Below are 57,671 nucleotides of genomic sequence, written 5' to 3'. Positions count from 1 at the left end.
CGGGTTCAAGGCTGTTTTTTCTTTGATTTTGCTGCAAAAGTCAGGATAAAAGTATCACAGTCAGATTTTATTAGCAATATTTTTTAGTTCTTCACTATTTCTTAAAATATTTTCAAACTTCTATTGTTTAACGTGGAAGCTAAATAATAAAATGGATGTAAAGAATTCAACTCAGAATTTTATAAGGAGCCAATTATGATCGAAAAAGCACATCAAATACTAAAAGAATACTATGGCTATGATAATTTTAGAGGCGGCCAGGAGAATATTATAACTAGTATCCTAGAAAAAAAGGACACTGTTGCCATCATGCCTACGGGAGCAGGAAAATCGCTATGCTACCAAGTCCCTGCCCTATTATTTGAAGGAGTAACTATAGTGATTTCTCCATTGATCTCATTGATGAAAGACCAAGTAGATTCTCTTGAAGATATAGGAATTCCTGCTACCTTCATAAACAGTTCATTAAGTGTTTCGGAAACGAATAGAAGAATTGATGGTGTAAACCAAGGTAAGTATAAACTATTATATATTGCCCCAGAAAGATTAGAAAATGAAGGCTTTGCTGAACTGATTATAGGGCTTGAAATATCTCTTGTTGCAGTAGACGAAGCTCACTGTGTATCGCAATGGGGTCATGATTTTAGGCCAAGCTATCGTTATATTTCTTCTTTTATCAAGCAATTACCACAAAGACCTACGATTGCTGCGTTCACAGCTACTGCGACTGAAGAAGTAAAAAATGATATTATTCATCTATTGAGGTTGTATAAGCCAAATCTGTTTGTTACAGGTTTTAACCGTGAAAATCTATTTTTTTCCGTTGTTAAAGGGGAAAACAAAAAAGATTATATACTGGATTATGCTCGGAGTCACAAAAATCAAGTAGGGATTATTTATGCAGCTACACGTAAAGAAGTAGAAACAATCTATAAAGAACTAAAGCAAATAGGTTTAAATCCTGCAAAATATCATGCGGGATTAGGCACAGAAGAACGAAAGCGGAATCAGGATGCTTTTCTTTTTGATGATGCCAACATAATGGTCGCAACTAATGCTTTTGGTATGGGAATTGATAAATCAAATGTCCGGTATGTTATTCATTATAATCTACCGAAAAATATGGAAGCTTACTATCAAGAAGCAGGACGTGCAGGTCGAGATGGTGAACCTAGTGAATGTATCTTATTATTTGGTCCACAGGATGTAATGATCCAAAAATTTATGATTGAGCAAACAGTAATGGCTCCAGAGAGAAAAAGGAACGAATATAATAAGCTGCAGGAAATGGTAGATTATTGTTATACACCGAATTGTCTCCGTAAATATATTTTAGAATATTTTGGTGAAGAAAATATACCTGATTCTTGTGGCTATTGTAGTACTTGTACTAATGATAGTGAGCTTGTGGATATTACTGAAGATGCATTAAAAATTTTCTCTTGTATTTTTCGCTTAAAAGAACGCTTTGGTAGTACCTTAGTGGCTCAAGTACTGAAAGGATCAAAGAATAAAAAAATAATTGAGTTGGGCTTTGATCGTTTATCCACCTATGGGATTATGAGTCAATATACAGAAAAAGAGATTAGAGATATTATAAATGTCTTAGTAGCAGATGGGTATCTAAATTTAACAAGTGGGCAATATCCTATATTAAAAATAACTGTAAAATCAGTTAATGTTCTAAAAAATGGCGAAAAGGTTTATCAAAAAGTACATAAGAAAAAGGATAATCTAATTGAGGATAATACATTATTTGATTTGTTGAGAAAGCTGAGAAAAGAGATTTCTTCTAAGGAAAACCTACCGCCTTATGTCATTTTTCCAGATAGTACGTTACTTGATATGGCTAGGTTATATCCAGTAGATGCTGAAGCATTATTAAATATTAAAGGTGTTGGCCAAAATAAACTGCAAAAATATGGTGATCTATTTTTAGCTGAGATTAGAAAGTATGTGGATGAAAATAAGATCAATATTAGTGTATAGATATCAATCATTAAGAGAACCCACTAGGTCTCAAAAAATATTTAAGGCTATGGTGGGTTCTTTTTTTCTTTCTTTTAAGATACAGATATGCTAATATTGTTTATCTTTATTTATCATTTATACCATTCAAAAATACAGAAGTTATTATTTAATCAAGATTTTTTTTGGCTGCCTTTTGATCAATCTCTTTGATAAATTGATCCTTACCCTTAATATATTCCTCAATATCATAGGGATACTTTTTGGCTAATTCTTCTTTCAAATTAGAATAGAATTCTGCTTCATCTGGATGCTTGATAAGATAATCTCTAAACCGAATGTGCCGATCAATCTCTTTATTTCCTGTTTGAAAGATGTGAACGTGATGTGTTCGATTAAATTCATCCCCCTTTATGAAAAATCTACGATTCACAATTCCGTTTTCGCCTTTAGAAATATATCCTAATTGGTATAGCTTGTCATTGAAATGATCTACTTCATCTATTTCTTTAACTTCGATTAACATGTCTATAATCGGTTTCGCTTTTATACCAGGAATAGCTGTACTACCGATATGGTGAATATTGATGATTAAGTCGCCAAATACTTCTCTTAGGAACTGCGCTTCCTTTTCAAATTGTTTCTTCCAATTTGAAAGATGATCAACAACTTCAACTTTTCTCTTAGCTTCCATTGTAAAATACCTCATTCCATTCTTCTTTCAATGAATCCCTAAACAATCACTCCATCAGAGCAGGGTTCGATTTCCGAAAAAGATTCAACCCCTTTCTTATATCCCATCCACTAATATCAAGCAGGTGATGTATATAGATAAATCGAACGTCATAATCACTGTCTTTTGAAGGGAAACCCCACGCTACGTTATTTTCTGTTTTTCCCAGATAAATGATCAATCGTCAGCTTTAAGACCTTTGTCCTATCTTGATTTTTCTCCAAATATATCATACCCTTTTCCATATTTCCACTCGCATACTTTTTTAGAAATGCAATTAAACTTTTCCTTTTCTCTTCGACTTCAACTTCTTCAATTTTCCCGAAAACAATGACACTTTGATATCTCATACTAAATTGTTCAGGCAATGGCTTGGTTTGTCCAACAACGCAAAAAGATACCTTGTTATTACGGCCAAGAATCTCAAGCTTCTGCCCCTCTGTTGCACAATGAAAATAGATAGCCCCATTTATGTACACATAACTAAGAGGAACACCATAGGCATAATCATTATTAGCAGCCATAGATAATACACCATAATCCCCCGATTTCAACAATTGTAGCGTAGCTTCTTGATCCATTTTTCTCTCTTCTCTTCTGATCTCTTTGAACATGTCAGTTCCCCCATTTTTAGCATTTATGAATATCTCTTCATTGTCTTGAATATTTTCCAGTGTTAGTTCGCCATCTATTATCTCGCTCATGACAAAAACATTAAGATTTTGAATTAGTTACGTTTTTGCATTATATTTAAAGTTCTTCTAATTTGTTAAATTCCCTTCAATATCTAAGTGGTTTTCCAATTTTTTAAACTTAAACATTAAAAAAGCGTTAATAAGATTACAAGAATCTTAATAAACGCTCTATAGCTGTTCAATTTTATATCCCAACAATTACTCCACAAGCCATTCGTTTTCCTGCATCTCCAGCTGGTTGTGTTCTATAGTCATCAGGATTAAGATGTAAAATAACTGACTTACCTATGACGTCATTCACTCTAAACTTATTGGTAAAAAAGTTCATTCTTGCATAACCGCCATTAGAGAAAATGACTGGAAAGTCTCCTGCATGATTGCCATGTGGCTGATTTGTAGGATTCCAATGGCCACCTGCTGCGTCAAATGGGGATTGTGGATCTCCTACTGTGCAGTTACCGTTCACATGAATGTGAAAACCATGAGGTCCAATTGGATCCTGGTCTCCTTTTGCAGGTTGATAGGGTGGAAGTCCACGAAGTTCCACAAAAACCTCCGTTCCATTTGCTACACTTATAAAAGCGACAAAACCAGAGATTGTAGGTGCTAAGGGTCCACCCTTGATTTTAGCATACGCACGCTTATAAACTCGTTGGTTGATATCGATAGGATAATAGGGATTGTAATAGAAGTAAGGATCAAAAACCGTCATAGTAAATACTAACCCTCCTTGTTATTTAAGATCCCTTTATCCTACGTCATGAATTGGGTACCTGTGTAAGTACAATTTGACTTAATGCTTATCTTCTGTTATTATATATAGTTGTATTTAACTCAGAAATCATTTTTTTAAAGGTGAAAAGAAAAACTGGCGTTTTACTTAATTTTTCATAGAGACTTATTCACACTGGATCGGCTAAAGAGCCGTAAGGATGTTTGAGAGGCAGGGCTAACGTCGTTTAAGTTTAGAATAAATATGTGGAATATTGCCGCGGCAAGGATATTATTTATATGAGTTATTAAATACTTCATTCACAAACGAACTAGGTGATTCATCTAGTTCGTTTTCTATTTCCTTTTTTTAACTAATGATCTAATCTTAATTTTAATGTAAAAAATAAACATACCTATTCTTTAGGTATGCTTATTCTTAATCCTAGAAATCATTTGTTCACCAAAAAACATTACTTTACTTTTACCGCGGTACCTGTTGCAATACACATCATCATTCCGTCTCGTAAAGTTTCAAAATCTAAATCTACTCCAATCACTGCATTAGCGCCTAAACTTCTAGCTTTTTCTTTCATCTCTTGAATGGCAATTGATCTACCTTCTGCTAATTTACTTTCATAAGCACTACTCCGGCCACCAATAATATCTGTAATACCAGCAAGAAAATCACGAACTACATTTGCTCCCATAATGGCTTCCCCAGTTACAATATCAATATATTCTTCGATGGTTTTCCCTTCTAATGAATGGGTGGTTGTAATAATCATAACATCATCTCCTTATTTAAAATTTTCCCCTTACTTAGAATATTCCTTTTCTTTTTCTGCATACATTGTATTTGAAAAAAGAACCAGAGACAATATCTCTAGTTCTTTAGATAAAGCTTTCATTTACTCATTTATTATATTACTTATATTACGTAAAAATAATTTGGCCACCTGCAGATAAATTGTAGAAATCTCCTACGGTAAGGATATCCTCTAATTGGTCACAAAAATCTTCTTTCTTAAGTTTAAACATTTCAACCGTAGCGAGACATGCATACAATTTACCACCAGCATCGCTGATCATTTCAATAAATTCGGGAACAGGAGGAATATCTAATTCTTCCATCTGTTTTTTCATCATATTCGTTGCAATTGTTGACATCCCTGGAAGAGCACCAATTAAAGTCGGAATGCCTAAGGCTGGGTTTCCTACCGTTGCAACCTTGATGTTATTCATTTTCTTTTTGGTAATGGCATCTAATCCGAAGAATGTGAAAAACACATTTACTTCTATACCTGCCATTCTAGCGCCATTTGCCATAATAAGTCCAGGATAAACACCTTCTAATGAACCTTTCGAGATGACAATAGATAATTTTTTAATTTTTTCATTCTCAGCCATCCTGATCCCCCATTTATACACAGCTTGCTGGTTTGCTTAATCCAGCAACTTTAGCTGCTTTTACTAGTGGACCATCTGGATATAATTCGTACAATTCTTTTGTAGAAATACCCCCAACTTTATTTACCCTTCTAATGGTTGGAAGCTTCCCATTTTCTTGGAAGTCCTTTTGTAAAAACTCAATGACCTTCCAATGTCTTTCAGTTAATTCTTCGATACCCACTTCTTTTGCCAATTCTACAGCAATCTCTTTGTTCCACTGTGCTGGATTTGTTAAGTATCCCTCCTCGTTAACATCCACAGTAAATCCAGCAATTAATTTTTCAGCCATATTTTTTACCTCCCCTTAAAAATTATTTTTTTTATTTTTAAAAAAAGCTTGAAAACATTTGTATAGACCTCACCTGTTATAGTTTCTTTCCACTCGTTTTCATATGTGGTGGTACAGTTGGGATTGGAATACCCTTTAACAACATATTCCAGTAAATAAATTTGAACGCCATTTTGCCAAGATGGTTAATTCTCGTTTCTTTTAGTAATGAAAATGGTCCAATGCCCGGCAATGGGAATGTGCCTTCTACTGGTTCAACATCATAGTTAAAATCAATTAAAAATGCTTTGTTATAACCAGATTCAATATAGCAATTGGCATGGCCATCAAACTTTGCTTCTAAAGGTTTATTATTGATAAAGTTAATGATATTTTCTGTTAAGATTTCTGCTTCAAAATGCGCTACAGAACCTGCTTTTGAAGCTGGAATATCCGTGGCATCACCAATTACAAAAATATTATCATGTGCTTTAGACTGTAATGTGTGTTTATCTGTAGGTACAAAATTTAATTCGTCACCTAAATCAGATCGTTCGATTAACTCATCACCCATATTGGTTGGGATCGTCACTAAGAGATCATAATTTACTTCTTTTCCGTCTAATGACACCAGTTTATTATTCTCTGACTCTATGTGGCTTACATTAAAATTAGGAACAAGTTTAATGTTTTTTTCTTCAAATAGTTTTCCTAAGACTACTGATGCTCTTGGTTTTGTAAATGCACTTCCAAGAGGTGTAACATAGGTAATTTCTACATCCTTACGAATCCCTTTTTCAGTAAAGAACCAGTCAGATAGGAAGAGAAATTCTAGTGGTGCAACAGGACATTTGATTGGCATTTCGGCTAGGTGAACGACTAATTTTCCACCATTCCATTCTTTGAATTTGTCCCTTAAAGCGATTGAACCATCGAAGGTATAAAAGTCGAAAATATTCTTTCTCCAGCCCTCATCAAGCCCTTCTATTTCAGAAGGAACAATCCTACAACCCGTTGCAATGATTAAAATATCATAATGTAACGTAGTATTATTTTCTAAGATAACTTGGTTTTTTTCCGCCTCAATTACTTGAATAGGAGATTGAATAAATTCAATTTCATTTGGAATAAATTGTTTTTTCTGCTTTACTACATCTTTCTCAGAATAAATTTCAAATGGAATAAAAAGGAAACCTGGTTGATAATAATGCTTTTCTTCTTGGTCAACAATTGTGATGGACCATTCATTTTTGTTTAATTTCTTATTAAGATGGTTTGCCATCATGGTACCAGCTGTTCCAGCACCTAAGATTAATAGCTTCTTCATTTGTTCCTCCCCTTACTATCTAAAATGAAAATCAAAACTTATCATTTATTGTTCTTGTGATACACCCTCCTTAAATCAGAATTAAGTAACAAATATGTATGAAAGTTTGGAAAAGGTTATTTATGAAGTAGATTAAGTATGTTGATTCTATTATTTGATAAATTAATATTATCATATAATTCTTTTTGTTTAAGATTCATTTTAAAACGTTTTGTGACAATAATTTGAATATTTTTTAATCTTTATGCAATAAGAAAGGGACTTTTTTTTGTTAAATATCATACGGAAATATAAACAGTTTTAGGCTTTGAAATATTCGTATGTGATGGTTTTACATACTCTTTTTTTTTGGTAAACTCATTATTAGTGGATTTTAAAAACATTAGTGGAAAGGTGCGCAAAATGAGTATTTTAACAGTCAAAAATTTAAGCCACGGATTTGGAGATCGAGCAATTTTTAATGATGTTTCCTTCCGACTTTTAAAAGGTGAACATATAGGTTTAATTGGTGCAAATGGTGAAGGTAAATCTACTTTTATGAATATCATTACAAGGAGACTAGAACCGGATGCAGGGCAAATCGAATGGGCTAAGAATGTTAGAGTTGGTTATCTTGACCAACACACTATACTTGAAAAAGGTATAACCATTCGCGATGTTCTAAAAAGTGCCTTTCAATATCTCTTTGACCTTGAAACTGATATGAACAGAATGTATGAAAAAATGGGAGAAGTAACACCAGAAAAACTAGAACAGCTTTTAGAAAATGTTGGTGTGATTCAAGATATGTTAACAAATAATGACTTTTACATTATAGATTCCAAAATTGAGGAAATTGGCCGAGGACTTGGATTGACCGATATCGGACTCGATAAGGATGTACAGGAACTTAGTGGTGGACAAAGAACAAAAGTATTACTTGCAAAATTATTACTTGAAAAGCCTGAAATTCTTTTGTTGGACGAACCTACAAACTATCTTGATGAACAACATATTGAATGGTTAAAACGCTATTTGCAAGAATATGAAAATGCTTTTATCTTAATCTCACATGATATTCCGTTTCTTAATAGCGTAGTTAACTTAATTTATCATATGGAAAATCAAGAATTAAATCGTTATCCTGGTGATTATGATAATTTTCTTCAAGTTTATGAAGTGAAGAAACAGCAGCAGGAATCTGCATACAAAAAACAGCAACAAGAAATTGCAGAGCTTAAAGATTTTGTTGCTAGAAACAAAGCGCGTGTTTCTACGAGAAATATGGCAATGTCAAGGCAGAAAAAGCTAGATAAGATGGATGTAATTGAGCTCGCAAAAGAGAAACCAAAGCCGGAATTTCATTTCAAGGAAGCAAGAACCTCTGGTAAATTGGTTTTTGAAACGAGGAATTTGATCATAGGATACGACGAACCACTTTCGAAGCCTTTAAATTTGCGAATGGAACGTGGACAGAAAATTGCATTGGTTGGTGCAAATGGAATTGGTAAAACCACACTGCTTAGAAGCATTCTTGGGGAAAATAAACCAATCTCAGGATCTGTTGAACTTGGTGAATATTTATCTATTGGATATTTTGAACAAGAGATAAATGAAACAAATAATAAAACGTGTATTGAAGAATTTTGGGATGAGTTTCCCTCCTATACACAGTATGAAGTACGTGCAGCTTTGGCAAAATGTGGCTTAACGACAAAGCATATTGAAAGTAAAATCGTTGTATTAAGTGGTGGAGAAAAAGCAAAAGTACGTTTATCTAAACTAATCAATAAAGAAACAAATTTATTAGTTTTAGACGAGCCTACGAACCACTTAGATATCGATGCAAAAGAAGAGCTGAAACGCGCTTTAAAGGAATATAAAGGTAGTATCCTTTTAATCAGTCATGAGCCTGAGTTTTATAAAGATATTGTAACAGATATTTGGAACGGGGAATCCTGGACAACCAAATTGGTATAGCAAAACACCCCTAGATTGTGAATAAGTAAAATGAAGCCATTCCTATTTTTGGAAATGGCTTCATTGTTCTAATCAATTAAATCTTTTCTTTAACAGGTTCGTTCCAACATTCAACATTTTTCAAACCGGAAATATTTTTTTGATAAAATACAGGTTCTTTTCCTTCTTTCCTCTGCTTGAGATAATCATTTAAGGCATCAAATGCATATTTACCTAAAAGTGTAATAGCGATTAAGTTAATCAAAGCCATTAAACCCATAAAAAGATCTGCCATATCCCAAACGATTTGAATTTTAGCAACAGAACCAAAAAGAACCATACCAATGACTAGTAAGCGATAAACTAATAACCAAGATTTATTCGTTCGGATAAATTCTATGTTAGTCTCACCATAATAATAATTTCCGATAACACTACTGAATGCAAAGAGGAAAACCGCTATGGCTAAAAATGCTGTTGCCCAACCTCCAACATGGGTGCTTAGAGCGGCCTGGGTAATCGCAATTCCTTCTAAATCGGACTTGGTCCATGCTGAAGTAGTTAAAATAATAAAGGCTGTCGCACTATTAATAATGAGTGTATCAGTAAAAACACTAAGAGCTTGAATAAGACCTTGTTTTACTGGATGGCTTACTTCTGCAGTTGCAGCTGCATTTGGTGCACTACCCATACCAGCCTCGTTAGAAAATAAACCCCTTTTAATTCCATACATCAAAGCTGCTCCAATTCCGCCGCTTACTACTTCCTTTAAGCCAAAGGCATTACTGAATATAAGTGCAAAAACAGATGGAATTAAATTGATGTTTTTAATCACAACAAATATAGCGATTAGCAAATAAAATATGGCCATAATTGGGACAATTAAGCCAGAAACTTTTGCAACTCTATGAACCCCACCAAAAATTATAACCCCAGTAAAAATTGCAAGAATAATCCCTACTAACAATCTGTTTAATCCGTATGCACCTTCAAGCGATAAGGCAATTGTATTAGCTTGTACTGAGTTAAAAACTAGACCAAACGTAATAGTAATTAATATAGCAAAGATAATTCCCATCCATCTTTTATTTAACCCATTTTCCATATAGTATGCAGGGCCACCCCTATAACCCTCATTATCTTTTATTTTATAAATTTGGGATAAGGTACTTTCAACAAATGCTGATGCAGAACCAATTAAAGCTATTAGCCACATCCAGAAAACAGCACCAGGACCACCTAGAGATATGGCAAGTGCCACACCGGCTAAGTTACCAGTTCCTACTCTAGATGCAGTACTCATCGCAAAAGCTTGGAAGGAAGAAACGGATTTCTTTTCTTTATCAACCGTGTGGCCAACACCTTCACCTAGTAAGCGAAACATTTCTCCAATCATTCTAAATTGAACAAACTTCGTTTTTATGGTAAAGTAAAGACCTAATCCAATAAGGACAATGATAAGAACTTTAGACCAAAGAAGATCATTACCAAAAGAAATAATGTTTTCAAAAATATTCACATATACCCCTCCATCTTAAGTTATTTGGCATTTGTAATATAGTCAATATTATAGCATGTCTTTAAAAATTTTCATTATAAATATTCTAAAATATTTATAAAAATTCCTTTATTTTACATAACCATATTCTACCCTAAAATAAGAAAACCTCGCAAAAAAGCGAGGATAAATGTTTATTTAACTATTTTCTTTTTTTCCTATTATCTTTGGTGATTTGTTTCCAATATTAGTATGTATTTTATCTTTTTGAGTATAAAAAGGTACCCAATGATCAGTACAAAAAAAACAGCGATTACCTTCGCTATTTTTTTAATTGGAAAAGAAAGCTTTCTTTTCATTATATTATGATGGGACCCCATAAAAGTAATCGGAATACGCTTCGAAGGAGCTCGTCACTTTTGTGGGCTATCTTATATTTGTGGAACGTTCTTACCATAAAAAATTTCAATCATTTCTTTCTTTATTCTTTTCTTAATTTTTTTCCTTTCTCCTGGTGACAACTCTTTCTTAGCAGTCCCAAATAAATAATGATCCAGATCAAATTCTTTTAGAATCATTTTTGTATGAAAAATTTTCTCCTGATAAACATTTACATCAATCATTTGATACATATCACGAGTTTTGCTTGTCATGAAATTTTGTATGGAATTAATTTTGTGATCGATATAATATTTTTTTCCGTTTACATCACGAGTAAAACCTCTTACACGATAATCAATGGTCGCAATATCTGGCTCAAAACTTGTAATCAAATAATTAAGGGCTTTAAGTGGTGAAATTTCTCCACATGTGGAGACATCAATATCTGCACGAAATGTACTAATTCCCTTGTCTGGGTGATTTTCAGGATAGGTATGAACCGTAATATGACTTTTGTCGAGGTGGCCTACGACCGCTTCAGACGATGGACCGGGCGATTCATTTTCGGTTAGCTTTATGGGCTCATCATTAAAAACCTCATTTTCAGCAACTAACATCGTAACACTCGCTCCCTGAGGCTCATAATCCTGATTAGCAATATTTAAAATATTAGCACCTATAATTTTCGATACGTCGGTTAATATTTTTGCAAGTCGATCCGCATTATACTCTTCATCTATATATTGAATATATTCTTGATTTTTTTCCTGATTCAAAGCATAAGCAATATCATAAAAGTTGAAACTAAGCGTTTTTGTTAGATTGTTGAAACCATAAAGCTTTAACTTTTTGTTAATTGGTTTAATATCCATCTTTTCACCCTCAATATACAAAAATTGCTAAATCCAGTCCTAAAAATATTGTGTGATAAGAAACAAATAATATACCTTCTTTTGCGGAGATGAAATGGAATGATAAAACAAAAATACTAAAAGTAATACGTCAGGTAAATGGAAAGTAGAAGGTAAAATTTTTGTCGATTATTTTGTTCAGATTTAGCAATATTCTGTCATATCTTGCGCTTGCCCGGGAAAACTTTAGGAAACTGCGATGGTGTATTGCCCTTTACGGGAAAAATCCCGTCTCTTTTTTGAACGATTCATACAATAGTATTAAATAATGAAGCAAAATGCTGATTTGAAATTTATTTAGAAATTTTCACGATGGTTCTTCCACGAACTTTTCCTTTAACAATTTTATCTAAAGTATCTGGTAATTGAACAAGGGTTATTTCGTTTACCAATTGTTCAAACAGTCCTTCAGGTTTCCATTCGTTGGACATCTTTTTCCACACTTCAACACGTACATCCATTGGACAGTAAACAGAATCAATACCAAGTAAGTTAACACCACGTAATATAAATGGGAAAACAGTTGTAGGAATTTCAACCCCTCCAGTAAGTCCAAAAGCTGCAACCGATCCACCGTATTTTGTTGTGCTTATAACATAAGCAAGTGTTTTCCCACCAACGGCATCAATTGCTCCTGCCCAGTTTTGTTTTCCTAAAGCTTTGATTTTTTCAGGGATTAACTCATTTCGATCTATGATTTTTTTTGCTCCAATTTTTTGTAAATACTCGTGTTCTGTAGTTTTTCCGGTACTTGCTACCACTTCATATTTGAGTTTGGATAACATTGCAACTGCTATACTTCCTGCTCCACCGGTAGCGCCTGTGACAAGTATTGGACCATTTTCAGGTTGGACACCATTTTCTTGCAAACGTTTAATCGCAAGAGCAGCAGTAAAACCAGCTGTTCCATATATCATCGCTTCTCTCATACTTAGGCCTTTAGGTAAAGGGACAATCCAATCCGCAGGAACTCTTGCATATTCACTAAATCCACCAAAATGTGAAACACCTAGTTCATAGCTTGTAACGATCACCTCATCCCCCTCTTTAAAGCGGAAATCTTTTGATGAGATGACTACACCTACTAAATCTATTCCTGGAATGAAGGGATATGTTTGGACGATTTTTCCTTCTGGGATACTTGCTAACCCGTCCTTATAATTAACGCTTGAATAGTGTACTTTAATTAAAACATCACCTTCAGGAAGGTCTGTTAAAGCTAATTGCTTAACTTGTACTGAAAAAGATTCTTCTGTTTTGTCTACAACTAGAGCTTTAAATTGATTTTCCATCATAAAACCTCCGTTTTTTTGTTTTTAAAAGTGATCTATTCAGGTAAATGTTCTGGATAGATGATCATATCTTCATCTATTTATTAATTGCTCTTTATTTAGCTGTGAGGAAAGTTTATTGATTAAATAGGTAGTACGTTTAATTTGTTATATTATATGGTGATTGATTAGGGCTCATGATTTCACTTATTTTCATCTTACAAAATCATCACTTTCTAAAAGATTTGCTTTTTATTATAACAAGAAAGAATAAAATAAGGAAAGATGGTGATATTTAGCAATCTTTTCTTTATGTTTTTACCCGTTTTTAAAATTAGTTTATTTCCACAATTACAGATGTTTTTAATTGGCTATTAAGCGCAAAAGCATCCTGTTCTTCGCTCGAAATCCCTAAATCCTCCTCGTAATATATTGAAATGATTATAAAAACACAGGCATTTCTATAGAAATAATCATACTGTGTTATAATGGTTCTAATGGAGGTGAGTAACATGGATCGGACAAAGCAAAAGGTAGTTTGTGACCTTTCATGGTGTCAATTAAACTTTTGGTTTGATGAAGATGGAGTAGGACAAGTCCTTCTCATCGATAAAAAAGATCCAAGTATGAATATAGAAACGACTGTAGTTTGGTTTGTAAGTGAATTTTTGAGATCGGCAGCGTTTATCTTAACGAATATTCCAGAAATTGATGAGTTTCGTAAATGGGTTCTTCGTGGGACGAAAGCCCTTGAAGAATATTATGATACGCTTCCTGAAGTGAAATAGAGAATTAGGCCATACGATGATCATATTTTTCAAGCCATAACATGAAGAATGAAGAAATCCCTGCTACAATCCCTACCAAGACCCAACCATTTTCAATCGTGAAAGTTTTTAGTAATGTGCCCATGCCTAAAGGCCCAAGCGTGTGTCCTAAACCCATAATCATTGGTAAAACGGCATTCATTCTTCCACGGTGGGAAGCTGGTGTATGGTTTACGATAAAAGGGGTAACACTGATCGATAAAATGATCTCCCCTAAGGTAAAAATAAAAGCTGAGACAAAGAAAAATACTAATGTATTTAACATGCTTAGCATTCCAAAGCCAAAAGCATAGAGAATCCCACCATATACAATTCGTCTAATCACTTTCATATGTTCAGATATTTTGGTTTTGCATAGGCATTAAAAATGACCATTGAGAATAGGCAAAATTATAACCAAATGCGAAGATGGAGAAATAGATGAGGATTGGTCTTTTGGCTAAAACAGCAAAAATAGACCCTTCTTCTCTTTTTTCTAACGATCTTTTTTCATCTGTAATTTCCTCTTTCGTTTTGCCAATGGTTTCTTTAATAAAAAATAGAATGAGACTTAAAGAAATCAAAGCAGTAAAGGCATCACCAATGAATACCCATGGAAGATGGTTTTTGTATAGAATTCCACCAAGAACTGGCCCTACTGCAAATCCTATATTCCATCCCATGTAAGAAAGAGCAAAGGCCCCACTCCGATTTTCTGGGGTTGTTAAATCAGCAATTAAGGAATCGTGAGCTGGTCCAGCCGTAAACATGGCTAACCCTGCAAACATCAGAATATAGACCATTGTCATAGAAGGTTCTGTTAACCCCGCAACGATATAAAGGATGATAGCAAGACTATCAAAAAATAGGATTACTTTTTTCCTTCCAATCGTATCAGCCAATTTTCCACCTAGTAAAGATGCAGGCATAAAAAGCAAACCAGACAGACTGATATAAAGCCCCGCTGTTTCTTTTGAAAGTCCAATTTTGTCAGTCAATATGATTGTTAATAATGGCATGACAAAGCTTCCAAGGGCGTTGATTATCCTTGCAACAAAAATAATATAAATTTCTTTTGGCAAACCTCTGTATGGACTTAATAAAGATTTAATACTAGCCACTTCATTTCCCTCCTTTGTCAATAAGAAACAACAAAAGCAATGATCTTGTATCATTAAAAAAAGTCATGGTCCTATATGCAAAAAGACATATAGAATTTCCATGACTTTATCGAACATCGTTTAATCCTATAATAAAAAAGGCATAAAAAAGTCACAGAATCGTTACGACCTGTGACACCCTTAATTTATCCTTAATTATTCATACGCATCTCTTAAAACAGATTCAACAGGTCGTTATATGGGATTTTAGATACTTTATCAGTTTGAAAAAAGATTACAGTTCTCATGGATAACGACCTCCTTGTAAGTAATATATAAAGCAAAACTTCAATTGCTAGTAAAATATACCATTGATTAAAGCTGTCTGTCAATCCTTGTTTTTTAATTATTCAACTCCATTTCCTTATATTCGTTCCAACGATCTCTAGCCATCTTCAATATTTTAGGGGTTACATTTTTATCCTCAAAGATCATGCTAAACCATCTTCTCATTTTTTCATAATCTCCTAAACGACCCTGTAGTTCACCAATGAGATAAATGAACGTATATTTATCCATAGGAATTTTATCAAGATCCTCTGTTTCATAAATTTCATAGTAGGTATCTAGTGCATTTTTTAAGAAGCGAAGCTCTTCTTCTTTATTTTGTAAGTAGCGGTTTATCCAAGCTATTCTCATACATAGATTTGCTATGATAAAATTTTGTTCCTCCAAAATCGTTGCAGTGTATAAAGCAAGTTTATAACAATATATTGCATCCTGAATACTTCTCTTCTTACATAATTGTGGAACTTGGATTTTATCAATATAGTCTTGTTTTATCCGATTATTTTTTAATTCCCGTATAGGGGAAAAACTATCTGTAAATGCAAAACCACAATGAGGACAAACATTCACTTCATAAAATAAAGGATTTACTCCTTCATAATAAGGACAATAATCTGCATCTCTTTTGATTACTTTAGTTTTGCTTTGCCGCATTTTTAATGTTTTAAAATCTTCTTTACAATACAGGCATTTTACTTTTTTCTCATAAAAAACTTCATCCACAAAATCATACCCTTTCCTTTAAAACAAAACCTTTTTGAAAATTTTGCTTTCTAGCTACTTCGATAACTAGCGTGAATTTCCTGCCATTTCACAAAATCAATTTTTATTTATGCAAACGCTTGCGCTTTTCTGGTTTTAAGGATAATATGGAGTTAGATGATTAAGGAGAGGTGCTAACATGAAACAATTTCAAGCAGATGAATGGAAAGTTATTGAAGATGGTTTACATCTCAAAGAGAATCGGCTTACAGAGAGCATGATGAGTTTAGGTAATGGCCATATGGGAATGCGTGGCAACTTTGAGGAGGATTTTTCAGGTGATTCACTTCAAGGAACTTATGTTGCAGGAGTCTATTACCCAGATAAAACCCGTGTTGGTTGGTGGAAAAATGGTTATCCAGAATATTTTGCAAAGGTATTAAATGCAACCAACTTTATCGGAATTCAAGTTGAAATCAATGGTCAAAATCTTGATCTAGCAAAAGCAAACGTTAAGGATTTTAAACGAGAGCTTAATATGAAACATGGTTATCTTCATCGTTCTTTTACTGTTACGGATGAACAAAATCGGCAAACGCAAATCGAAGTAATCCGTTTTTTAAGTATTGATGACAAAGAAATAGCTGTTATTTCTTACAGAGTTACTCCACTTAATTATGTTGGAGAAATTAAATTTACTCCATATCTTGATGGTGATGTGCGGAATGAAGATGCCAACTATGATGAGAAATTTTGGCTTGAAGTAAGTAAAGCGGTTACACCTTTTTCAGGAGTCTTGACCTTAAAAACTAAAAAACTTGATTTTCTGGTCACAACGGCGATGAAAGTTGCTATTGATGGTGATGTGATTGGGCAAGTTGAAGTTTATGAAAAAGAGAAATACGTTAGTAATACGATTACTGTTAAAGCAAATGCGAATAAACCAGTGACTTTATTTAAATATGTTGCTGTTACTACCAATCGTGATTATCAAAATGAAGAACTTGAAAAGATTGCAAATCTACGTGTAGAAGTTGCCTATAATCAAGGGTTTAACTCTTTATTCCAAGCACAACAACAGGCTTGGGAATCCCGTTGGAAAGAGAGTGATATTGTTATTGAAGGGGATATTGCCGCTCAACAAGGAATTCGTTTTAATATTTTTCAATTGTATCAAACCTATGATGGCGAAGACCCAAGATTGAATATCGGACCAAAAGGTTTTACTGGTGAAAAGTATGGTGGAAGTACCTATTGGGATACTGAGGCATACTGTCTTCCTTTTTATTTAAGCACTTCTGATCCAAGCATTGCTAGAAATCTACTAATTTATCGTTACAATCATTTAGAAAAAGCAAAAGAAAATGCAGCAAAACTTGGATTAAAAGGTGCACTCTATCCGATGGTAACGATGAATGGTGAAGAATGTCATAATGAATGGGAAATCACCTTTGAAGAAATCCATCGAAATGGTGCTATTGCTCATGCGATTTACAACTATGTAAATTATACAGGTGATCAATCTTATCTTTCGGAATATGGATTTGAAGTATTAGCAGAAATAAGCCGTTTCTGGGCGGATCGGGTCAATTATCAGCCGCAAAAAGATGTGTATATGATCCTAGGTGTGACAGGTCCAAACGAATATGAAAACAACGTAAATAATAACTGGTATACCAATCGCATTGCTTCTTGGACTTTAGAATACACGTTAGAAGTTATGGACTACTTAAAAGCTAACTATCCATCCCGTCTAAAGGATCTAATCGAGAAACTTGCCTTACAGGATCAAGAAATTGAAAAATGGAAAGAAATCATTGCGAAGATGTATTATCCTATCGAAGAAAACTTAGGAATTTTCTTGCAACAGGATGGTTATTTAGATAAAGTACAACTATTTGTCAAAGATTTACCGAAAGAGGAGTTACCATTAAACCAACACTGGTCTTGGGATCGTATTTTACGTTCATGCTTTATTAAACAAGCAGATGTTTTACAAGGTCTTTACTTCTTAAATGATCAATATACTTTAGAACAGAAAAAAAATAACTTTGATTTTTATGAACCGCGGACAGTTCATGAATCTTCTCTTTCTCCTTGTGTTCATTCTATTCTTGCAGCTGAAATCGGTTATGAAGATAAAGCTTATGAATTGTATTTACGGACAGCTCGTCTAGATCTAGATAATTATAATAATGATACAGATGACGGGTTACACATTACGAGTATGGCTGGATCCTGGCTTTCCATTGTCCATGGTTTTGCAGGAATGAGAGTCCGGAGTGGAATGATTACCTTTAAACCCTTTATTCCAAAAGCTTGGGAAGCCTACTCATTTAAAATCTTATTCCGTGGCCATTTATTAAAGGTTTCTGTCAATAAAGACGAAGTCATAATTACACAGGAACAAGGTCAATCTTTTGAAGTAAAAGTATATGATCAAATGGTTACCATTCTTGAAAATAATTCTGTAAAGATTACTACTCAAGCCTAATTGATTTTAGAAAAAGAAGCAACCGTCATTGGTTGCTTCTTAGATTTTAATTTTCATTAGAAAATGCCGGTAAGAAAATGTGAACCATAGTTCCAAGTCCTTGCTTACTTTTGAACTCCATTCTTCCTTGATGATTTTTAATAATACGATGACTAACCATGAGACCTAACCCAGTTCCTTTTTCTTTCGTCGTATAGAAGGGCTCACCTAGTTTAGATAACAATTGCTCTGGAATGCCTTGCCCTTCATCGATAAAACTAACTAGGATTTCATTCGTGTTCTCTACCCTGTTTAGTTTTATCATAATTTTTCCACCATCTGGCATTGCTTCTATGGCATTTTTCAATAAATTGATAAAAACTTGTTTTAACTGATTTTCTTCACATCGGATCATCGGTAGATCTGATTCAAAATCGGTGACGATTTCAACATTCGCCATAATGGCTTCAGACCCAAGTAAGGTAATTACATGCTGTAATAATTCTTCCACAGATTTCTTTTGTAATTGAATTTCTTGAGGTTTTGCTAGCATCAATAGCTCACTGATAATCGTTTCAATTCGTTTTAATTCAGAGAGCATAATCTGATAGTATTCTTCTTTTTCTGTTGCACCTGACTGTAAAATCTGTGTAAATCCTTTAAGAGAAGTTAAAGGATTACGAATCTCATGTGCGATTCCTGCTGCTAATTGACTAATGGCTGATAGTTTTTCGGATTTTCTAATCATCTCTTCCGCTCTTTTTCGTTCAAAAATATCTCGAGCAACAATTTGAATGCTGGATTTACCTTCATATTGAATGGGAATAGCAAGAACTTCTACATAAATAACTCGTCCATCTAAGGAAATAAATCTTCTTTCTAAGTAATCAACGCAAGGTTTTTCTGTCATGACCTGTTTCATTTTCTTTGCGACTATTTGATGTTCATCTGGGTGAATAAAATCGTAGATAGATCTTCCGATTATTTCTTTCTCTTTTCCTATTGCACCAAGTAATTGTCGGCCCGTGGTATTTACATAGGACCATACCCCATCAGTAGAAACAGCAATCATATCAGGGGAATGTTCTATTAAAAGCCGATATCGTTCTTTACTATTCCTAAGTTCCCTTTCTATTCTCTTTCTCTCTATCATCTCTCTTCGTAATTTTTTATACATAATGGTGATTTGGCTTTTACTTATTTCAGCTTGGGAAAACAATTGGTGCATATTTTGAATGAGCCCGATTAATACGATGAAATAGCTCAAATTTTTTAAAATATGAGAAACAGCTAAATCAATGATTTCGTCTGAAAATAGTAAAATAAGTTCAGCTTTAAAACTAAAAATAAAGGATAAAATGAGCCAATGATCAAAGTTCTTGTTCTTCCATTCTCCTTTTTGAATATAGCCAAGGATGAGAAAAAAATACAAAAATGTTGGAGAATTATTTAAGATGTCAAATGGAAGAGTGGTCTTCTCGATATTCCCTAATATGAAATGATCTTTTAGAAAAAACGAATGAGGAGAAAAAATAGAAAAAATTAAACTTGTGATAATCATAATAAAAGCGATCAAATATATATAATAATTTTTAAGTTTTCCTCTGTCCCAAAGCTTGTTCTCTTTTTGCCAGGAAAAATAACTGAGTAGTAAAAGGATAGGCAAAAAAATGCGTGAGGTCAAGTAACACCATGTTGTAATGGAAGGTAATTTATCAATATGTTTGATGAAAGATGTAGAAGTTAGGATTCCATGAATACCTTGTAATAATGCTGTACCAATATATCCTGTGCTTAACAAAAGAAATGTATTATTTTTTTTGCTATAAAATCTTGTCAATGCGATAACTCCAACGAAAAAGGATAGAATTGATCCAAATGTCTCTATATGAGTGTGAAGATTTATGCTTCTTTCCATATGCAGTTTACTAATAATAAAGTAGAATATGGTTAGAAAGATATAGGTAAACAAATAAATATTTAGCCTATTTACAGTGTTCATTCTTTTATTTCCTCATCCTTTATAGCTAGTAAGTAAGACCTATGACAAAAAGACTATTTTAAGTATATCTTCGACAAGATCCTTCAAAATACTTTTAATTTTTAATTAAAGGAAATATTTAAAATAGAATAGACCACAGCTTCTAGCTAAGTTGCATGATTTCCTGATGTGTCTGTGGTGGAATATTTGGCCCTGATCTAACAACAGTTTCTACATACTTTACAACTTTCCCCTCGGTCTCTGCAAAGGACTCTTCCCACTTTCTTAAAGCTTCAATATATTGTAATTCTAAACCCGGTGCAATTTGTCGAATAACCACAGTATGTTCTGTTTCTTGTCTTTTCCAAAATTCAGCTTCATCTAATATTCTTAATGGCATCATATCTCCATAATAGAATTGCATGATCATCCTCTCCCTTTTTAAAAAATGGATTCCAATTCATTCTATTTGATGTCATGGATTAGGAACCATTTTTTAATCAAATTTTTTAACCAAATAAAAAAAGCATATAATATACTATGCTTTTTGAAATTAACCCCCTTCTTTAGAAGAGGGTTTTTGTTTATACGTTAACTAAAAATAGAATTAAAAAATCCCACTTGCTTCAATGCGTTGAATTGCTTCTTTTAAACGTTTTATTTCTTGTACTAAGCCAATACGAACATATCCTTCACCATGAATACCAAACGCATCACCAGGAATAACAACGACACCTGTTTTATCCAAAAGCTCTATGGCAAAGCGATATGAAGTCCATCCTTTTGGAATTGGCGCCCATACAAACATCGTTGCTTTTGGTTTATCCATTTTCCAACCTAATTGATTTAATCCATCAACTAGAACGTCTCTTCTTTCTTGGTAAACTTTGTAGGATTGATTTGGTGATTGGATGTCACGTTGTAAAGCTTTTGTAGCCAAGATCTGCACCGCTTCAAAAACACCAAAATCAATATTGGATTTAATCATCATTAAAGGATTGATGATTTCAGCATTTCCTACCACATAGCCAACTCTTACACCAGCCAAATTAAAGCTTTTAGACAAAGAATTAAACTCAATTCCTACCTCTTTTGCTCCCTCAGCTTCTAAAAAACTGTGTGGTCGATATCCATCAAAAGATAATTCGGAATAAGCCATATCATGTGCGACAATGATGTCATATTGCTTAGCTAATGCAACAACTTCTTGGAAAAAATCAATAGGCGCTACAGCAGACACTGGATTACTTGGATAATTAAGGATCATAAGCTTTGCCTTTTGTAAAACTTCTTTTGGAATATTAGAGAAATCAGGAAGGAAATCATTTTCTTGGAGTAAAGGCATTGGATATAAGGTTCCTCCAGCTAAATGAACACTCCCTGAATAAATAGGATAACCAGGATCTGGGACTAACACAATATCTCCATCATCAACAAACCCTTGTGCTAAATGAGCAAGGCCATCTTGAGAGCCCATTAAAACTAAAACCTCTCCATGAGATGGGTCGATTTGAACTCCGAAGCGAAATTGATACCAATCAGCAATGGCTTGCTTAAATTGATCATTTCCTTGAAAGCTAGGATAGCCATAGACTTCAGGTTTCTTTACAGCTTCTATCAATTCTTTTATTAACTCTGGATCAGGTGGCCGATCTGGACTTCCTATTCCAAGATCAATGATATCTATTCCTTTTTTTATTAAATCTTTTTTTCTATTTGCCATTTCCGTAAAAATGGCTGATGAAAGTTTTTCAATGCGTTTTGAAGGAATAATCTTCATAACATCTTTCTCTCCCCTTTTTTTACTCTGTTTAGCCTAGAGTTGTGAGTTTTTTTAATATTTTACCTGTTACTTAGTAGAAATGCACGATAAATTTTTATTTTTTAAGAGGTGGAATCTGAAAGCTCTTTCACCTTTAATTGAAGTGCAAGAAACTATTTTTCCACGATCCATATAGTTATCATATGTATAGCGCTTATAATTTTTCCATTTTGGCTTTTTATCAATATTTATGATCTACTTTTTACTAGGATCGATTGGGATGTTTTTATTAAATTTGTTTTAGACAAAGAGTAGATCAACAAAGCGGTCCAGATAAAAATAAAACCCCAAGAGTGCACTTGAGTAAAAGTTTCTTTAAAAACAAATATTCCAAGAATCAAGGTAATGGTTGGTGAAATATATTGCAAGAAACCAAGAGTTGATAGTTCAATACGTTCAGCACTTTTTGCAAACCATAATAAAGGTGTAGCAGTGGCGACTCCAGAAGCTAACAGTAAAAAAGTTGTAGTTAATGATATGTTACCTAAGGCACCAATTCCTTCTGATTGCTTTAATATAATATAGCTAAGAGCGACTGGGAACAAAACGGTAGTTTCTACTGCAAGCCCGACTGTTGAATCGACATGCACCATTTTCTTTAACAAACCGTAAAAACCGAAGCTTAATGCCAACGTAAATGCAATCCATGGTATACGACCATATTGAATGGTTATGATGGAAACACCAATAATAGCGAATGCCAATGCGATTCCTTGCCAACGATTCAATCTTTCTCTTAACACGATAACACCTAACAAAACAGTAATTAATGGGTTGATATAATAGCCTAAGCTTGCTTCAACTACATGATCAGCATTCACTGCCCAAATATAAGTAAACCAATTGATTCCAATTAAAATTGAAGCAAGAGAAATGAAGAGAATATTTCGTTTATTAGAAAGTGTAGTCTTAATCATCTGCAGATTTCTATAAACAAGTAGTAGTCCTATTACAAAAACAAAAGACCAGACGATTCGATGTGCTAATATTTCGGAAGCAGGTACTTGCTTTAGTAATTTCCAATACAACGGTAGAATTCCCCATGCTGTATAAGCTAAGATACCATATATCATTCCAGCCTCTTTTTGATTATTCATTTATAATTTGCTCCTTTTAATTCAATTTACATATATAGATGATAACGCTACTCTATCTCCTTCAAAAATTATACCACTTTCAGGCAAATCATAAAAAATATTTTTAACCGATTGGTATATTCGGGACAATTGGATGTAATTTACCAAAAAAACCAAGGGCAATTAATATAAGGAGGAGAACAAAAACTGAAAAATGATTGTCAGGTGTTGGAATGAGATACCGATCTTTCCGAGCCATTTTTCTTCCTCCTAACGCTTAGATTTCTTTTGAAATAGAGAAATAAATTCTTGAAACGTGTGATCATCCATATTGATAATTTGACCAATATCCTCTAGAAATTCACCGTATAAAATGACAGAGAGTGTCCCTTTTCGAGTAATTTGAATACTATTTACACTTAATATTCCAGATAACAATAGAGCTGCAGTTATCATTTCTAAACGATTATACTTCCATAAGTTTTTCGTATTAAAAGGGTTTTGATGTCCAGGATTTTGTTTTTTGTTTTGTCGTCGCGCCATCCTATTCACTCTCCTTACTAAAAGGATATGCAATAAAAAGTGAATTTGTTTTGAATAAAACATCTGATTTGAATATCAGATCCTTTCTGAAGGTATAATATTTTGGTAATATCTAGATTTTATTTATGTAGAAATTTAGAAGGAAAATAGAGGGTGAAACTATTGTATTTTGGTAGTCATGTGAGCATTCGTAAAGGATATCTAGGGGCAGCGGTTGCAGCAAAAACGATTGGAGCCAAAGCCTTTCAATATTTTCCGAAAAACCCTCGAGGTTTAACGATTAAGAAATTTGATCGAACCGATGCAGAACGCTGCGCAGCCTTCACAAAAGTGCATGGTCTAATAACGATCGCCCATACTTCCTATCCTGTAAATTTGGCAACAGAAGGAGACAAACAGAAAAAGATTATTCAATCTATTCTCAATGATTTAGAGATTGTAGAAGCTTGTCAATCGATTGGATTAGTGGTTCATTTTGGTGTCTACAAAGGAAAAGATCTATTACAGGGATATAAAAATATCATATCATCACTAAATATGGTGTTGAATCAATGGAATGGGAAAGCCTTGATTTTATTAGAAAATCAAGCAGGACAAAGTGCAAAAATGGGAATGACGTTAGAAGAATTGGTTTACATTCGTAATTTGGCTGATTCCCCTGAAAAAATAGGGTTTTGCTTGGATACTTGTCATGCATTTGCAAGTGGTTTATGGAATGGGGAAAACTGGGATGCATTACTTGAAAAAGGAAAACATCTGGGTTACTTTGATCACTTGAAAGCCATTCACCTGAATGATTCCATGTTTCCTACCGGTTCTTATCGGGATCGCCATGCAAATATTGGCAAAGGATATGTTGGAGAAAAAGGTTTTAAGCAATTTCTGAATACTAATTTGCTAAACAACTTACCCCTTATCCTAGAAACTCCTGAGTCTTCTCAATATACTCATCAACAAGAGATTGACTATTTAAAGAAATTAGTCAGTAAAGATAAATAACAAAAGTGAAGCATGATTTCAACTACGATTCCTTTTGTGGGTCATACTTTCCTATTTAAAATATTCCCTATTGCGAATAAAAAGTCGCCAATGCCAGATGAATCCTGGTAGGAGTATTAAGGTACTAATAATATAAGAATAAATCAAGGCCCGATACTTGGCTTCATTGGTAATGCTTTCGCTAATGGTTGCTGGATAGATTAAGTATGGTAAGTGAGCAGTCCCATAGGCATAGCTGGCTAGTAAATATTGAAAAATAGTACCAATTACATCATTTTATCTCTTTAATTAGAACAACATTTAACGATCGAAAAGAAAAGATTTCACAACAGCGAAGTATTCGCGAATATAAAGATTGGGCAATACATAAATAGGTGTCTTAGCAGGTAGTCCAGTAGGTTCAAATCCAATTCGTCTAGCTAAAAGCTTTGCACGGAATAGATGAAAATCACTGGTCACAATCAGAATTTTAAGAGGTTCCTTTTCACCCTTTTTTAACAACAAATCCTTGCTAAATCGGAAATTTTCCATTGTGCTTGTGGATTGATCTTCGGTCAGAATTCGCTCTTTGTTAATCCCTTGTTCCACCAGATACTTTTTCATTGCCTCTGCTTCTGATATTGTTTCTCCAAAACCTTTTCCTCCAGTTACAACAACGGGAAGGTCAGGATACTTGCTTAGGTAATCAATACTGGTGTTAAGGCGTTCCAACAACGTTAAAGTGAGTTGATCATCATGTAGCCCAGATCCTAGGACAATCATATAATCTGCATCTACCTTATTTGTAGGATGTGCTGACATAAAAATTAAGGTTACTATCCAAATAAAGGAGGCCAACCAAATCATGATGAAGAGGGTTACTATTTTTTCAAGACGTTTAAACATAGAATACCAAGAACTTCTCTCATGAACCGGGTACTGGATCTTTAACTTGAAATATCCCCAAGCAATTAGGAGGATTCCCGCCCCAGCAGGAAAAAGGGTTCCAAAATTAATTCCACCGCCAACCAAGAGTAAGAAGATAAAATCCAATATACCAATCAAACCAATGATGATTAAAGTTCTACCTGCCATTTCTTTTTATAACAACCTTTCTACTTTTTCTGTTTTTATTTTTTAGATTAGTCTTCGTATTTGTCAATTTTTACAGCAGCCACTTTATATTCTCCAGTATGACTAATAGGATCAAATGCACCATTCGTTAAAACATTGGTAGGTACTTCCCGATGATGAAAAGACATCCAGATCATCTTTTCAGAAACCTTATCAGTTACTTCGATAGCAGTGACTAATTCTCCTCTTCTTGATACAATTTTAATTCTATCACCCGTTTTTACATCTAATTTCATAGCATCCTTCGGATGAATCATCGCTCTTTCCTCTGGATGATAGGTTTTAAGGCTAGGCGAATATTGTGATGTTACATTATAATGATGAAGCCTTCGACCTGTAGAAAGAAGAAATGGATATTCTTCATCAGTTTCCTCTGCAGGAGGAAGGTGTTCGATTCCTTTAAATGTTCCTTTTCCTTTACTAAATTGGCCTATATGTAATACGGGTGTTCCAGGATGAGCCTTCGTTGGACAAGGCCATTGTAGCCCTTTCTCTTCTAAACGAGTATAATCCATTCCCCTATAAATTGGCGTAAGAGTAGCCATCTCGACAAAAATCTGTGATGGTGAATCATAGTTCATTGGGTATCCCATCCTAGTTGAAAGCTCGGAAATGATTTGCCTGTCAGGTTTAGAATTGCCGATGGGTTCAATTGCTTTTCTTACTCTTTGTACACGTCTTTCTGAATTAGTAAATGTGCCATCTTTTTCAGCAAAACTAGAGGCAGGTAAAATTACATTAGCCAACTGAGCAGTTTCTGTCATAAACAGGTCTTGGACCACGAGGAAATCAAGGCTTTCTAGAACTTTACGAACATGATTTCCATCTGGATCTGTTAAGACTGGATCCTCGCCTATAATATACATTGCTCGAATAGACCCTAAAATCACAGCATCAAACATCTCTGGTATGGTTAATCCTACCTTACTAGAAATATCTACTCCCCAGCTTTTAGAAAATTGTTTTCTTGCTTCCTCATTAAATACTTTCTGATAACCAGGTAATACATCAGGTAATGCACCCATATCACAGGCTCCTTGAACATTATTCTGACCTCGTAATGGGTTTACTCCTACTCTTTCTCTTCCTAAATGACCCGTCAACATGGCTAAATTGGCTATATTCATTACATTCATGGTTCCTACAATATGTTCTGTGATACCAAGTGTATAACAAATGATTGCATCACGATTAGAAGCATATAAGCGAGCAGCTTCTTCAATTAGTTCTATAGATATCCCAGTAATTTGAGCTACTTTTTCAGGTGTATATTCAGAAACAACTTCAATTAATTCTGCAAGATTTTCCGTACGTTGATTGACGAAGTCTTTATCCCATAGCTCTTCTTTAAGAATCGTATGCATGATACCGTTTAACAAGGCAATGTCTGTTCCAGGTTTAAGGGGAAGCCATAGATCAGCCATCTCTGCCATTTCCGTTCTTCTTGGATCGATCACAATTAGTTTGGCACCATTTCGTATCGCTTTTTTCATTTTCACACCTAAAATTGGATGTGCTTCTGTAGGATTAGAACCAATTAAGAAAATGAGATTTGTATTTTCAATATCCTCGAATGAGTTTGTCATTGCTCCACTACCAAATGAAGTGGCAAGACCTGCCACTGTTGGAGCATGTCAAGTACGGGAACAGTGATCGATGTTGTTGTTGCCAATCACTGCTCTCATCCATTTTTGCATCAGATAGTTTTCCTCGTTCGTGCAACGAGCTGAACTTAAAGCGCCAATTGAATCGCTCCCATATTTATTTTTAATCGCACTTAATTTTTCAGCCACTAGGGATAGTGCCTCATCCCAACTCGCTTCTACAAAAACACCATCTATTTTAATTAAAGGAGATGTAAGTCTTTCTTCACTATGAATAAAATCTGTACCAAAACGCCCTTTTACACAAAGATGGCGACCATTGACAACGCTTGTGGGATTGGAAGTAACACCAATCACTTTTCCATCTTTCACATTTAAATCAAAGTTGCAGCCTACCCCACAAAAGGGGCAAGTCGTTTTTACTTTTTCAACTTCCCAACTACGCCCTTTACCAATCATGTTTTTTTCTAAAAGGGATCCTGTTGGACAAACGGCGACGCAACTTCCACAAAAGACACAATCTGATTCGGCTAACGTCGTATCCATTGCAGTGGAAATTTTCGTATCAAAACCACGAAAAGCAAAATGTAAGATACTTCTACCTTGCACTTCGGAACAGACCCTTACACATTTACCGCAAACAATACATTTATTCATATCTCTTACAATGAATGGATTATCGTCCTCAATGGGGTACTGATGTTTTCTGCCTTCAAAACTACTATGTTTAACTTGGTATTCATAGGCATATTGCTGAAGCAAGCAATCCCCATTCTTTTGACAAGTCAAACAATCTAGTGGATGATCAGTTAGGTATAAGTCAAGAATCATTTTTCTAGATTCTACGACAGCTTCTGAGTGAGTCTTAACGATCATCCCTTCTGTTACTATTGTGCTACAAGAGGTTGGTAAATTCCTCATCCCTTCTATTTCTACGACACACATCCGACAAGAACCAGACAAGCTTAATTCTGGATCATAACATAAGGCAGGAATATGGATCCCTACTTGTTCTGCTGCTTGCATCACAGTGGTCCCTGATGGAACGGTTACCTTTCTACCATCAATCGTTAATGTGATATGATTCATACCGTTAAGCCTCCCCCTATACTCGAATTACCGCATCAAATTTGCAGGTCTCTATACAAACTCCACATTGAATACACACATTTGGATCAATTATATGAGGTTTCTTTACCGAACCAGAAATGGCATGAACAGGGCAGTTTCGAACACAAGCGGTACAACCAATACATTTTTCCTGATCAATCTGGTAGGTTAATAGACTCATACATACACCTGCCGGACAGCGTTTTTGCTCAATATGGGCAATATATTCGTCGCGAAAATATCTTAATGTTGACAACACAGGATTTGGAGCGGTTTGGCCTAGACCACATAAGGAAGTGGTCTTCATCACTTTTGCTAGTTTTTCTAAAGTATACAAATCTTCTATTTTTCCTTCTCCTGTAGTAATTCGGGTTAAAATTTCAAGCATTCTCGTTGTTCCTTCGCGACATGGGGTACATTTACCACATGATTCGCTTTGGGTGAATGTAAGAAAATACCTTGCGACATCGACCATACAGGTTGTTTCATCCATCACTACAAGTCCACCTGATCCCATCATCGCTCCAACTTCAATTAAAGAGTCATAATCAACAGGGAGGTCTAGTTGTTTTTCCGGCAAACATCCTCCTGAAGGACCACCGATTTGAACTGCTTTAAAACGTTTATTGTTTTGAACACCCCCACCTATATCAAAGATAATTTGTCTTAGGGTAGTACCCATTGGGACTTCGGCTAATCCAGTTCTTGCTATTTTACCTGTCAGACTAAATACCTTGGTTCCTTTACTATTCTCTGTTCCTATTGAAGTGTACCAGTCTACTCCTTTACGAAAGATAAGAGCTACATTCGCATAGGTCTCCACATTGTTATTATTCGTAGGGGATAGCCATAGGCCATTTACAGCTGGAAAAGGAGGACGAAGTCGAGGCATTCCCCTTTTTCCTTCAATTGAATTTAGTAATGCTGTTTCTTCTCCACAGACAAACGCTCCAGCCCCCATTTTGATATGAATCTGGAAGTCAAAAGAGGTATTCAATAGATGGCCCCCTAAAAATCCGTGCTGTTCAGCGTTAGAGAGAGCTGTTTTTAACCGTTTTATAGCCAAAGGATATTCTGCACGGACATAGATATATCCTTCATTGGCTCCAATGGCATATCCAGCAATGATCATTCCTTCTATTACAGCATGGGGATCTCCTTCAAGAATGCTTCTGTCCATAAAGGCTCCTGGATCTCCTTCATCGGCATTACAAACAATATACTTTTGTTCTCCCTTTGCATCTTTGGTAAACTGCCATTTCAATCCAGTGGGAAATCCTCCACCACCACGGCCACGAAGACCAGATTTTTTTACCTGTTCAATTACTTCGTCTGGGTTCATTTGAAGTACTCTTTTTAGTCCTTTATAGCCACCAGTTAAGAGATACTCCTCAATAAGTTCAGGGTTCATTCTTCCACAACGAGCAGTGACCTCACGGCTTTGGTTGATATAGAACTTCGATTCTTCCATGAGTGGAATTTCGTGAATGGTTGAAACTTGATCGACTTGAAATTGAAATTCTGCCCATTCTATGATGGGTTGGCCACCTATAATATGGTCATCAATGATTCGTTCTACTTTGTCAGGGGTTATATTACCATACATAATGGCAGGATGGTTCGGCAAAGCAACTTCTACATTAACCTCCCGATAACACATACCAATACAGCTTGTAAAGTCTATATCTAATTCTAAGCCCCTTCTTAGAACTTCTTTCTCGATAGCCTCTTTCACCTTCTCAGCCCCCGCTGCTATTCCACAGGTCCCCATTCCTATGGTAATCCGAGGCTTAATTGGATCTTTCAATGGTACTCTCCCCTTTATTCGTAATGATTTAGTATTTCATTGATCTTATCTCGCGTTAATCTCCCAAATGTCTCATCATTGATCATCATGACAGGAGCTAGTCCACATGCTCCCAAACATGCGACAGACTCTAATGTGAACCTTTCGTCCTGTGTTGTTTCCCCTTTCTTAATGCCTAGTTCTTGTTCAAGGATTTCTAGAAGGTGTGTTCCCCTGCTAACATGACAAGCTGTTCCTGAACAAATACGAATAAGATGGCGACCATGTGGTTGTAATTTAAATTGGGCATAAAAGGTAGCTACTCCAAACACTTCGCTAAATGGGATACGAAGCGATTTTGCTATTTTTTCCATTGCCTTTTTTGGTAAATATCCATAGAGTTCTTGTGTGGCCTGTAAAGTTGGAATTAACGCCCCTTTTTGTTTCTTATACTGTTGCAGAATTTGATCAAGTTCTCTTTCTTTTTGATCCAACATCTCCCCTAGCACCTTTACTCCCTCCTATAATCTTGACTAGCAAAAATGATATAATCTAAAATTGTTAACGCTTACATTTACCTACATATTAGTTCGTTTGTTGAGAAATAATTCCTGCATTTTTCTAAAAATAAAAAAAATCATGATAATGTTGAGTAAATAAAAAACAGGCTATCAGTAGTGCGATGCCTGTTTATATGTTATTTTGTTATTTGTTATTTGTCCCAGTAATAAAGGCCAACATTTTTACGAGCTAATTGAACATAATGCGAAGCAGTCTCCCTTGCTTTGTTTGCTCCTTTTTGCAATATGTTCATCACTTCTCCTCTGTCGTTTGCATACCCCTCACGTTTTTCACGATAGGGGCGGAAATATTCCCAAATCATGCTGAATAGCTCTTTTTTTACTTCTCCATATTTTAATCCAGGGGTAAGGAAACGATCTTTTAATTCTTCTTTTTCAGCTGGATTTAGAAATAAGGAATAAATCTCATATAAGGTATTGTTTTCAATTGGCTTTGGTTCATCAACAGGAGTTGTATCTGTTACGATAGACATTACTTTTTTTCTTAATGTTTCTTCATCTGCAAAGATCTCAATCGTATTGCCGTAGGATTTGGACATTTTTTGTCCATCGATTCCTGGAACGGTAGCGATCTCTTCTTCAATATCTTCCTCTGGTAAAACAAATGTTTCTCCATAGGTGGCATTAAAGCGTTCTGCAATATCTCTAGCAATCTCAATATGTTGTTTCTGGTCTTTTCCAACAGGAACCCTTTTTCCTCCATAAGCTAGAATATCTGCTGCCATTAAGACAGGGTAAGAAAACAATCCATGTGTGGCTGGAATTCCTTTTGCTACTTTATCTTTATAAGCATGTGCTCTTTCTAAAAGTCCCATACTTGTTACATTTGATAACAACCATGTAAGCTCCGTGACTTCTGGTACATCGGACTGTACCCAAAAAGTTGACTTTTCTGGATCCATTCCTAAAGCTAAAAAATCACAAGCGGCATTAAAAGTTCCCTCTTGTAACTTCTTAGCATCAAAGACGGAAGTTAACGCATGATAATTTACAATAAAAGCATATAATTCATTGTTTTCCTGATAGTCAACCATTCGTTTCATCATGCCAAAATAATTTCCTAAATGAAGTTTACCTGATGGTTGAATTCCCGATAAAATTCGCATCAAATCGTCACTCCTCAACAATCCTATCTTTTCCACTTTATAGCTTATTATTATATCGCAATTTTTGTTTTTTAAAAACCTAAATTGTCGGAGATTCGTTTTCCTTTTATTAAGTTTAGGATGACATGTGCTCCAATTCGACTTGTAACAGGACAGTAAGGTGCATAGGCTTGATCTAATACATCCGTCTAGAGAAATATAGATGATATTGACTCGTGGCTAGATGGTTCTCTCCTCTTACTTCTACAGCTTGCAAAGCACAAATTGCCTCAATTGCTAGAACCCGTCTCGTATTGGTAATGATCAGAGAGGCGTGTCGTGCGCTAATAGTTCCCATACTTACATGGTCTTCTTGGTTGGCTGAAGGCTGCCACATACTGCATAATCATGGCCCCAGATTGTAAGCCTGGTTCAGGACTTAAGAAAGGGGGTCAATGATCATTTAGCTGTGGATTAACTAATCTTTCTATACGACGTTTAGAGATATTGGCTAATTTTACGATGGCAATCGGTTGCCGCATTGATTTCAATTTCTAATTTTTCTTTCACATTTAGTACATCATCTTAGTGACCCATATACTAAATATTCTATTACGGTAATTGATAATATAAAAGGTAATCTAAAGAAAAATATGGTTCGCTTTTAGTATCGGGTCCTAACTCAAGCTTGGTTTTAACTGAAACGAGTAAAGGTAAAATAGTATCCTCAGAAGAATATAAAAAGTATAAAAAAGCTCTTGAAACGGAATTTAAAAGTGATAGAAAGCATAAACCTTGGGGTGTTTACTTCGTACCGAAGTGTACATAATGTTTGTGACGATCTCTATTTGAACAAGCAACCTAAAAAAGTCGGTTCCTTAAAGTAAGGAAATCGACTTTTTTAGGTTGAAATTCGCTTAACATACAAAATTTCCGAATGATGACGGTACCTCTATAACATGAATTAGATCACGATATAGTCCCTATTTGCTTGGTTATTATGAACTTTTAAAACCATCATAAAACCATCACTCACTTTATGATTTTAGATAAAATTATTTTATTTGTCTGTTGATTTGATGTATCGCTTGTCCTAAAGCGCCTTCTGCTGCTTCCATCACCATTTCTCCTAAGGTTGGGTGAGCATGAATTGTTAAGGCAATATCCTCCAAAGTTGCTCCCATCTCAATGGCTAGTCCGATCTCAGCAATCAGATTTGATGCCTCTGGTCCAACGACTTGTCCTCCTAACAACAAACCAGTTTCCTGATTGGCAACCAATTTTACAAAACCTGCATCTCCGGCATTCATTGATAAAGATCTACCATTTGCAGCATATGGGAATTTGCCAGTGATCACTTTTAATCCTTGCTCTTTTGCTTCTGTTTCATTTAGGCCTACACTTGCAATTTCTGGATCAGAGAAAACGACGGCAGGAATGGCTTTATAATCAATGGCACTTGGGTGACCTGCAATAGTTTCAGCTGCAACTTTCCCTTCGTAAGAAGCTTTATGTGCCAGTGCTGATCCAGGTACAATGTCTCCAATCGCGTACACATTTGGTACGCTTGTTTTGCATTGATGGTCGATTTCAATTAGACCCTTATCGGTCATTTTCATATTGATCGCATCAAGTCCAATCTCATCTGTATTTGGACGACGGCCGACAGTTACTAACACATAATCTGCAGTGATTTGTTTTTCTTCATTGTTTCTCGTCGTAAATGTGACCGTGATGTCATGATCTGTCTGCTTTGCCTCTTTTGCCATCGCATTGGTATAGACCTCAACTCCAAGCTTTTTAAGGTTGCGAGTAACAAGTCGAGACATTTCGGCTTCAAATCCGGGTAAAATTGAATCTAATCCCTCGATGACTGTGACCTTGGTTCCTAATTTTGCATAAGTTTGCCCTAACTCAATCCCTATATAACCGCCACCGATCACCATCATAGTTTTTGGTATCTCTTTTAGGGAAAGTGCTTCAGTTGAGGAGATAATTCTGCCACCATAAGGAAACGGTTTTAATTCAATTGGTCTTGAACCGGTAGCGATGATACAATGATTAAAACGATACCTACTACCTTCATAGCCACTGACGACACGGATTTCTTTTTCATTAACAAAAATCGCTTCACCTTTAACCCTTTCAACTTTGTTCCCTTTAAATAAAGAGCTTACCCCATCAGTCAGCTTTTTAACAACGCCTTCTTTCCATTCCTGAACTTTCCCATAGTCTATACTTATTCCTTCAGCCTGAATACCTATATTTGAGGCATGAGTCATTATTTCGTAATGATGAGCCGCAGAAATTAAAGCCTTTGATGGAATACATCCTCTATTTAAGCAAACGCCACCTACTTCATCCTTTTCTACAACGACAACTTTTTTTCCCAATTGAGCAGCTCGTATTGCAGCAACATATCCACCAGGCCCAGCGCCAATGACAACTACATCAACATCTTGTGTAAATTCACCAACAACCAAGTTTTACACCTCCATCACTAATAACTGTGGATCTTCTAACAGATCTTTGACATAGTTTAGGGCATATTGTGCCGTTGCCCCATCAATAATTCGATGATCAAAGCTTAAAGATAATGCCATCACATCTGCAGGCATCACTTCACCATGTTTGACTACTGGTTTCTTTGAAATGCGCCCCGTTCCTAAGATTGCAACTTCCGGATAGTTGATAACTGGAGTAAAGAACATTCCACCAGCAGATCCAATGTTTGTTATGCTAATAGAACTACCTTTCATTTCATTTGCTGCCAATCTTCCTTCTCTTCCTCTTGTTGCTAAATCCTTAATTTCAGCAGCAATGGTAAAAATACTCTTACGATCGGCATCTTTTACTACAGGTACGATTAAACCGTTCTCCGTATCAGTTGCAATCCCTATATGGTAATAGTTTTTATATACAATCTCTTCTTTCTCATCATCAACAGATGCCCTCAAAATTGGGTATTGGCGAACTGCGGCAACTAAAGCCTTTACAATGAATGGCAAATAAGTGACCTTAACTCCTTTTTTCTCCGCCAATGGTTTGATTTTCTCTCTAAATGCAACTAATTCTGTTACATCTACTTCATCCATTACGGTGACATGTGGTGCGGTATATACCGACTTCACCATAGCATTTGCGATGACTTTACGAATACCTTTTAATGGCACTCTTTCTTCTAAACCCTCAACTTGTACCGCTTGAGAAACAGCTGTTGGCGTTTTTGTTGGTTCAGCTGCTTTTGCAACAAATTGTTCAGTGGTTTGTACTGCTGTTTTACCAGCTATAAAATTCAAAATATCTTCGCTTGTTACTTGCCCATTACGCCCTGTGCCAGGAACTTGAGCAATGGAAATCCCTTTTTCCCTAGCAAGTTTACGGACACTTGGTGTAGCTAATACTTTGCGATCATCAACTGATGGTGAAACAGCATTAGGTATAGGAGTGTCTTGTTCCATTTTTTCCTTTTTAGGGACTCGTGGTTCATCGGCTATTTCTTTCTTAACATCATTATCAATGACTTCTTGATCTACAGCTTTTTTGTCTGCTGTTTCTGCAACGTTTCCTTGACCTTCTACTTTAAAAGTGATTAAGACATCGCCTACTACTGCTACTGCGCCTTCTTCCATCTTTAGCTCTAATACTTTTCCTTTGACAGGTGAAGGAATTTCAACAACAGCTTTATCATTTTGTACTTCCAATATGACTTGATCTTCTTCTACGATATCTCCTGGCTTTACATGCCATTTCATGATCTCCCCCTCATGGATACCTTCACCGATATCGGGGAGCTTAAATTCAAATACACCCATTCTTTTTTAACCTCCTTTTTTCTTTCCAATTAAAAATCAAGTACTTGTTCAATACCTTCGATGACCCGTGTTGGGTCTGGCAACCATTCATCTTCAATCATGCCAAACGGATATACGGTATCAGGTGAAGTCACACGAAGAACTGGAGCTTCTAAATACAGAATCCCTTTTTCAGTAATTTGAGCAATGATTTCTGCTGCTGCTCCTGATGTTCTTTGGGCTTCCTGTACAACAATTGCGCGATTTGTTTTTTCTACCGATTTTAAAACGGTCTCTGTATCGATTGGATTGATGGTACGAAGATCTATTACCTCAACCTTTACTCCACGTTTCTTCTCAATTTCCTCTGCCGCTTTTAATGAGGTGTGAACCATCGCTCCATATGTAATAATCGTTACATCTGTACCCTCACGAACGATATTGGCCTTGCCAATTGGAACGGTATATTCGCCTTCAGGCACTTCTTGACGGAAAGAACGATATAGTTTCATATGCTCCATAAAAAAGACAGGATCATTATCACGAATGGCTGAAATCAATAAGCCTTTAGCATCATAGGGGTTGGATGGAATAACTACCTTCAATCCAGGAGTTTGCATTAAATACCCCTCTAAACTGTCTGCATGTAATTCTGGTGTTTTTACTCCACCACCAAAAGGAGCTCTGAAGGTTATGGGGCTATGGAATCTACCATTGGTACGGTATCGAATGCGTGGAGCTTGCGCACAAATGGAGTCCATCGCTTCAAAAATAAAACCAATAAACTGAATTTCGGCAATTGGGCGATATCCCATTAATCCTAAACCGATTGCTAACCCTGCAATTCCTGATTCTGCTAAGGGGGTGTCAAAGACACGGTCTTCTCCAAATTCATCTTGCAATCCAGCTGTTGCCCGGAAAACACCTCCGTATTTTCCTACATCTTCCCCAAATAATAAGACGTTGGTATCTCTTGCTAATTCAACACGCATTGCATCAGTTATCGCTTGAATCATTGTCATTTGTGGCATTTTATTTTCCCTCCCTAGCAAATAAAGCTTTTTGTTCTTCTAAGTAAGGTGGAGTTACTTCAAACATGCTATCTAATAAACCAGAAATGGTCATTTTTTCATAAGCATCTGCTTTTTTTAATGCTTGGTTAATTTCTTCTTTTGTTTCTTCAATCAATTTGTCTTCCTCTTCCTCTGTCCAGATTCCTTTGTTTTTAAGGAAACGTCTATATCGGATGAGTGGGTCTTTTTCTTCCCATTCTTTTTCTTCTTCTTTAGAACGATACCTTGTTGGATCGTCTCCAGACATGGTGTGAGGACCAAAACGATAGGTTGAAACCTCAATAAGTGCTGGGCCCTCATCATTTTTAGCATCGTTTGCTGCCTCTGATACTATTTTATATACGGCTAAAACATCCATCCCATCCACTTGAGTAGCAGGGATTCCAACCGCAACTGCTTTTTGAGCTAAAGTTGCTGCAGCAGTTTGTTTTTCCCTAGGTACAGAGATGGCATAGTGGTTGTTTTGAATAATAAAGATGGCTGGTAAATTGAAAGCTCCAGCAAAGTTCATTCCCTCGTAAAAATCTCCTTGAGATGTACCGCCATCTCCAATAAACGTCATTGCTACTTTTTTTTTCTTTCTCTTTTTAATACCCATGGCAACACCTGCCATCTGAACGTACTGTGCACCAATAATTATTTGTGGGACAAAAGCTTGAACGTTTTCGGGGATTTCTCCACCATGTTGATGGCCACGAGACCAAAGAATAGCTTGGTATAGTGGCAATCCATGCATAATCATTTGTGGGATATCTCGATAGGTTGGTAAAATAAAATCTTCTTTGTCTATAGCGGATTCGCATCCGACCATGCTTGCTTCTTGACCAGCAACAGGCGCATAAAAACCAAGTCTTCCTTGCCTATTTAAACTGATTGCACGTTGATCCCAAATACGGGTAAATACCATTTTTTTCATTAAATCTCTTAATTGTTCATCACTTAGCTTTGGCATGGCTTCTTCATTAACCACATTTCCAGAGACATCAAGGATTGAAAAGGGTTCAATTCCTTCAATTTGACCTGATATAATTCTTCTCATGAAGCTCACCTCTTTTTTAAAAAATAAATCTCTATCATTTAAAATCTTCCCATTTGACGAATTTTTATCATGATTCTTGATGTAATTATTTTTTCATAAACAGACAAACTCATATTAAAGGAGAGATCATCAATGAACGATCAACAATATTACAAACGAACAATCATTAAGGAAGAAGTGGAATCAAAGTATTTAGAAGAGAGTAGAATGGGGATCATTTATCTTCCACCTGGTTATAATGAGCTATTGTCTTACCCTGTCTTTTATTGTCAGGATGGTGAACAATTTTTCAACTTCGGACGGATTGCGACTCAAGCTACTCGCCTGATATTAGATGAAAATATTGAACCGATGATTATTATTGGAGTAGAAATGAAAAAAAACGTAAGAACTTCAGAATATCATCCTGAAGGCTCACGTTTTCCAAATTATACTCGTTTTTTTGTGGAGGAGTTTGTTCCTTTTGTAGAAAATCGTTTTCCCATTAGACAAGAGGCAGATCAAAGAACTTTGGCTGGCGATTCTTTAGGTGTAACGGTTTCACTCCAACTTGCTTTAGACCACCCAAATCGATTTCGCAACATCCTTTCATTGTCAGGGGCCTTTTTTGAACCAAGTATTATCCGTATTCAGGCGGAACAAGATCTATCATGGCTTACGATGTATATGGTGGCTGGACTCGATGAAACGGCTGTGCAAACTGATGCTGGAACCTTTAACTTTTTGGAAATCAATCGAAAGACAAAAAAGCTTCTTGAGGAAAAAAAAGCTAACATTCATTATATTGAAAGACCTGGAACCCATATTTGGGGATTTTGGCAAAGAGAAATCCCAGATGCGTTACGTTTCTTTTTTGGTTCTATTGTGTAATATCGTATTTTGTTTTAAATTCAACCATCATTTTATTGATTTCATTTTCATGTAAAGTATCAAAGGATTGGGCGTTTTCATAGATAAGTTTATCACCATATTTATTCTTTAGTGCGATTTTCAAGTGAAAAAGAAACTCTTCTATGGATGAAACATTGGTTAACTCTTTTAAAGTAGTTATTTTTTCTGGCTGAATCGAGGGTACATTGAATTCCTCGATTCTCCCTCCTGAAGCGATCTCATAAAATTGTTGAACGAGTTTAGCCTTTTCCGCCCCAATTCCTAAAACATTGATGAAGGCATGGACAATAAAAGCCTTCAATTGGCGTCGTTGAGCAATTCCACAGAACTTTCTATGATTGATACTTAAGTCGTAGTCTCCTGGACAGTAGGAACCTTTTATCTCACCCTTTTCAATTCTTACAGGGTAGGATTGAAGGGTATCCTTAATCAGTTGAAAGATGATTTCAAAATCTTGCTGAAAACGGTATATTTGGCCTTTGATTGGCTGGATCAACGATATGTTTATAACACCATTGTCTAAAGGCACAGCTGCACCACCTGAGTGGCGAACCATCACTTCATACCCTTGATCATGAAGCCATAATTTTGCTTTACCTGCATGAGGTAATCGACTATCTCGTAATCCCATTACAAATGCTTTGGAATGTTGCCAAATATGGATTATTGGTTCATGTCCATCCCCGACTTTTTGGCATAACTCTTCTTCAAACGCAAAAGGATAGAGAATAGAGGGTATTCTTTCGTTTTTTATACGATCTATCACAATCGGCATTTTTAGCTCTCGTCTCCTACTGTTGCTTTTCTAAAGCAACTTCATTTTTTAATTCCTTTATGAAGTGAAAAATAAACTTTTGGTTAAAAGGTCTTCACCCAACTTTGTATTAGGGAAAATCGTTTGAGTATCCTCTAAAAAATCTTCAGGATTTGTCAAGGATGGGCTAAAATGGGTTAACCAAAGTTCTTTCACTTGTCCATTCTTAGCCAATGTGGCGGCTTCAGAAAAAAGCATATGTTTATGTTCTTCTGCTTTATGAAAATATGCATCCGATCCATACATTCCTTCAGCGATCAACAAGTCTGCATCACGAACAAATTCTATTAGGTCATCAGTTGGCCTTGTATCTGTACAATAAGCGACTTTTAAACCTTTTCTTGGTTCATCTAGTACCATATCTGGTGTAAAATGTTTCCCCTCAAAATAGACCTCCTCTTCCTTCTGTAGTTTTTTCCAGAATTCAAGAGGAACATCATTTTTTTTGGCCTTTTCCGGATTAAATTTTCTCCCACGCTTTACCTCTAAGGTGTATGCTAGGCATGGGATGGTATGCTCAACTGGAAGTGCATGAATGATTAGATGATTGATTTTTACTGTCTGTATTTTATCTAGCGGAAGTTCAATCAGATGAAGTTCATAAGGAAGATTCGGGGCGATCACGGTTAGACCCCTAATTACTTCATTCAACCCTGTTGGTCCTATCAATGTAAGTGGTTCTGTTCTGCCAGAATTTCCAATAGTCAGAAGTAGTCCTGGCAAACCTACTACGTGGTCTGCATGGTAATGAGTAAAACATATGGCTTCAATTGCTTTCAGTCCCCATCCTAACCTTTTTAAAGGAATTTGTGTTCCTTCACCACAATCAATAAGTATCAATTTTCCTAGATAGGAGGCAATCATAGAGGTTAACCATCGGTTTGGAATCGGCATGGTTCCTCCATTGCCTAATAGGCAGATATCTAGCATACTAATCTCCTCTACAAATGGATTTCATTCATTCTTAGTTTTTCTCTTTTTTGAAGAAAAAACCTACCGTTTTGCAGGTAGGTTATACTTAGGCTATCTGTAGTTTGTAAATTGTAGCTCTAAGCCATAGTCATTTCCTTTTAATAGTTGTATGACAGATTGTAAATCATCTCTACTTTTGCCAGATACGCGAATTTGTTCACCCATGATCTGCGCTTGGACTTTGATCTTAGAGTCTTTGATATCTTTTATGATTTTTTTTGCAACATCGGTTTCTATACCTTGTTTTATTTTGATCATTTGGCGAACCGTTCCACCAGATGCCTGCTCTATCTTACCATAGTCTAAGTTTTTAATCGATACTTTGCGATTGATTAACTTGGTTTGAAGAACATCGATTACACTTTTTAACTTATATTCATCATCTGAGACCACTTTGATTTCTTCCCCTTGAAAGCTTACTTCAGATTTGCTATTTTTGAAATCGTAACGTTGAATGATTTCTTTCACTGTTTGATTGATTGCATTATCTACCTCTTGCATATTGACCTCGGAAACAATGTCAAATGAATTATCTTTTGCCATAAATCATCATCCTTTCTACTTGTAACTTTTATCACTCTTATGTACTCTTACATTATACAATAATCACGATTATACGTGGTTTGATTCCCCATCAGAATCTTTTTTCTTTCGTGGACGTGGGCCAAAGTACTGATAATAGTCAACTTTTAAATTCCCATTGTATAGTTTTCTTTTTTTCGTTGCGGGCTTTCCAAACAACATTTCAAACTTTTCATAGGAAGTCAAGATATAATAGGACCATGTATCCAGTTTAGTAAAAACTCTCCCCATGTCTATGTATAATTGCTCAACTTCTCGCCGATCACTTAAACGCTCCCCATAAGGAGGATTGCAGATAATGGCTCCATATTTTTGCTCACTCATTATTTGTCTTACATCCATGCGCTGAAAATGAATCTGTTCATCTACTCCTGCTTCATATGCATTTCTTTTAGCCACTTTCAAAATTTTCCCATCTATATCGCTACCGAGAATCTCTAAAGGGCGATCATATTGTGCCAAATCATGGGTTTCTGCCCTAGCTTGCCGCCAGATGCCTCGGGGAATAATAGGCCAGCTTTCTGAAACAAATTCACGATTCATACCTGGGGCAATATTCTGACCAATTAAAGCTGCTTCAATAGGAATGGTACCTGACCCGCAAAAGGGGTCAATTAAGGGTAAATCAGGATTCCATTTTGTAATTTGGATCAATGCGGCAGCCATGGTTTCTTTCAATGGTGCTGCTCCAATCCAATCTCGATATCCTCTTTTATGCAATCCAGGACCAGACGTATCGATCGTTAGGGTTGCAATATCCTTTAATAAGGCAACTTCCACCTTAAATATAGGCCCATTTTCCTCAAACCACTCCACTTTATATGTTTTTTTCAGGCTTTCAACGATTGCTTTTTTAGTGATGGCTTGTACATCTGGCACACTAAAGAGTTTGGATTTTACAGATTTTCCTTCAACAGGAAATTGTCCGTTTTTCGGAATCCAATCCGCCCAAGGAAGAGACTTTGTTTTCTCAAACAATTCTTCAAATGTCGTTACTTTAAATTCACCGATCTTTAATCGGATACGATCGGAGGTACGCAACCAAAGATTAGTCTTAGCTATTGCTGATAAATCGGTGGTAAATTCAACCTTGCCATTATCTACTTTGACTTCATATCCTAACTTTTTGACTTCGTCTGCTACAACAGCTTCAAGTCCAAAGGTGGAGGTAGCTATTAAGTTCACTTTCTGCATCGTAAAAAAACTCCTTTCACTATTGGAAAGTTTACCCTTTTTTCTGATTGAAATCCAGTGTTTAATTATTTATAGAATCATAAAAAAATTTTTCTAAAAATATTTTACAACAGGAACTTTTTAGTATATAATTTAAATTGACCATTGAACTTAAAAGAATAGTTTAGGATTGAGTAATAAATCGTAACTTCATTAGAAGCGGAGCGAATTTTTTTACGATTCCTACGCTTTTATGAATTACGATTTTTTGTTTTTCCAAAATATTTTTTGAGAACGTGGTTAAATTAATTTTATACAATGTGTATAAGGAAGACTTAGGAGGTTTCACAATGCAAGGTAAAGTAAAATGGTTTAATTCAGAAAAAGGTTTTGGATTCATCGAAGTTGATGGCGGAGACGATGTATTCGTTCACTTCTCAGCAATTCAAGGTGACGGTTTCAAAACATTAGAAGAAGGACAAAAAGTTACATTTGATATCGTTGAAGGTAACCGTGGTCCTCAAGCTGCTAACGTTATTAAGCTATAATTCTTATAGAATATAGAAAATATCAGAAGCGAAAGTCTCTCTTACAACAGAGAGACTTTTTTTTGACCAAATATAACCTTTGTGTGTTAAATTAGTGCTGGCAAACGTTACAAAAGAATGTTTTTCTTGAAGAGACTTCTTCTCTAAGGATTGGATTCCCACAGCGAACACACGGCTCTTCTTCCCGATCGTATACTTTACATCTTGGATCAAATTGTCCTGTGATTTGATCGCCAACGTAAAGGGGATTTTCCATATACCCTCCATAAGCGATCGCTTCTTGTAATACTTCACGTATTCCTTTGAATAGCTTTGATCTTTCTTCTATTGAAAGGTCTTGTATCTGTCTCATAGGCTTGATTTCTGCTGAAAAGCAAATTTCATCAGAATAGCAATTTCCGATACCAGAGATAAAGTGTTGATCCACTAATGAAGTTTTTAAGATACCTCTCTTTTTTTCAATATGTTGAAGAAACTTAGCCTCTGTAAAATCAGAGGCTAAAGGTTCAGGTCCTAATTTTTGTAAGACTTGATTAGCCTCCTCAAAATTTAATAGGTGTAAATACCCTAATCTTAGGCCAATAAAATAAAGATGATGATCTCCAAAGGAAAGACGTACCTGAATAGTTCTTTTCGGTTTTTCTGCTTCTGTTCCATAAAACATCCATCCTCCTAACATAAGGTGTAATAGAAGAACTTTGTTATCGTTTAAATGGAATAGGAGATGTTTAGCACTCCGTTCAATTCTAATCACCTGTTTCCCTTTTACCTCTTCGATAAACTTCACAACGGGTATATTAATGGATTTGGCCCGATTCACTTCGACATTGGTAATTGGTTTTCCGATGATTTTTTCTGTAAGCAATCTTTTATAGGTTTCCATTTCTGGTAGTTCTGGCATACTCATCCCTCATTCATTCAATGTTATTTCTTAATATTATTTACTTTGAATGAGTACTTTACCCTTTAATGGTTGTAAAGAGAGATGTATGATGCCATCATCAATCTTAATCTCTTGCCCTTGCAATAGGTCATAGAGAGAACAGGCCAACCAAGAGTTTTGCTCAGAACAAGTAGAAGGATCAACGAAAGAAGCCAAATTGATTTTGATATCTCTGATTTCGAAAAGGTTTTGGTTAAAGATAACTATCGCTAACTGATGCCCATTCCCCTTCCCCTCACCAAATACATCTTTACCATTTTCAAAGAATCGAAGATAACCGAATACGTCAGGATTTTGGTAGATCGGTGTCCATTGACCTGTCTTAAATACGTCATATTGATGACGATATTGGGTAATAGTTTGATACCATCTAAGTAGTCCAACGTTTTCTTTTCCCCACGGGTAGGTGGCTCGATTTATTGGCTCTTCTCTTCCCTCTAAGCCTACCTCGTCTCCATATAGAATAGTTGGCACACCAGGAAAGGTTATTTGCCATAAGGAGATAAGCTTTAATCGTTTAATCGCTAATTCTTTTTTTTCAGAAATAGAAAGATTTGCTGGTAAGTGATCTTGCAGCAGAGTGAGGATTCGTGGGGTATCATGACTGCCAATGATATTCATTAAACTATAGAAATGGTGTATGGGATAGTTTTCATATAAGCTCATTAAAGCTTGTTTCGTCTGTTGTGAATCTTTTAAGCCTAATATAAATTGAATCATGATGTTTCTTAGAGGATAATTGGTAACAGAATCTAATTCCTCTCCATAAAGGTATTGACGTCTTTTTTCATAACTAATTTTATTTGCTGCATCTTCCCACACTTCGCCAATTAACACAGAGTCAGGGTCAATTTCTTTCATTGTTTGATAAAAATGTTGAATAAATTCATCTGGAAGTTCATCGGCAACATCTAAACGCCACCCTTTTATTCCCATACGTTGCCAGTATTTTAAAACACTATTTTGATCATCAATGATGAAATTTAAATAGGAAGGGTCTAATTCATTCACATTGGGAAGAACTTCAATACCCCACCAGCTTTCATAAGAATGAGGATACTCTTTAAAACGATACCATGAGTAGTAGGGAGAATCTTTGGATTGATAGGCTCCCAAAGAAGGATAATTCCCTTTTTTATTAAAATAGAGGCTGTCACTTCCTGTATGACTAAATACCCCATCTAAAATGATTGAGATGCCCATTTGTTTAGCTTCTTCACATAGTTGCTGAAAGTCTTCTAAATCTCCATACATTGGATCGATCTTATGGTAATCTCCAGTATCGTATTTGTGGTTACTTGGGGATTCAAAAATTGGATTGAAATAGATAACATTGATACCTAATTGATTTAAGTAAGGTAGTTTTTTCTTAACCCCTAACAAGTTTCCGCCAAAAAAATCCCACCTCACTACTTTCCCTTTTTCATCCTTGATATAGATCGGGGTATTTTCCCAATGAGAATGAATTAAGCTATTCTTTTTAGGGTTTAGAATTTTCCCTTCTGGATGGCCATTACAAAAACGATCGACAAATATTTGGTAGATGATCGCTTCTTTAAACCATTGTGGTGGAACAAACTTTTGGGAATAGACCGTGATCTGATACGCTGGCGGAATCTCCTGAGTGATTTCCCCGATTCCCCCGTAATGGTTTTTATTATTTCCATAATAAAAAGTTTTCCCTTCTACTAAAACGCGAAAATGGTACCAAAGAAGTCCAGGTTGTTCAGGTGTTTTTATTTTTCCTTGATACCATCGATTATTTGCATTCGTCTGAATAAGGTTCATCAATTGTACCTTCATTTTTTTTTCTGATTCTTGCCAAACGTAAAGGATTACTTCATCAGGTTTTACAGAACTATTGATCCTCAAATGCAAAATAATTTCTTTGTTACAAGCTACAGCACCAAATGGTTTCCGATAAGATGGATGATAAGAATGATGATAGATCCATTCTTCTGCCAAGGTTTCACCCCCAGTCTTCCTATCTAGCTATGGTCGAATCATGACCCGATGGATTCCCCAAATTCCTGAGGAGTATTCAGAAATGGTTCGATCAGATGCGAATTTACCTGAGTGAGCGATATTGATGATACTTTTTTTCATCCAACTGCTTCTACTTTTATATGCCTGATCTATCTTTTTTTGTATTTCGGCATAGGAAGAAAAATCTTTTAAGACAAAAAATTCATCATGATCAAGTAGGCTGTAATAAATGGGTTTAAAGTCTACATCTCCTTTTGCAAAAAATCCATTGATCATTTGCTCAAAAATGGTACGAATCCGCTGATCCTGATTATATAAATCACGGGCCTGATAGTCTCTAAATTGATAATGACGTAAGACATCATTTGGCTTCAACCCAAACATAAAAATATTCTCATCACCTACTTCTTCCTTCATCTCTATGTTGGCTCCGTCATAGGTGCCAAGAGTAATGGCCCCATTCATCATAAACTTCATATTCCCTGTTCCTGAAGCTTCTTTACTCGCTGTTGAAATTTGTTCACTGATATCTGCAGCAGGAATCACTTTTTCTGCTAAAGATACACCATAGTTTTCAAGAAAAACCACCTTGATTTTATCGTTCACCCTTCGATCTTGATTCACCACATCTGCCACACTATTGATCAATTTAATTACGTTTTTAGCTAAATGATAGCTTGGAGCTGCTTTTCCTCCAAAGATAAATGTCCTAGGGTGTATAGAAAGGTTAGGATTTTCTTGTAAGCGATTGTATAGGTCAATGACATGAAAGATATTAAGGAGTTGGCGTTTATACGCATGCATTCGTTTGATCTGCACATCAAAGATAGAGGTAGGATCGACAACTAATCCAGATTTTTCTTTAATCCAATTGGCTAGGTGTTGTTTGTTCCTTTGTTTGATAGAAAAAACTTGTTCTTGAAAAGACTCATCTAATACGAAACGAAGAAGATAAATTAAATCAGTAGGATGTTCAATCCAACTACGTCCTATTCGTTTCGTAATGGATTCTGCTAAGAAGGGATTAGCGATTAGTAGCCATCGACGATGGGAAATCCCGTTTGTCTTATTATTAAATTTGTAAGGTGTATGATGATAAAATTTGTCCATTACTTGTTTTTTTAATATCTCTGTATGAACCTTCGAAACCCCATTTACGCTATAGCTGCCTACAATTGCGAGATGGCCCATCTTTACAAAACCGTCAGCAAGGATCGCCATTTGATGAATTCTTTCCCAATCTTCGGGATACTTGTTCCATAGCTCATGACAATAGCGCTGGTTGATTTCTTCAATAATCATATAGATTCTTGGTAACAAAGTTTTAAAAAGCTCAATCGGCCATTTTTCTAATGCTTCAGAAAGGGTTGTATGATTGGTATAAGAGATCGTATTTGTGGTGATATGCCATGCTTCATCCCAACCTAGTCCTTCACCATCCATCAGAATTCTCATCAATTCTGGAATGGCAAGAACTGGATGCGTGTCATTAATATGGATGGCAATCTTATTGGGTAGATCTACTAAATGATGATGCTTATTTTTAAATCTACGAATAATACTTTGTATTCCAGCGGAGACCATAAAATATTGTTGTTTTAAACGAAGAATTTTCCCTTCAACAAAGGTATCATCAGGATAAAGGTATTCAGAGATCGCTTCTGTTGATCGCTTGTAATCAATCATTTTATGATAGTCTTTGTGATTGAGTAAGTGAAAATCAAAATCTTTAATTGCTGATTCAGCACTCCATAATCGTAATGTGTTCACTGTATTATTATTATAGCCAACAATAGGAATGTCATATGGAACTGCTAGGACAGGTTCATATTGTTGATGGTGAAAAATAAGTCTTCCGTCTTTTTCTTCAGCCCAAACCTTTCCTCCAAACCGGACTTCTACTGCTCTGTCAAACTTGCGTATTTCCCAAACATTTCCTTCCCGTAACCAAAAATCAGGTAATTCTACTTGATACCCATCTACGATTTTTTGTTCAAATAGGCCATATTGATAACGGATTCCACAACCATGACCAGGTAATTGTAGTGATGCTAAGGAGTCTAAGAAATCAGCGGCTAGTCTTCCTAGTCCTCCATTTCCTAATCCTGGCTCAGGTTCTTCTTTTTCTAAAGTTTCTAGGTCAATGTCTAATTCCTCAAGTCCTTGTTTACAAACTTCACGAATTCCTAAATGTATTAAATTGCTCTTTAGAAGTTTCCCGATTAAGAATTCCATAGAAAAATAGTAAACTTGTTTATCACATTTTTCCCTATATTGTGTATTTGTTGCGATCAAGTTTTTACTAATATATTCTCGAACCATACTACCTAATGTTTTATATTTATCCGAATCAGTTGCATCTTCTAAGGTTTTGCCATGCATGTTTTCTAATCTTTCCAGAAATGCATGCTTAAAGACCTCTTTATTTGTAAACATTTTTTCAACCCCTATCTCTGAAGCACAAGTTGATATAAACTTACATATTCTTCTGCCGACTTCTTCCAAGTGAAATCAGAAGCCTTTATGTTCTCTTTAATCTTATTCCAAAGTGGTGGTTGATGATAAATAGAAAGAGCTCGTTTAATGGTATAAAGCATATCGTGAGCATTATAATGGGTAAAGCTAAAACCGTTTCCCTCCCCATTATATTCATTAAAGGATTGAACAGTATCTTTAAGTCCACCAGTTTCCCTTACAATGGGTATCGCACCATAATGAAGAGCAATGAGTTGGCTTAAGCCACAAGGTTCGAATAATGAAGGCATTAAAAATAAATCGGATGCGGCATAAATCATATGAGAAAAGGGTTCATCAAAGGTAATATGGACAGAAAGTTTTTTAGGGTAACGGTTGGAAGCTTCGAGAAAGATTTGCTCGTATTTCTGCTCCCCTGTGCCTAATACGACAAACTGGAGATTCTGTTGAAGTATTTCATCCAAAACATGGACGACTAGGTCTATCCCTTTTTGAGAGACAAGTCTAGAAATGAGTGAAATCATTGGAATATGGGGATCTGTAGGTAAACGTAACATCTCTTGTAATTTGACTTTGTTTTCTTGTTTGCTTTGTTGTCGAGGGAAACGCTCTACATCTATTCCATTGATGATGCCATATAGATCCTGGTTTCTATTTCGCAAAAGTCCATCTAGCCCCTCGCCAAAAAAAGGATATTGAATTTCTTTTGCATAGGTTTCACTAACGGTAGTAATCAAATTGGCATAATTAAGGCCAGCCTTCATAAAGTTTACTCTTCCGTAATATTCAATTCCATCAACGCTAAATTCAGGGTCTGATGGATCAATATCCAATAAATCTTTTAAGATATCCTGTTGAAAAATTCCTTGATATTTTAAATTGTGGATGGTAAATATCGTACGAATCTTCATGTAATCATCATGGTTTACATAGTGAGTTTTTAAAAATAAAGGAATTAACGCAGTTTGCCAATCGTTGAGATGTAAAATCTCAGGTTGAAATTGAAGGTATGGTAAAGATTCTAAAACAGCTTGACTAAAAAAAGTAAATCGTTCTGCTTCATCAAAGGAATCACCATATCCATATATGCTCTCACGGTAAAAATAATTCTGGTTATCAATAAAATAAAAAGGAACGCCATCCTCTTCAAGATGTTCAATTCCACAATAAAGATTTCGCCATCCTAATTGAAGATTAAAATGAGTAAGATGGATCATTTTTTCTCTGTAATGATTAGGAATTGCCTTATATTTTGGTAGGATTACCCTTGCATCTATTCCTAGTTTTCTTAGTTCTTTAGGGAGGGAGCCGATTACATCTGCCAAACCACCTGTTTTAATAAAGGGAACACATTCGGAAGCGATAAATAATACCTTCATCTTTATCAACCTTTCTTCTTTAAACGGTCATCCTTTTTCCAACCACGATTGGAGATTCCACGTTTCCTTTTAAATGTTGCCCCATTGTTACCCTTACTTCTTTGTCCAAAATAACATTTTCTAACCTAGCATTTTCGCCAATTTCACACTTTTGTAGAATAATACTATTTTTGATCTGAGCGCCTTTATGAACTTTTACACCTCTAAACAAAATGCTATTTTCAATTGTTCCTTCAATGACACAACCATTGGCGACGATCGTATTAGTTACGTTAGACTCTCTAAGGTATTTGGTTGGAGGTTCATTTTTTACTTTTGTACTAATTTGATGCGGTTCAAAGAACAGACTTTTCCATAACTGTGGATTTAATAGATCCATATTACGTTGATGGTAGGTCTGAATTGAATCAATATTTGCTAAATATCCTTGATAAGGATAACCATATACCTGTAATTGAGATAAATTTCGGCCAATTCCATCAATTATTAGATGGTAAAGCCCTTTCTCTATGTTAGATTTAATAAGGTCTAAAAGAAGGGATTTTTCTAGGATTATTACTTCCATAAATACTTTATTAGAGGGTTCAAAGGAAAGTAGGCGGTTCTGTTCATTGACTTGAATCCTTCTGCAATTCTTAAATTCGTCGATCTCATTTTCTATTTCTTTATACAGAATCGTTATATCTGCTCCTACTTTTTGATGAAATTCAAATGCAGAACGATAATCCATATTAAAAATAAGATGGCCATTGGAAAGCAAGACGTAGTCTTGCTTTCCACGATAAAAGTAATCTAAGTGTTCGTAAAAATATTGTAAATCTCCCTTCAACTGATCTGATAATTGATTAAAGGGTGGCAGCAGATATAAGCCACCCCGATTTCGATCTAAATCCCAGTCCTTTCCTTTTCCTAAATGGTCCATGAGTGCGCGATACTTGCCCTTTGTAAATATAGCTACATCATTTATTCCCGAATTAACCATATTAGATAAAGGAAAATCAATGAGACGATAGCGCCCACCAAAAGGCACTGCAGATAAATGGCGATGTAAGGTAAGTTCTTTTAACCCTTCTTTTTCGTCAACTAAGTTAATAACTCCCATGACATTTTCCATTCTTATTTCTCCTTCTTTCACTTAATAGTTGGAACTTACCAGTTTTTCATTTATTTTATTATAAATAATCGTTTGTTCCTCAATTAAGGTAATGTCACCGTTTATCGTTCCAATGTTGGAGCCTGCTTTAATGATCGTTCCTTCACCAATAATTGACTTTTGAATCACTACATTGCCCTCAATGATCACATTTGGCATGATCACTGAGTCTTTGATGATACTTCCTTTCCCCACCTGAACACCATGAAAAAGTACAGAATGTTCGATCTGACCATAAATTGAACAACCTTCATTGATTAGGGAACAATGGACTTGAGCGTTTGGAGCAATATATTGAGGGGGTTGGTAAGAATTGACTGAATAAATTCGCCATTGGTAATCGTATAAATCTAGTTCGGGTTGATCCTTAATCAAATCCATATTAGCCTTCCACAAACTCTCGATGGTTCCAACATCCCGCCAATACCCTTTATAAGGATATGCAAACATCTTCCGACCTTCTTTAAGCATCATTGGAATCACATCTTTACCAAAATCATGAGTAGAACCATGGAGCTGTTCATCTTTTAATAAAGCTTCTTTCAATACATTCCAATTGAAAATATAAATGCCCATAGAGGCTAAATTATTTTTGGGAACTTGTGGTTTTTCTTCAAATTCTGTAATCCTTAGTTGCCTATCTGTATTCATAATGCCAAATCGACTTGCTTCGTCCCAAGGTACTTCGATTACGGCAATCGTTGCATCTGCACCTTTTTCAATATGATTCTTTAACATATGTTGGTAATTCATTTTGTAGATATGGTCACCGGAAAGAATGAGAACATATTCAGATTGAAATTGATCAATATAGGCTATATTTTGATAGATAGAATTAGCTGTCCCTTTATACCACTTAGCTCCATTCTTTTCCATATAAGGTGGAAGCACTGTAACCCCACCATCTCTCCGATCCAGATCCCATGAACTTCCGATTCCAATATAGGAATGTAATACGAGGGGTTCATATTGGGTAAGCACACCAACTGTATCGATTCCAGAGTTTGCACAATTACTTAAAGCAAAATCAATGATGCGATATTTACCTCCAAACAAAACGGCAGGTTTGGCCAGATTTTTTGTTAATAGTCCTAATCTTTTTCCTTCGCCCCCGGCTAGAAGCATTGCAATACACTCTTTTTTTCGCATCATTCATTCCCCTTTTCCCTTCCAAATTTATTCGTTTAAACATCACTGTTGCCAGTGGTGGAATTTTTATCACTAAATGATAAGGTTGGTTATGCCACTTTTCTTTTACTGCCTGTATAGGTTTAAAATTACCCTTACCAGAGCCACCATATTTATCATGATCACTATTCCATACCTCAACATACTCACCGAGATGTGGAACTCCAATTCGGTAATGATCATAATAGGATGGTGTAAAATTACAAACAATGATCAATTCAATTTGAGCTTGATCTTTACGCATAAAGGTAATGATACTTTGATTGGTATCATGGGGATCAATCCACTCAAAACCCATTGGATGATGATCAAGCTGCCAAAGGATTGGTTCTTCTTTGTAAAAATGGTTTAAATCTTTTACATATTGCTTTAATTTACAATGTAGATCGTAGTCAATTAGATTCCAATCCACTTCAGTTTCATCTTTCCACTCATCAAACTGACCTAGTTCACCCCCCATAAAGAGAAGCTTTTTCCCAGGATGAGCGATCATATAGCCATAAAACAATCTTAATCCTGCAAATTTCTGCCAATAATCGCCAAATATTTTATTCAGCATAGATCTTTTCCCATGTACCACTTCGTCGTGTGATAAAGGAAGAACAAAATTTTCTGAAAAGGTATAAAAAAATGAGAAGGTTAATAAATGATGATGGTACTTACGATAAATAGGATCAAGTTCCATATACTTTAGCATGTCATTCATCCAACCCATATTCCATTTAAAGTTAAACCCTAATCCACCAAGATAGGTTGGTGAGGTCACTAATGGCCAGGAAGTCGATTCTTCAGCAATCATCAATGCATTTGGATAATAACGAAACACAACTTCATTCAGCTTTTTTAAAAAAGCTATAGCTTCCAGATTTTCTCTTCCTCCATATTGGTTTGGTTCCCATTCCCCATCTCTTTTACCAAAATCCAAATAGAGCATACTAGCTACAGCATCAACTCTTAGTCCATCAATATGAAAGATGTCCAGCAAAAATATTGCATTTGAGATCAGAAAGCTTTGTACTTCAGGTTTTCCAAGGTCAAAGCCTAAAGTCCCCCAATCCGTTTTTTCTGCTCTATTAGGATTTTCATACTCATATAAGGGGGTTCCATCAAATCTCATAAGTCCATGTTCATCTTTGCAAAAATGACCTGGCACCCAATCAAGGATCACCCCAATTCCTTTTTGATGACACTGATCTACAAAATACATAAAATCATGAGGTGTACCAAATCGACTCGTGATAGAGTAATAACCGGTTCCTTGATAGCCCCATGAGCGATCAAATGGGTGCTCATTCAGTGGTAAAATTTCAATATGGGTATAGCCCATATCAACTACATAAGATATCAATTCATTTGCTAATTCTCGATAGGTATAAAAACTGCCATCCTTTTTTTTTTTCCAAGATCCAAAGTGTACCTCATAAATATTAAGGGGATTGTTGTACACACTTTTTATTTGAGTTTGCCAATCTTGATCATGCCATATATAGCCATGCAAATCATAAATAATAGATGCAGTATTGGGTCGTAATTCTGAATAAAAAGCATAGGGATCTGCTTTAAGAAGGGTTTTCCCTTGATCCGTTTTAATCTCGTATTTGTATAATGTACCTTCCCCTAGCTCTGGAATAAACAATTCCCAGATACCTGTGTCTTTCACCCTCTTCATTCGATGAGCGTTCCCATTCCATTGGTTAAAATCCCCAACTACACTTACAGCTCTTGCATGTGGTGCCCAAATAGAGAATCTAACGCTTATTCTTCCTTCTTGTTCTTTTCGGTGAGCTCCTAATAACTGATAACTGTGAAATAGGTTCCCTTCATGAAAAAGATAGAGATCGTGTTCGGTCATTTATTTCAACCCTTTCAGCTCATTTCATAGTAACGAGGTGCAGTGCTAGATTTATGTTTACAGAATTTATGAATATGATAATAAGACAATAAATAGAACCTATTAGATTTTTAAACACAAAAAAACCTCTACTGGAAATATCCGTAGAGGTGTATGGGGCTGGGGTTTGTTATATTGAAAGCGTAAATTGCGCTTCTTCTGTTGAACCTTTTAAAGCAGCTGTTGATGCCTTTCCGCTAGTAATAGTCATTGTTACTTCATCAAAGTAACCTGCCCCAACTTCCCTTTGATGACGAGTTGCGGTGTATCCATGTCGTTCGCTCTCGAATTCTTTTTGTTGAAAATCTGAGTAGGCAGCCATTCCTCGTTCTCTATAATCTCGTGCTAATTCAAACATACTATGATTTAAAGAGTGGAAACCTGCGAGTGTCACAAATTGAAATTTATAACCCATTTTCCCAAGCTCATCTTGGAACTCGGCAATCGTCTTTTCATCTAATTTCATTTTCCAATTAAATGAAGGGGAACAATTATAAGCTAATAGCTTATTTGGATATTTTTCGTGGATCGCCTCAGCAAAACGCCTTGCCTCTTCAACATTTGGTTCAGCTGTTTCTACCCATACTAAATCAGCATAAGGAGCAAAAGCTAATCCTCTAGCAATTGCCATCTCTAGTCCACCAGTAATTCGGTAAAAACCTTCTTCTGTTCTTTCCCCTGTAATAAAATGCTGATCCTGATCATCGATGTCACTAGTAATGAGTTGTGCTCCATTTGCATCTGTCCTTGCTATAATCACCGTGGGTACCCCCATGATATCGGCAGCTAATCTCGCTGATATTAAATTACGAATAGCCGTTTGCGTAGGAACAAGGACTTTGCCACCCATGTGACCGCATTTCTTCTCAGATGATAATTGATCTTCAAGGTGAACACCTGCAGCACCTGCTTCTATCATCGCCTTTGTTAATTCAAAGACATTTAAATGGCCACCAAAGCCTGACTCTGCATCTGCAACGATCGGAGCATACCAATCAATCCCATCTTTTCCCTCCGAATGATAAATTTGATCTGCTCTTTGAAAAGCTTGATTGATTCGCTTTACAACATGGGGTACACTATTCGCAGGATATAAACTTTGGTCAGGATACATCTGTCCGCTTAGGTTGGCATCTGCAGCCACTTGCCATCCACTTAAATAAATCGCTTGTAAACCCGCTTTAACCTGTTGTACTGCCTGATTTCCCGTTAAAGCTCCTAAAGCTTTAATATGATCTTTAGCATGTAGTAAATTCCATAACCGTTCCGCACCTCGTTTTGCTAAAGTATATTCAATCTGTACTGATCCTCTTAACCGAATCACATCTTTCGCTGTATAAGTTCTTGTTATTCCTTGCCATCTAGGATCTTCTTGCCAACTTTTTTGTAATTGATTGATTTCCTCCAGATTTCTCATTGTTCCCATCCTCTTTTCTATAAGTAATGATAACCAGGTAATGTTAAAAATTCTACAAATTCATGACTTAGTGATAAATGTTTAAACAAATCACTTGCTAACTGATATTTCCCTATTTCATATTGATCATGGCCAACCATGATCTTAATTTTTTCTAATTCTTCTTCAAGGAATTGGTCGAACAACTTTACGTTCACTTTTCTTCCATCATGCAAGATTCCATTCGGATTGTGAAGCCATTGCCAAACCTGTGCTCGGGAAATTTCTGCTGTTGCAGCATCTTCCATCAAATGATAAATTGGGACAGCCCCTTTTCCGCGTAACCAAGATTCAAGGTATTGGACACCGACACTAATATTGGTTCGTAGTCCCTGTTCAGTAATATGGCCTTCTGGCACTTGAAGAAGATCTTCAGCTGTGATTTGGATATCCTCTAATTTCTTTTCAATTTGATTAGGTTGAGGCATGAAGTGATTAAACACCTCTAGTGCAACTGGAACTAATCCTGGATGGGCTACCCATGTTCCATCATGACCATCTCTTGCCTCTCGTTCTTTATCTATACGAACTTTCGCAAATGCATCTTCATTGATTTGAGGGTTATCTTTCACTGGAATATTGGCTGCCATTCCCCCGATGGCATGAGCATTACGACGGTGGCTAGTTTTAATAGCTAGTAATGAATAGGAACGCATAAAAGGAACTGTCATGGTGACAACACTACGATCTGGTAGAATAAAGTCTGGTTTGTTGCGAAATTTCTTGATAAAGCTAAAAATATAATCCCATCTACCACAGTTAAGACCAGCAGAATGTTCTCGTAATTCATATAAGATTTCATCCATTTCAAACGCAGCAAAAATCGTTTCGATCAGTACAGTTGCTTTGATCGTTCCCAACGGAATTCCCAACTTTCGTTGTGAAAAAATGAACACATCATTCCAAAGACGTGCTTCTAAATGGCTCTCAAGTTTAGGTAGATAAAAATAGGGGCCACTCCCATTAGCGATCAATTGTTTGGCATTATGAAAAAAATAAAGACCAAAATCAAATAAACTAGCTGAGATCGGTTTGCCATCGAATAATACATGTTTTTCTTCAAGGTGCCATCCTCTTGGGCGAACAAATAACGTAGCAACTTTTTCGTTTAATTGATAATGTTTACCATCTGGGCTGTCATACGTGATCGTACGGTTAATCGCATCTCGAAGATTCACTTGTCCTTGTATCATGTTATTCCAACTGGGAGAATTGGCATCTTCAAAATCTGCCATAAAGACATTCGCACCTGAGTTCAATGCATTGATCATCATTTTACGATCAACTGGTCCAGTAATTTCTACCCGACGATCTTGAAGATGATCTGGTACAAGTGCAATCGTCCAATCACTATTACGAATCGATTCTGTTTCTGGTAGAAATGCAGGCATTACACCATTGTTAATCTGCTCCTGTCTTTCTTCTCTTCTCCGTAAAAGCTTTTCTCTTCTAGCTGAAAATTGTTGCACCAATGATTCAACAAAATCAAGTGCTTCCTCTGTTAAAATTTGTGTAAAATCTGGACTGATTTCTCCAATCACTTGAAGCTTTGTCATTTTTGATAATCTCCTCTCTGTTATATTTGTTATATTACAATAGATCATTATGTTAGTGTTATTATATAACAGATAAAACAAAAAAGGAACAATTTATTTCTAAATTTTTAGATAATATTTTATGAACTAAAAAGACTCAAAGCACATATACGCTTTGAGTCACTTTTGTGGCTTTCAAACTGTACCCACTAAACCATTTATCTATAAAGGATAAGAAAACGAATGTAATAGCTAATGGGTAAATTGCGATAAGTAAAGTACAAATAACATCAAATAACGGAAAATTAAATGCAATAAGCAAAAGAATCAATTTCATATTTGAAAAGCCTTAACCCGTAAGGGTTTAAATGTATAAAAAAAAGGAGTACCTCCCCAAAATCTCGAATTAAATAAGTACGAACAAATTTTAAGAGATTGGAGGTGACTCCCTATGCCTATTATACGTCAAGGAGGTCTATTTGGACTACAAGAATTAT

48 protein-coding genes and 2 pseudogenes are annotated in these 57,671 nt (G+C 35.7%); 7 read left to right on the top strand and 43 right to left on the bottom strand.

What is annotated here, in order from left to right; translation table 11 throughout:
• The first annotated feature begins 195 nt into the window (after positions 1 to 195).
• Entirely contained in the window at positions 196 to 1,989 is a 1,794-nt protein-coding gene (gene recQ, locus BEN26_RS10970; RefSeq protein ID WP_069800039.1) for a DNA helicase RecQ, read from the top strand.
• Positions 1,990 to 2,137: 148 nt separating this feature from the next.
• Here recQ and BEN26_RS10965 read toward each other — a convergent pair whose 3' ends face one another.
• From BEN26_RS10965 to sqr, 8 genes and pseudogenes are all read right to left on the bottom strand, one after another.
• Positions 2,138 to 2,662 carry a GrpB family protein gene (locus BEN26_RS10965; RefSeq protein ID WP_069800041.1) on the bottom strand — a complete coding sequence of 175 codons (525 nt, stop codon included), beginning with the start codon at positions 2,660 to 2,662 and terminating at the stop codon, positions 2,138 to 2,140.
• A 49-nt stretch (positions 2,663 to 2,711) separates the two neighbouring features.
• Positions 2,712 to 2,846 (bottom strand): annotated as a pseudogene (locus BEN26_RS10960) (DNA polymerase beta superfamily protein); the annotation flags it as partial.
• Between the two features lie 4 nt (positions 2,847 to 2,850).
• Positions 2,851 to 3,315, bottom strand: coding sequence for a pyridoxamine 5'-phosphate oxidase family protein (locus tag BEN26_RS10955; protein WP_069800043.1), 465 nt, complete (start codon positions 3,313 to 3,315; stop codon positions 2,851 to 2,853).
• A 265-nt stretch (positions 3,316 to 3,580) separates the two neighbouring features.
• A complete protein-coding gene (locus BEN26_RS10950; RefSeq protein ID WP_069800045.1) occupies positions 3,581 to 4,108 on the bottom strand; it encodes a superoxide dismutase family protein in 528 nt (175 codons plus the stop codon).
• A 472-nt stretch (positions 4,109 to 4,580) separates the two neighbouring features.
• Complete coding sequence (locus tag BEN26_RS10945) at positions 4,581 to 4,895, bottom strand: YbjQ family protein (RefSeq protein ID WP_068724123.1); 315 nt, start codon at positions 4,893 to 4,895, stop codon at positions 4,581 to 4,583.
• A 148-nt stretch (positions 4,896 to 5,043) separates the two neighbouring features.
• Positions 5,044 to 5,517 (bottom strand): DsrE/DsrF/DrsH-like family protein, encoded by a 474-nt coding sequence (locus BEN26_RS10940; protein WP_068724124.1) that lies wholly within the window; start codon positions 5,515 to 5,517, stop codon positions 5,044 to 5,046.
• A 13-nt stretch (positions 5,518 to 5,530) separates the two neighbouring features.
• On the bottom strand, positions 5,531 to 5,848 hold the full coding sequence (locus BEN26_RS10935) for a TusE/DsrC/DsvC family sulfur relay protein (RefSeq protein WP_068724125.1): 318 nt from the start codon (positions 5,846 to 5,848) through the stop codon (positions 5,531 to 5,533).
• 76 nt (positions 5,849 to 5,924) lie between these two features.
• Positions 5,925 to 7,154: a type III sulfide quinone reductase, selenoprotein subtype gene (sqr, locus tag BEN26_RS10930; protein WP_069800047.1), complete on the bottom strand. Its 1,230-nt coding sequence runs from the start codon at positions 7,152 to 7,154 to the stop codon at positions 5,925 to 5,927.
• Between the two features lie 402 nt (positions 7,155 to 7,556).
• On the opposite strand from sqr, the gene BEN26_RS10925 reads away from it, so the two are divergent.
• The gene (locus BEN26_RS10925; protein WP_069800049.1) at positions 7,557 to 9,113 is read left to right on the top strand and encodes an ABC-F family ATP-binding cassette domain-containing protein; all 1,557 of its coding nucleotides are present in this window, start codon (positions 7,557 to 7,559) and stop codon (positions 9,111 to 9,113) included.
• Positions 9,114 to 9,189: 76 nt separating this feature from the next.
• On the opposite strand, the gene BEN26_RS10920 is transcribed toward BEN26_RS10925, so the two are convergent.
• From BEN26_RS10920 to BEN26_RS10910, 3 genes are all read right to left on the bottom strand, one after another.
• On the bottom strand, positions 9,190 to 10,611 hold the full coding sequence (locus BEN26_RS10920; protein ID WP_069800050.1) for an alanine/glycine:cation symporter family protein: 1,422 nt from the start codon (positions 10,609 to 10,611) through the stop codon (positions 9,190 to 9,192).
• 410 nt (positions 10,612 to 11,021) lie between these two features.
• Positions 11,022 to 11,843 (bottom strand): adenosylmethionine decarboxylase, encoded by an 822-nt coding sequence (speD, locus tag BEN26_RS10915; RefSeq protein WP_069800052.1) that lies wholly within the window; start codon positions 11,841 to 11,843, stop codon positions 11,022 to 11,024.
• A gap of 332 nt (positions 11,844 to 12,175) precedes the next feature.
• A complete protein-coding gene (locus tag BEN26_RS10910; RefSeq protein WP_068724132.1) occupies positions 12,176 to 13,174 on the bottom strand; it encodes an NADPH:quinone oxidoreductase family protein in 999 nt (332 codons plus the stop codon).
• 491 nt (positions 13,175 to 13,665) lie between these two features.
• Between BEN26_RS10910 and BEN26_RS10905 the strand changes: the two genes are divergently transcribed.
• Positions 13,666 to 13,941 carry a hypothetical protein gene (locus tag BEN26_RS10905; protein ID WP_069800054.1) on the top strand — a complete coding sequence of 92 codons (276 nt, stop codon included), beginning with the start codon at positions 13,666 to 13,668 and terminating at the stop codon, positions 13,939 to 13,941.
• 4 nt (positions 13,942 to 13,945) lie between these two features.
• Here the strand turns inward: BEN26_RS10905 and BEN26_RS13975 are convergent, their stop codons facing one another.
• From BEN26_RS13975 to BEN26_RS10895, 3 genes are all read right to left on the bottom strand, one after another.
• On the bottom strand, positions 13,946 to 14,311 hold the full coding sequence (locus BEN26_RS13975) for an MFS transporter (RefSeq protein WP_220126430.1): 366 nt from the start codon (positions 14,309 to 14,311) through the stop codon (positions 13,946 to 13,948).
• A gap of 4 nt (positions 14,312 to 14,315) precedes the next feature.
• Positions 14,316 to 15,080: an MFS transporter gene (locus BEN26_RS13970; RefSeq protein WP_220126429.1), complete on the bottom strand. Its 765-nt coding sequence runs from the start codon at positions 15,078 to 15,080 to the stop codon at positions 14,316 to 14,318.
• Between the two features lie 381 nt (positions 15,081 to 15,461).
• Positions 15,462 to 16,130: a DUF2225 domain-containing protein gene (locus BEN26_RS10895; protein ID WP_069800056.1), complete on the bottom strand. Its 669-nt coding sequence runs from the start codon at positions 16,128 to 16,130 to the stop codon at positions 15,462 to 15,464.
• A gap of 178 nt (positions 16,131 to 16,308) precedes the next feature.
• On the opposite strand from BEN26_RS10895, the gene BEN26_RS10890 reads away from it, so the two are divergent.
• On the top strand, positions 16,309 to 18,603 hold the full coding sequence (locus BEN26_RS10890; RefSeq protein WP_069800058.1) for a glycoside hydrolase family 65 protein: 2,295 nt from the start codon (positions 16,309 to 16,311) through the stop codon (positions 18,601 to 18,603).
• Positions 18,604 to 18,649: 46 nt separating this feature from the next.
• Here BEN26_RS10890 and BEN26_RS10885 read toward each other — a convergent pair whose 3' ends face one another.
• From BEN26_RS10885 to BEN26_RS10865, 6 genes are all read right to left on the bottom strand, one after another.
• Positions 18,650 to 20,500, bottom strand: a complete 1,851-nt coding sequence (locus BEN26_RS10885) for an ATP-binding protein (RefSeq protein ID WP_255421892.1) — start codon at positions 20,498 to 20,500, stop codon at positions 18,650 to 18,652.
• 226 nt (positions 20,501 to 20,726) lie between these two features.
• Positions 20,727 to 20,987 (bottom strand): DUF2935 domain-containing protein, encoded by a 261-nt coding sequence (locus tag BEN26_RS10880; RefSeq protein WP_069800060.1) that lies wholly within the window; start codon positions 20,985 to 20,987, stop codon positions 20,727 to 20,729.
• A gap of 183 nt (positions 20,988 to 21,170) precedes the next feature.
• The gene (locus BEN26_RS10875) at positions 21,171 to 22,343 is read right to left on the bottom strand and encodes an LL-diaminopimelate aminotransferase (protein ID WP_069800062.1); all 1,173 of its coding nucleotides are present in this window, start codon (positions 22,341 to 22,343) and stop codon (positions 21,171 to 21,173) included.
• A gap of 230 nt (positions 22,344 to 22,573) precedes the next feature.
• Positions 22,574 to 23,482, bottom strand: a complete 909-nt coding sequence (rarD, locus tag BEN26_RS10870; protein WP_069800064.1) for an EamA family transporter RarD — start codon at positions 23,480 to 23,482, stop codon at positions 22,574 to 22,576.
• Between the two features lie 103 nt (positions 23,483 to 23,585).
• Positions 23,586 to 23,720, bottom strand: coding sequence for a hypothetical protein (locus tag BEN26_RS14135; RefSeq protein WP_255421890.1), 135 nt, complete (start codon positions 23,718 to 23,720; stop codon positions 23,586 to 23,588).
• 11 nt (positions 23,721 to 23,731) lie between these two features.
• Positions 23,732 to 24,004, bottom strand: coding sequence for a hypothetical protein (locus BEN26_RS10865; protein ID WP_069800066.1), 273 nt, complete (start codon positions 24,002 to 24,004; stop codon positions 23,732 to 23,734).
• Between the two features lie 162 nt (positions 24,005 to 24,166).
• Between BEN26_RS10865 and BEN26_RS10860 the strand changes: the two genes are divergently transcribed.
• Entirely contained in the window at positions 24,167 to 25,003 is an 837-nt protein-coding gene (locus BEN26_RS10860) for a deoxyribonuclease IV (RefSeq protein WP_069800068.1), read from the top strand.
• 300 nt (positions 25,004 to 25,303) lie between these two features.
• Here the strand turns inward: BEN26_RS10860 and BEN26_RS10855 are convergent, their stop codons facing one another.
• From BEN26_RS10855 to pdhA, 10 genes and pseudogenes are all read right to left on the bottom strand, one after another.
• On the bottom strand, positions 25,304 to 26,077 hold the full coding sequence (locus BEN26_RS10855; RefSeq protein ID WP_069800070.1) for a YdcF family protein: 774 nt from the start codon (positions 26,075 to 26,077) through the stop codon (positions 25,304 to 25,306).
• A gap of 47 nt (positions 26,078 to 26,124) precedes the next feature.
• On the bottom strand, positions 26,125 to 28,809 hold the full coding sequence (fdhF, locus tag BEN26_RS14130) for a formate dehydrogenase subunit alpha (RefSeq protein ID WP_084818855.1): 2,685 nt from the start codon (positions 28,807 to 28,809) through the stop codon (positions 26,125 to 26,127).
• 16 nt (positions 28,810 to 28,825) lie between these two features.
• Complete coding sequence (nuoF, locus tag BEN26_RS10845; RefSeq protein ID WP_069800076.1) at positions 28,826 to 30,637, bottom strand: NADH-quinone oxidoreductase subunit NuoF; 1,812 nt, start codon at positions 30,635 to 30,637, stop codon at positions 28,826 to 28,828.
• Positions 30,638 to 30,651: 14 nt separating this feature from the next.
• Positions 30,652 to 31,125 carry an NADH-quinone oxidoreductase subunit NuoE gene (gene nuoE, locus BEN26_RS10840; protein ID WP_220126428.1) on the bottom strand — a complete coding sequence of 158 codons (474 nt, stop codon included), beginning with the start codon at positions 31,123 to 31,125 and terminating at the stop codon, positions 30,652 to 30,654.
• 203 nt (positions 31,126 to 31,328) lie between these two features.
• On the bottom strand, positions 31,329 to 32,303 hold the full coding sequence (gene trpS, locus BEN26_RS10835) for a tryptophan--tRNA ligase (RefSeq protein ID WP_069800078.1): 975 nt from the start codon (positions 32,301 to 32,303) through the stop codon (positions 31,329 to 31,331).
• A 184-nt stretch (positions 32,304 to 32,487) separates the two neighbouring features.
• Positions 32,488 to 32,861, bottom strand: a pseudogene (locus tag BEN26_RS10830) (aromatic amino acid lyase); the annotation flags it as partial.
• A gap of 476 nt (positions 32,862 to 33,337) precedes the next feature.
• The gene (gene lpdA, locus BEN26_RS10825; protein WP_069800080.1) at positions 33,338 to 34,765 is read right to left on the bottom strand and encodes a dihydrolipoyl dehydrogenase; all 1,428 of its coding nucleotides are present in this window, start codon (positions 34,763 to 34,765) and stop codon (positions 33,338 to 33,340) included.
• Positions 34,766 to 34,768: 3 nt separating this feature from the next.
• Positions 34,769 to 36,097 (bottom strand): 2-oxo acid dehydrogenase subunit E2, encoded by a 1,329-nt coding sequence (locus tag BEN26_RS10820; protein WP_069800082.1) that lies wholly within the window; start codon positions 36,095 to 36,097, stop codon positions 34,769 to 34,771.
• Between the two features lie 29 nt (positions 36,098 to 36,126).
• Positions 36,127 to 37,107 (bottom strand): alpha-ketoacid dehydrogenase subunit beta, encoded by a 981-nt coding sequence (locus tag BEN26_RS10815; RefSeq protein WP_069800084.1) that lies wholly within the window; start codon positions 37,105 to 37,107, stop codon positions 36,127 to 36,129.
• Between the two features lies 1 nt (position 37,108).
• Entirely contained in the window at positions 37,109 to 38,188 is a 1,080-nt protein-coding gene (gene pdhA, locus BEN26_RS10810; RefSeq protein ID WP_069800086.1) for a pyruvate dehydrogenase (acetyl-transferring) E1 component subunit alpha, read from the bottom strand.
• Positions 38,189 to 38,320: 132 nt separating this feature from the next.
• On the opposite strand from pdhA, the gene BEN26_RS10805 reads away from it, so the two are divergent.
• On the top strand, positions 38,321 to 39,058 hold the full coding sequence (locus BEN26_RS10805) for an alpha/beta hydrolase (RefSeq protein ID WP_069800088.1): 738 nt from the start codon (positions 38,321 to 38,323) through the stop codon (positions 39,056 to 39,058).
• On the opposite strand, the gene BEN26_RS10800 is transcribed toward BEN26_RS10805, so the two are convergent.
• From BEN26_RS10800 to BEN26_RS10785, 4 genes are all read right to left on the bottom strand, one after another.
• Positions 39,048 to 39,854, bottom strand: a complete 807-nt coding sequence (locus tag BEN26_RS10800) for a lipoate--protein ligase family protein (RefSeq protein WP_069800090.1) — start codon at positions 39,852 to 39,854, stop codon at positions 39,048 to 39,050. The genes BEN26_RS10805 and BEN26_RS10800 overlap by 11 nt on opposite strands.
• A 57-nt stretch (positions 39,855 to 39,911) precedes the next feature.
• On the bottom strand, positions 39,912 to 40,823 hold the full coding sequence (locus tag BEN26_RS10795; protein WP_069800092.1) for a ribonuclease Z: 912 nt from the start codon (positions 40,821 to 40,823) through the stop codon (positions 39,912 to 39,914).
• A 93-nt stretch (positions 40,824 to 40,916) separates the two neighbouring features.
• On the bottom strand, positions 40,917 to 41,408 hold the full coding sequence (locus BEN26_RS10790) for a YajQ family cyclic di-GMP-binding protein (protein WP_069800094.1): 492 nt from the start codon (positions 41,406 to 41,408) through the stop codon (positions 40,917 to 40,919).
• Positions 41,409 to 41,477: 69 nt separating this feature from the next.
• Complete coding sequence (locus tag BEN26_RS10785; protein ID WP_069800096.1) at positions 41,478 to 42,641, bottom strand: THUMP domain-containing class I SAM-dependent RNA methyltransferase; 1,164 nt, start codon at positions 42,639 to 42,641, stop codon at positions 41,478 to 41,480.
• Between the two features lie 329 nt (positions 42,642 to 42,970).
• On the opposite strand from BEN26_RS10785, the gene cspD reads away from it, so the two are divergent.
• Positions 42,971 to 43,168: a cold-shock protein CspD gene (gene cspD, locus BEN26_RS10780; RefSeq protein WP_068724189.1), complete on the top strand. Its 198-nt coding sequence runs from the start codon at positions 42,971 to 42,973 to the stop codon at positions 43,166 to 43,168.
• A 91-nt stretch (positions 43,169 to 43,259) separates the two neighbouring features.
• Here cspD and mutM read toward each other — a convergent pair whose 3' ends face one another.
• The 9 genes from mutM to aceB form a co-directional block, all read right to left on the bottom strand.
• Positions 43,260 to 44,069, bottom strand: a complete 810-nt coding sequence (mutM, locus tag BEN26_RS10775; protein ID WP_069800098.1) for a bifunctional DNA-formamidopyrimidine glycosylase/DNA-(apurinic or apyrimidinic site) lyase — start codon at positions 44,067 to 44,069, stop codon at positions 43,260 to 43,262.
• A gap of 36 nt (positions 44,070 to 44,105) precedes the next feature.
• The gene (locus BEN26_RS10770; RefSeq protein WP_069800100.1) at positions 44,106 to 46,076 is read right to left on the bottom strand and encodes a glycoside hydrolase family 13 protein; all 1,971 of its coding nucleotides are present in this window, start codon (positions 46,074 to 46,076) and stop codon (positions 44,106 to 44,108) included.
• 27 nt (positions 46,077 to 46,103) lie between these two features.
• Entirely contained in the window at positions 46,104 to 48,533 is a 2,430-nt protein-coding gene (locus tag BEN26_RS10765) for a glycogen/starch/alpha-glucan phosphorylase (protein WP_069800102.1), read from the bottom strand.
• An 11-nt stretch (positions 48,534 to 48,544) separates the two neighbouring features.
• Positions 48,545 to 49,951 (bottom strand): glycogen synthase GlgA, encoded by a 1,407-nt coding sequence (gene glgA / locus BEN26_RS10760; RefSeq protein WP_069800103.1) that lies wholly within the window; start codon positions 49,949 to 49,951, stop codon positions 48,545 to 48,547.
• Between the two features lie 19 nt (positions 49,952 to 49,970).
• Positions 49,971 to 51,065 carry a glucose-1-phosphate adenylyltransferase subunit GlgD gene (gene glgD / locus BEN26_RS10755; RefSeq protein ID WP_069800105.1) on the bottom strand — a complete coding sequence of 365 codons (1,095 nt, stop codon included), beginning with the start codon at positions 51,063 to 51,065 and terminating at the stop codon, positions 49,971 to 49,973.
• 21 nt (positions 51,066 to 51,086) lie between these two features.
• Complete coding sequence (locus tag BEN26_RS10750; protein ID WP_069800107.1) at positions 51,087 to 52,253, bottom strand: glucose-1-phosphate adenylyltransferase; 1,167 nt, start codon at positions 52,251 to 52,253, stop codon at positions 51,087 to 51,089.
• A complete protein-coding gene (glgB, locus tag BEN26_RS10745) occupies positions 52,147 to 54,144 on the bottom strand; it encodes a 1,4-alpha-glucan branching protein GlgB (protein ID WP_181482274.1) in 1,998 nt (665 codons plus the stop codon). Before glgB ends, BEN26_RS10750 begins: the two co-directional genes overlap by 107 nt.
• 169 nt (positions 54,145 to 54,313) lie before the next feature.
• Positions 54,314 to 55,600, bottom strand: a complete 1,287-nt coding sequence (aceA, locus tag BEN26_RS10740; RefSeq protein WP_068724200.1) for an isocitrate lyase — start codon at positions 55,598 to 55,600, stop codon at positions 54,314 to 54,316.
• A 17-nt stretch (positions 55,601 to 55,617) separates the two neighbouring features.
• Entirely contained in the window at positions 55,618 to 57,195 is a 1,578-nt protein-coding gene (gene aceB, locus BEN26_RS10735) for a malate synthase A (RefSeq protein ID WP_069800110.1), read from the bottom strand.
• Between the last annotated feature and the right edge of the window lie 476 nt (positions 57,196 to 57,671).

Source organism: Tepidibacillus sp. HK-1 (genome assembly GCF_001748485.2).
Classification (GTDB): domain Bacteria; phylum Bacillota; class Bacilli; order Tepidibacillales; family Tepidibacillaceae; genus Tepidibacillus_B; species Tepidibacillus_B infernus.
This window is presented reverse-complemented; position numbering and strand designations above follow the sequence as displayed.

Excerpts from the sequence above, each read along its gene's own strand:
- glgA (WP_069800103.1), bottom strand. The coding sequence starts at position 49,951 with ATGAAGGTATTATTTATCGCTTCCGAATGTGTTCCCTTTATTAAAACA.
- glgD (WP_069800105.1), bottom strand. The coding sequence starts at position 51,065 with ATGGAAAATGTCATGGGAGTTATTAACTTAGTTGACGAAAAAGAAGGG.
- speD (WP_069800052.1), bottom strand. The coding sequence starts at position 11,843 with ATGGATATTAAACCAATTAACAAAAAGTTAAAGCTTTATGGTTTCAAC.
- BEN26_RS10795 (WP_069800092.1), bottom strand. The coding sequence starts at position 40,823 with ATGCTAGATATCTGCCTATTAGGCAATGGAGGAACCATGCCGATTCCA.
- BEN26_RS10935 (WP_068724125.1), bottom strand. The coding sequence starts at position 5,848 with ATGGCTGAAAAATTAATTGCTGGATTTACTGTGGATGTTAACGAGGAG.
- BEN26_RS10905 (WP_069800054.1), top strand. The coding sequence starts at position 13,666 with ATGGATCGGACAAAGCAAAAGGTAGTTTGTGACCTTTCATGGTGTCAA.
- BEN26_RS10875 (WP_069800062.1), bottom strand. The coding sequence starts at position 22,343 with ATGAAGATTATTCCTTCAAAACGCATTGAAAAACTTTCATCAGCCATT.
- BEN26_RS10815 (WP_069800084.1), bottom strand. The coding sequence starts at position 37,107 with ATGCCACAAATGACAATGATTCAAGCGATAACTGATGCAATGCGTGTT.
- BEN26_RS14135 (WP_255421890.1), bottom strand. The coding sequence starts at position 23,720 with ATGGCTCGGAAAGATCGGTATCTCATTCCAACACCTGACAATCATTTT.
- trpS (WP_069800078.1), bottom strand. The coding sequence starts at position 32,303 with ATGCGAATTTTATCGGGAATTCAACCATCAGGTAAACTTCATTTAGGA.
- BEN26_RS10885 (WP_255421892.1), bottom strand. The coding sequence starts at position 20,500 with ATGGAAAGAAGCATAAATCTTCACACTCATATAGAGACATTTGGATCA.
- BEN26_RS10805 (WP_069800088.1), top strand. The coding sequence starts at position 38,321 with ATGAACGATCAACAATATTACAAACGAACAATCATTAAGGAAGAAGTG.
- pdhA (WP_069800086.1), bottom strand. The coding sequence starts at position 38,188 with ATGAGAAGAATTATATCAGGTCAAATTGAAGGAATTGAACCCTTTTCA.
- BEN26_RS10855 (WP_069800070.1), bottom strand. The coding sequence starts at position 26,077 with ATGGCAGGTAGAACTTTAATCATCATTGGTTTGATTGGTATATTGGAT.
- BEN26_RS10820 (WP_069800082.1), bottom strand. The coding sequence starts at position 36,097 with ATGGGTGTATTTGAATTTAAGCTCCCCGATATCGGTGAAGGTATCCAT.
- BEN26_RS10890 (WP_069800058.1), top strand. The coding sequence starts at position 16,309 with ATGAAACAATTTCAAGCAGATGAATGGAAAGTTATTGAAGATGGTTTA.
- sqr (WP_069800047.1), bottom strand. The coding sequence starts at position 7,154 with ATGAAGAAGCTATTAATCTTAGGTGCTGGAACAGCTGGTACCATGATG.
- rarD (WP_069800064.1), bottom strand. The coding sequence starts at position 23,482 with ATGAATAATCAAAAAGAGGCTGGAATGATATATGGTATCTTAGCTTAT.
- BEN26_RS10800 (WP_069800090.1), bottom strand. The coding sequence starts at position 39,854 with ATGCCGATTGTGATAGATCGTATAAAAAACGAAAGAATACCCTCTATT.
- BEN26_RS10950 (WP_069800045.1), bottom strand. The coding sequence starts at position 4,108 with ATGACGGTTTTTGATCCTTACTTCTATTACAATCCCTATTATCCTATC.
- BEN26_RS10765 (WP_069800102.1), bottom strand. The coding sequence starts at position 48,533 with ATGTTTACAAATAAAGAGGTCTTTAAGCATGCATTTCTGGAAAGATTA.
- BEN26_RS10965 (WP_069800041.1), bottom strand. The coding sequence starts at position 2,662 with ATGGAAGCTAAGAGAAAAGTTGAAGTTGTTGATCATCTTTCAAATTGG.
- mutM (WP_069800098.1), bottom strand. The coding sequence starts at position 44,069 with ATGCCAGAACTACCAGAAATGGAAACCTATAAAAGATTGCTTACAGAA.
- BEN26_RS10750 (WP_069800107.1), bottom strand. The coding sequence starts at position 52,253 with ATGCGAAAAAAAGAGTGTATTGCAATGCTTCTAGCCGGGGGCGAAGGA.
- BEN26_RS10865 (WP_069800066.1), bottom strand. The coding sequence starts at position 24,004 with ATGGCGCGACGACAAAACAAAAAACAAAATCCTGGACATCAAAACCCT.
- BEN26_RS13975 (WP_220126430.1), bottom strand. The coding sequence starts at position 14,311 with ATGAAAGTGATTAGACGAATTGTATATGGTGGGATTCTCTATGCTTTT.
- recQ (WP_069800039.1), top strand. The coding sequence starts at position 196 with ATGATCGAAAAAGCACATCAAATACTAAAAGAATACTATGGCTATGAT.
- BEN26_RS10790 (WP_069800094.1), bottom strand. The coding sequence starts at position 41,408 with ATGGCAAAAGATAATTCATTTGACATTGTTTCCGAGGTCAATATGCAA.
- BEN26_RS10925 (WP_069800049.1), top strand. The coding sequence starts at position 7,557 with ATGAGTATTTTAACAGTCAAAAATTTAAGCCACGGATTTGGAGATCGA.
- glgB (WP_181482274.1), bottom strand. The coding sequence starts at position 54,144 with ATGACCGAACACGATCTCTATCTTTTTCATGAAGGGAACCTATTTCAC.
- BEN26_RS10880 (WP_069800060.1), bottom strand. The coding sequence starts at position 20,987 with ATGCAATTCTATTATGGAGATATGATGCCATTAAGAATATTAGATGAA.
- BEN26_RS10940 (WP_068724124.1), bottom strand. The coding sequence starts at position 5,517 with ATGGCTGAGAATGAAAAAATTAAAAAATTATCTATTGTCATCTCGAAA.
- aceB (WP_069800110.1), bottom strand. The coding sequence starts at position 57,195 with ATGACAAAGCTTCAAGTGATTGGAGAAATCAGTCCAGATTTTACACAA.
- BEN26_RS10910 (WP_068724132.1), bottom strand. The coding sequence starts at position 13,174 with ATGGAAAATCAATTTAAAGCTCTAGTTGTAGACAAAACAGAAGAATCT.
- cspD (WP_068724189.1), top strand. The coding sequence starts at position 42,971 with ATGCAAGGTAAAGTAAAATGGTTTAATTCAGAAAAAGGTTTTGGATTC.
- BEN26_RS10955 (WP_069800043.1), bottom strand. The coding sequence starts at position 3,315 with ATGTTCAAAGAGATCAGAAGAGAAGAGAGAAAAATGGATCAAGAAGCT.
- BEN26_RS10785 (WP_069800096.1), bottom strand. The coding sequence starts at position 42,641 with ATGCAGAAAGTGAACTTAATAGCTACCTCCACCTTTGGACTTGAAGCT.
- BEN26_RS10945 (WP_068724123.1), bottom strand. The coding sequence starts at position 4,895 with ATGATTATTACAACCACCCATTCATTAGAAGGGAAAACCATCGAAGAA.
- aceA (WP_068724200.1), bottom strand. The coding sequence starts at position 55,600 with ATGAGAAATCTGGAGGAAATCAATCAATTACAAAAAAGTTGGCAAGAA.